General features: G+C 44.3%; 53 protein-coding genes, 1 pseudogene and 1 riboswitch (2 of these 55 cut by a window edge). Of the genes and pseudogenes, 3 read left to right on the top strand and 51 right to left on the bottom strand.

Annotation, left to right across the window (positions count from 1 at the left end; translation table 11 throughout):
* From modA to ACFQZR_RS13435, 17 genes are all read right to left on the bottom strand, one after another.
* On the bottom strand, window positions 1-109 hold the start of the coding sequence (gene modA, locus ACFQZR_RS13515) for a molybdate ABC transporter substrate-binding protein (protein ID WP_379346612.1). The gene continues 713 nt to the left of window position 1, outside the view; only the first 109 of its 822 coding nucleotides appear in the window; its start codon is at window positions 107-109; the stop codon falls past the left edge of the window.
* A gap of 13 nt (window positions 110-122) precedes the next feature.
* Window positions 123-1,139 (bottom strand): GTP 3',8-cyclase MoaA, encoded by a 1,017-nt coding sequence (gene moaA / locus ACFQZR_RS13510; RefSeq protein ID WP_379346610.1) that lies wholly within the window; start codon window positions 1,137-1,139, stop codon window positions 123-125.
* 22 nt (window positions 1,140-1,161) lie between these two features.
* Window positions 1,162-1,647 (bottom strand): molybdenum cofactor biosynthesis protein MoaE, encoded by a 486-nt coding sequence (locus tag ACFQZR_RS13505; protein ID WP_379346608.1) that lies wholly within the window; start codon window positions 1,645-1,647, stop codon window positions 1,162-1,164.
* A 20-nt stretch (window positions 1,648-1,667) separates the two neighbouring features.
* On the bottom strand, window positions 1,668-2,153 hold the full coding sequence (gene moaC / locus ACFQZR_RS13500) for a cyclic pyranopterin monophosphate synthase MoaC (protein ID WP_379346606.1): 486 nt from the start codon (window positions 2,151-2,153) through the stop codon (window positions 1,668-1,670).
* Between the two features lie 16 nt (window positions 2,154-2,169).
* Window positions 2,170-2,400, bottom strand: coding sequence for a MoaD/ThiS family protein (locus ACFQZR_RS13495; protein ID WP_379346604.1), 231 nt, complete (start codon window positions 2,398-2,400; stop codon window positions 2,170-2,172).
* Window positions 2,401-2,440: 40 nt separating this feature from the next.
* Window positions 2,441-3,472, bottom strand: coding sequence for a ThiF family adenylyltransferase (locus ACFQZR_RS13490; RefSeq protein WP_379346602.1), 1,032 nt, complete (start codon window positions 3,470-3,472; stop codon window positions 2,441-2,443).
* Window positions 3,462-4,085: a molybdenum cofactor guanylyltransferase gene (mobA, locus tag ACFQZR_RS13485; protein ID WP_379346600.1), complete on the bottom strand. Its 624-nt coding sequence runs from the start codon at window positions 4,083-4,085 to the stop codon at window positions 3,462-3,464. Before mobA ends, ACFQZR_RS13490 begins: the two co-directional genes overlap by 11 nt.
* A gap of 25 nt (window positions 4,086-4,110) precedes the next feature.
* Window positions 4,111-4,791 carry a respiratory nitrate reductase subunit gamma gene (gene narI / locus ACFQZR_RS13480; RefSeq protein WP_379346597.1) on the bottom strand — a complete coding sequence of 227 codons (681 nt, stop codon included), beginning with the start codon at window positions 4,789-4,791 and terminating at the stop codon, window positions 4,111-4,113.
* Window positions 4,791-5,450, bottom strand: a complete 660-nt coding sequence (narJ, locus tag ACFQZR_RS13475) for a nitrate reductase molybdenum cofactor assembly chaperone (RefSeq protein ID WP_379346595.1) — start codon at window positions 5,448-5,450, stop codon at window positions 4,791-4,793. The genes narI and narJ overlap by 1 nt, the downstream gene beginning before the upstream one ends.
* A gap of 40 nt (window positions 5,451-5,490) precedes the next feature.
* Complete coding sequence (gene narH / locus ACFQZR_RS13470) at window positions 5,491-6,960, bottom strand: nitrate reductase subunit beta (RefSeq protein WP_379346593.1); 1,470 nt, start codon at window positions 6,958-6,960, stop codon at window positions 5,491-5,493.
* Window positions 6,950-10,630 (bottom strand): nitrate reductase subunit alpha, encoded by a 3,681-nt coding sequence (locus tag ACFQZR_RS13465; protein ID WP_379346591.1) that lies wholly within the window; start codon window positions 10,628-10,630, stop codon window positions 6,950-6,952. The genes narH and ACFQZR_RS13465 overlap by 11 nt, the downstream gene beginning before the upstream one ends.
* A gap of 117 nt (window positions 10,631-10,747) precedes the next feature.
* The gene (gene mobB, locus ACFQZR_RS13460) at window positions 10,748-11,311 is read right to left on the bottom strand and encodes a molybdopterin-guanine dinucleotide biosynthesis protein B (RefSeq protein WP_379346589.1); all 564 of its coding nucleotides are present in this window, start codon (window positions 11,309-11,311) and stop codon (window positions 10,748-10,750) included.
* Between the two features lie 15 nt (window positions 11,312-11,326).
* Window positions 11,327-12,598 (bottom strand): molybdopterin molybdotransferase MoeA, encoded by a 1,272-nt coding sequence (locus ACFQZR_RS13455; protein WP_379346587.1) that lies wholly within the window; start codon window positions 12,596-12,598, stop codon window positions 11,327-11,329.
* A gap of 17 nt (window positions 12,599-12,615) precedes the next feature.
* A complete protein-coding gene (locus ACFQZR_RS13450; protein ID WP_379346585.1) occupies window positions 12,616-14,151 on the bottom strand; it encodes an MFS transporter in 1,536 nt (511 codons plus the stop codon).
* Window positions 14,152-14,274: 123 nt separating this feature from the next.
* Entirely contained in the window at window positions 14,275-15,168 is an 894-nt protein-coding gene (locus tag ACFQZR_RS13445; protein ID WP_379346583.1) for a hypothetical protein, read from the bottom strand.
* A complete protein-coding gene (locus ACFQZR_RS13440; RefSeq protein ID WP_379346581.1) occupies window positions 15,158-15,814 on the bottom strand; it encodes a response regulator in 657 nt (218 codons plus the stop codon). Before ACFQZR_RS13440 ends, ACFQZR_RS13445 begins: the two co-directional genes overlap by 11 nt.
* An 18-nt stretch (window positions 15,815-15,832) precedes the next feature.
* Window positions 15,833-17,077 (bottom strand): sensor histidine kinase, encoded by a 1,245-nt coding sequence (locus tag ACFQZR_RS13435; RefSeq protein ID WP_379346579.1) that lies wholly within the window; start codon window positions 17,075-17,077, stop codon window positions 15,833-15,835.
* A 261-nt stretch (window positions 17,078-17,338) separates the two neighbouring features.
* Here ACFQZR_RS13435 and ACFQZR_RS13430 point away from each other — a divergent pair, with 261 nt between their 5' ends.
* Window positions 17,339-18,367 (top strand): serine hydrolase domain-containing protein, encoded by a 1,029-nt coding sequence (locus ACFQZR_RS13430; protein WP_379346577.1) that lies wholly within the window; start codon window positions 17,339-17,341, stop codon window positions 18,365-18,367.
* 55 nt (window positions 18,368-18,422) lie between these two features.
* Here ACFQZR_RS13430 and ACFQZR_RS13425 read toward each other — a convergent pair whose 3' ends face one another.
* From ACFQZR_RS13425 to ACFQZR_RS13355, 15 genes and pseudogenes are all read right to left on the bottom strand, one after another.
* Window positions 18,423-20,915, bottom strand: coding sequence for a WG repeat-containing protein (locus ACFQZR_RS13425; protein ID WP_379346575.1), 2,493 nt, complete (start codon window positions 20,913-20,915; stop codon window positions 18,423-18,425).
* A 494-nt stretch (window positions 20,916-21,409) separates the two neighbouring features.
* Window positions 21,410-25,114, bottom strand: coding sequence for an OmpL47-type beta-barrel domain-containing protein (locus ACFQZR_RS13420; RefSeq protein WP_379346573.1), 3,705 nt, complete (start codon window positions 25,112-25,114; stop codon window positions 21,410-21,412).
* A gap of 194 nt (window positions 25,115-25,308) precedes the next feature.
* Entirely contained in the window at window positions 25,309-27,207 is a 1,899-nt protein-coding gene (locus ACFQZR_RS13415) for an LTA synthase family protein (protein WP_379346571.1), read from the bottom strand.
* Window positions 27,208-27,355: 148 nt separating this feature from the next.
* Window positions 27,356-28,432: a ThiF family adenylyltransferase gene (locus ACFQZR_RS13410; protein WP_379346569.1), complete on the bottom strand. Its 1,077-nt coding sequence runs from the start codon at window positions 28,430-28,432 to the stop codon at window positions 27,356-27,358.
* Window positions 28,429-29,202 carry a thiazole synthase gene (locus ACFQZR_RS13405; RefSeq protein ID WP_379348839.1) on the bottom strand — a complete coding sequence of 258 codons (774 nt, stop codon included), beginning with the start codon at window positions 29,200-29,202 and terminating at the stop codon, window positions 28,429-28,431. Before ACFQZR_RS13405 ends, ACFQZR_RS13410 begins: the two co-directional genes overlap by 4 nt.
* A gap of 7 nt (window positions 29,203-29,209) precedes the next feature.
* A complete protein-coding gene (gene thiC, locus ACFQZR_RS13400; protein ID WP_379346567.1) occupies window positions 29,210-30,931 on the bottom strand; it encodes a phosphomethylpyrimidine synthase ThiC in 1,722 nt (573 codons plus the stop codon).
* Window positions 30,932-30,938: 7 nt separating this feature from the next.
* Window positions 30,939-31,142, bottom strand: coding sequence for a sulfur carrier protein ThiS (gene thiS / locus ACFQZR_RS13395; RefSeq protein WP_379346565.1), 204 nt, complete (start codon window positions 31,140-31,142; stop codon window positions 30,939-30,941).
* Entirely contained in the window at window positions 31,139-32,287 is a 1,149-nt protein-coding gene (thiO, locus tag ACFQZR_RS13390; RefSeq protein WP_379346563.1) for a glycine oxidase ThiO, read from the bottom strand. The genes thiS and thiO overlap by 4 nt, the downstream gene beginning before the upstream one ends.
* Entirely contained in the window at window positions 32,271-32,894 is a 624-nt protein-coding gene (locus ACFQZR_RS13385) for a thiamine phosphate synthase (RefSeq protein WP_379346561.1), read from the bottom strand. The genes thiO and ACFQZR_RS13385 overlap by 17 nt, the downstream gene beginning before the upstream one ends.
* A gap of 92 nt (window positions 32,895-32,986) precedes the next feature.
* Window positions 32,987-33,087: riboswitch (TPP riboswitch) on the bottom strand.
* A gap of 83 nt (window positions 33,088-33,170) precedes the next feature.
* Window positions 33,171-33,500 (bottom strand): chaperone CsaA, encoded by a 330-nt coding sequence (gene csaA, locus ACFQZR_RS13380; protein WP_314589292.1) that lies wholly within the window; start codon window positions 33,498-33,500, stop codon window positions 33,171-33,173.
* Window positions 33,501-34,487: 987 nt separating this feature from the next.
* Complete coding sequence (locus ACFQZR_RS13375) at window positions 34,488-35,429, bottom strand: tyrosine-type recombinase/integrase (RefSeq protein WP_379346558.1); 942 nt, start codon at window positions 35,427-35,429, stop codon at window positions 34,488-34,490.
* A gap of 273 nt (window positions 35,430-35,702) precedes the next feature.
* Window positions 35,703-36,005 (bottom strand): hypothetical protein, encoded by a 303-nt coding sequence (locus ACFQZR_RS13370; protein ID WP_379346556.1) that lies wholly within the window; start codon window positions 36,003-36,005, stop codon window positions 35,703-35,705.
* Window positions 36,006-36,099: 94 nt separating this feature from the next.
* Window positions 36,100-36,231, bottom strand: a pseudogene (locus ACFQZR_RS13365) (hypothetical protein); the annotation flags it as partial.
* Window positions 36,232-36,438: 207 nt separating this feature from the next.
* Window positions 36,439-40,713 carry a discoidin domain-containing protein gene (locus ACFQZR_RS13360; RefSeq protein ID WP_379346554.1) on the bottom strand — a complete coding sequence of 1,425 codons (4,275 nt, stop codon included), beginning with the start codon at window positions 40,711-40,713 and terminating at the stop codon, window positions 36,439-36,441.
* Between the two features lie 408 nt (window positions 40,714-41,121).
* A complete protein-coding gene (locus tag ACFQZR_RS13355; protein ID WP_379346552.1) occupies window positions 41,122-41,901 on the bottom strand; it encodes an AraC family transcriptional regulator in 780 nt (259 codons plus the stop codon).
* A gap of 203 nt (window positions 41,902-42,104) precedes the next feature.
* Here ACFQZR_RS13355 and ACFQZR_RS13350 point away from each other — a divergent pair, with 203 nt between their 5' ends.
* Window positions 42,105-43,526: a sulfatase family protein gene (locus tag ACFQZR_RS13350; RefSeq protein WP_379346550.1), complete on the top strand. Its 1,422-nt coding sequence runs from the start codon at window positions 42,105-42,107 to the stop codon at window positions 43,524-43,526.
* A gap of 102 nt (window positions 43,527-43,628) precedes the next feature.
* Here the strand turns inward: ACFQZR_RS13350 and ACFQZR_RS13345 are convergent, their stop codons facing one another.
* From ACFQZR_RS13345 to ACFQZR_RS13270, 16 genes are all read right to left on the bottom strand, one after another.
* Entirely contained in the window at window positions 43,629-44,087 is a 459-nt protein-coding gene (locus ACFQZR_RS13345) for a GyrI-like domain-containing protein (protein WP_379348837.1), read from the bottom strand.
* Between the two features lie 120 nt (window positions 44,088-44,207).
* Window positions 44,208-44,657: a GyrI-like domain-containing protein gene (locus ACFQZR_RS13340; RefSeq protein WP_379346548.1), complete on the bottom strand. Its 450-nt coding sequence runs from the start codon at window positions 44,655-44,657 to the stop codon at window positions 44,208-44,210.
* Window positions 44,658-44,690: 33 nt separating this feature from the next.
* Window positions 44,691-45,299, bottom strand: a complete 609-nt coding sequence (locus tag ACFQZR_RS13335; protein ID WP_379348835.1) for a hydrolase — start codon at window positions 45,297-45,299, stop codon at window positions 44,691-44,693.
* Between the two features lie 175 nt (window positions 45,300-45,474).
* Window positions 45,475-45,849, bottom strand: coding sequence for a VOC family protein (locus ACFQZR_RS13330; protein WP_379346546.1), 375 nt, complete (start codon window positions 45,847-45,849; stop codon window positions 45,475-45,477).
* Between the two features lie 168 nt (window positions 45,850-46,017).
* Window positions 46,018-46,743 (bottom strand): 5'-methylthioadenosine/S-adenosylhomocysteine nucleosidase, encoded by a 726-nt coding sequence (gene mtnN / locus ACFQZR_RS13325; protein ID WP_379346544.1) that lies wholly within the window; start codon window positions 46,741-46,743, stop codon window positions 46,018-46,020.
* A gap of 119 nt (window positions 46,744-46,862) precedes the next feature.
* Entirely contained in the window at window positions 46,863-47,201 is a 339-nt protein-coding gene (locus ACFQZR_RS13320) for a YobA family protein (RefSeq protein WP_379346542.1), read from the bottom strand.
* Window positions 47,202-47,345: 144 nt separating this feature from the next.
* Window positions 47,346-47,813: a GyrI-like domain-containing protein gene (locus ACFQZR_RS13315; protein ID WP_379346540.1), complete on the bottom strand. Its 468-nt coding sequence runs from the start codon at window positions 47,811-47,813 to the stop codon at window positions 47,346-47,348.
* Between the two features lie 310 nt (window positions 47,814-48,123).
* Window positions 48,124-48,588, bottom strand: a complete 465-nt coding sequence (locus ACFQZR_RS13310) for an NUDIX domain-containing protein (protein WP_379346538.1) — start codon at window positions 48,586-48,588, stop codon at window positions 48,124-48,126.
* 257 nt (window positions 48,589-48,845) lie between these two features.
* Window positions 48,846-49,592 carry a GNAT family N-acetyltransferase gene (locus ACFQZR_RS13305; protein ID WP_379346536.1) on the bottom strand — a complete coding sequence of 249 codons (747 nt, stop codon included), beginning with the start codon at window positions 49,590-49,592 and terminating at the stop codon, window positions 48,846-48,848.
* Window positions 49,593-49,698: 106 nt separating this feature from the next.
* Window positions 49,699-50,148: a metallophosphoesterase family protein gene (locus ACFQZR_RS13300; RefSeq protein ID WP_379346534.1), complete on the bottom strand. Its 450-nt coding sequence runs from the start codon at window positions 50,146-50,148 to the stop codon at window positions 49,699-49,701.
* Window positions 50,111-50,353, bottom strand: coding sequence for a metallophosphoesterase (locus tag ACFQZR_RS13295; protein WP_379346532.1), 243 nt, complete (start codon window positions 50,351-50,353; stop codon window positions 50,111-50,113). Before ACFQZR_RS13295 ends, ACFQZR_RS13300 begins: the two co-directional genes overlap by 38 nt.
* Window positions 50,354-50,574: 221 nt before the next feature.
* Window positions 50,575-50,919, bottom strand: a complete 345-nt coding sequence (locus tag ACFQZR_RS13290) for an antibiotic biosynthesis monooxygenase family protein (protein WP_379346530.1) — start codon at window positions 50,917-50,919, stop codon at window positions 50,575-50,577.
* A gap of 489 nt (window positions 50,920-51,408) precedes the next feature.
* Window positions 51,409-51,504 carry a competence inhibitor ComI gene (gene comI, locus ACFQZR_RS13285; protein WP_018759049.1) on the bottom strand — a complete coding sequence of 32 codons (96 nt, stop codon included), beginning with the start codon at window positions 51,502-51,504 and terminating at the stop codon, window positions 51,409-51,411.
* A gap of 144 nt (window positions 51,505-51,648) precedes the next feature.
* Window positions 51,649-52,326 (bottom strand): hypothetical protein, encoded by a 678-nt coding sequence (locus ACFQZR_RS13280; protein ID WP_379346527.1) that lies wholly within the window; start codon window positions 52,324-52,326, stop codon window positions 51,649-51,651.
* A 199-nt stretch (window positions 52,327-52,525) separates the two neighbouring features.
* A complete protein-coding gene (locus ACFQZR_RS13275) occupies window positions 52,526-53,116 on the bottom strand; it encodes a 2-phosphoglycerate kinase (RefSeq protein WP_379346525.1) in 591 nt (196 codons plus the stop codon).
* Window positions 53,117-53,178: 62 nt separating this feature from the next.
* Entirely contained in the window at window positions 53,179-54,372 is a 1,194-nt protein-coding gene (locus ACFQZR_RS13270; protein ID WP_379346523.1) for an ABC transporter substrate-binding protein, read from the bottom strand.
* 204 nt (window positions 54,373-54,576) lie between these two features.
* Here ACFQZR_RS13270 and ACFQZR_RS13265 point away from each other — a divergent pair, with 204 nt between their 5' ends.
* Entirely contained in the window at window positions 54,577-54,987 is a 411-nt protein-coding gene (locus tag ACFQZR_RS13265) for a helix-turn-helix domain-containing protein (RefSeq protein WP_379346521.1), read from the top strand.
* Between the two features lie 85 nt (window positions 54,988-55,072).
* Here the strand turns inward: ACFQZR_RS13265 and ACFQZR_RS13260 are convergent, their stop codons facing one another.
* From ACFQZR_RS13260 to ACFQZR_RS13250, 3 genes are all read right to left on the bottom strand, one after another.
* Window positions 55,073-56,356 (bottom strand): DUF4179 domain-containing protein, encoded by a 1,284-nt coding sequence (locus ACFQZR_RS13260; RefSeq protein ID WP_379346518.1) that lies wholly within the window; start codon window positions 56,354-56,356, stop codon window positions 55,073-55,075.
* Entirely contained in the window at window positions 56,322-56,885 is a 564-nt protein-coding gene (locus ACFQZR_RS13255) for a sigma-70 family RNA polymerase sigma factor (RefSeq protein WP_379346516.1), read from the bottom strand. The genes ACFQZR_RS13260 and ACFQZR_RS13255 overlap by 35 nt, the downstream gene beginning before the upstream one ends.
* Window positions 56,886-57,141: 256 nt before the next feature.
* Window positions 57,142-57,671 carry the end of a DUF4272 domain-containing protein gene (locus tag ACFQZR_RS13250; RefSeq protein ID WP_379346514.1) on the bottom strand. It continues 646 nt past the right edge of the window, so 530 of the gene's 1,176 nt are visible here — the last part of the coding sequence; its start codon lies beyond the right edge, outside the window — the gene reads right to left on this strand; it ends in the stop codon at window positions 57,142-57,144.

Raw genomic sequence — 57,671 nt, 5'->3', positions numbered from 1 at the left:
AATCCGTCTTTTCATCCGTCTGTTTCGTCCCACATGCTGAGATAACAAGTGCCATTGTGAATAATAGAACGAGCAATTGCGTACCTCTTTTAGTCAAAAGATGAATCATCTATATCCCTCTCCTATCCACCAATTTGTGACATTCTACGAGCTGTAGGCGTATGTGATATTTCTTCATCGCCTTGTAAAAATTTCGACATTTCATGATTTTCTGGTTTCGTACCCAGTGCATCCAGGAAAAGTTGGCGCATGGCCTCATCATTACCGACGACGCTGCGTACTTGGAATTGTTCTGTCCAAGCCAAGCATGGTTTAATATAACCGTCTGCCGTTAGACGTAGGCGATTACAGGTCTGGCAGAAATGCTCGCTAACTGGATGTATCAATCCAAAGCTGCCAATAGCGCCGTTCAGACGATAATTCTCCGAAGGACCGTTCCCTTGAATCGTCGTAACTGAAGCGTACTCCCATTGCTGCTCATCACATACTTCCATCACGCGAGTGAGTGGCAAATAGAGGTTCTTCCATTGCGTATCACTGTGACCGATGGGCATGTATTCGATGAATCGTACATGGATATCCCGATCTTGCGTTAGCGCGATAAAATCAGCGATCTCATCATCGTTCAGCCCTTTCATCAGTACAACATTCAATTTGATGGGACTTAAACCTACCTTCACACAGGCATCAATGCTGTCGAGCACTTTCCTAACATCCCCGCCGCGAGTAATCATTTTGAATCGATCAGCCTGGAGGGAGTCCATGCTAATATTGACGCGTGTAAGGCCAGCTTCCTTCAATCGCTCTGCACGGGGAGCAAGGAAAATCCCATTCGTCGTTAGCGATATATCTTCGATCCCAGGTATACTCGCGATCATCGCCACGAGCTTCTCAAGTTCTTTCCGAACAAGCGGCTCCCCGCCAGTAAGACGTATCTTGCTAATCCCCATCCCAGCGACGACGTGTACGACTTCTGCAATTTCTTCATAGGTTAGAATCTTGTCTGACGGCTCGAACTCCATCCCTTCCTCGGGCATGCAGTAGATACAGCGTAGATTGCAACGATCCGTCACGGAAATTCGTAAGTAGTCATGCTGCCGTCCGAATTTATCGACTAAACGCGGAATTGACCCTGTCATCCTCACACACTCCTTTCAGAAGTTATCTCTCATCTTCCTTCGGTATATCCAGGGCCATAGGACGACCCTCAGGATAGGTCTGCTGGTTCAGTTGATCGCCAATCCATTCGGAGCCGTCTTCGCCATGCTCTTTTTTCCAGATCGGGACAATTTGTTTAATCCGTTCAATGACGTATTCATTCGCTTCATAGGCTGCTTTGCGATGCGGCGAGGATACGGCGATCACCACGGCGATATCAGATATTTCAAGGCGTCCCACGCGATGTGTGACAGCAACGACCGTATCAGCCCAACGCTCACGAACTTCTCGCCCAATACGCTCCAATTGAGCGACGGCCATCGTCGGGTATGCTTCATACTCGAGATATAACGTCCGTTTGCCATATGTTAATTCACGCACCGTACCTAAGAACAACGTGATCGCGCCTGCTTCCCGTCGCTTAACTTTATCCGAGACTTCTTCCGGCACTATCGGTTGATCTGTAATCACAAATAATGAGCTGCTCATACGGATGCTCCTCTCTTATGCTACTCACTCTCACGTCGATAATCGCCGCTTTTTCCGCCTTGCTTCTGTTCCAGATAGGTAGGGCCTAACACCATATCTTTATCTATCGCTTTGCACATATCATAGATCGTCAGTCCGACGACCTGCGCAGCAGTTAACGCTTCCATCTCAACGCCAGTCACGCCGGTTGTCTTCACTTTCACGCGAAATGATAATGTCTGCTCATTCTCGACCTCGAATGAAATATCAATGCCCGTAAGCGGTAGCGGGTGACACATAGGAATGAGATCTGCTGTCTTCTTCGCTGCCATAATGCCTGCGACTTGAGCCACCGCCAGTACATCGCCTTTGCCAATTGATCCTTCTTGGATTCGACGCAATGTCTCCGCGCGCATATGAATTTGGCTCTTAACGATCGCAAGACGTTTCGTCTCGGCTTTGTCCGTCACGTCAACCATATGGGCTCGGCCTTGTTCATTAAAATGCGTTAATTGCTCACTGCTCATCTGCGTAACCCCTTTCTTAACCACCGCTTACGGGAGGCAACAATGCGACCGTATCATTCGGCTCGATGACGTGCGTCTGCTCGACAAATTTTTCATTGACCGCGATCATGACATGGTCCAACAATAATGTCGGATAACGCTCTCGTAATGTCTGTACGAAGTCAGCTACGGTAATTGGGCCGAGCTCTAAGTCCATACTGGATGTACCTAGCTGCTCACTCAAATGCGCAAAACATAGTAATTTCATAACGTCCACCTTCCTGTCCTTTAATATCATTAAATATCTACTAGGTTAAGTATCTTTGATATAGCTTTTTGGCTTCGAGCGAATCCGAAGTGCCATGGATCAGTGCTCTACCATCCTGGAAAATAACGAGGCGGTATTCGCCCTCTTGAATTTGAAGGAGAAATGGATTCGACTTCACGTCAGCCTGCAATTGCACAGCATGAGAGGCTACCAGATCCAAATCTAGCGGCTCTTGACGCGGATAACGAATCCAAACTGAATCTCGACCGCATAAAACTTCTGTTCTCATCGCCACCTCCGACTTCAGATAAGGATAGCTCGGTTGTGCCCCGCAGGTCGGACATGCCTGGTGCTTCCCCGCCATATTCATGCGAATGGATTGGAACATGTTCGACCATAGATCGAAGACTTTAAATCGATCCGACATCTGCGTTGCATTCCCGGTCAACCATTTGAGTGCTTCAGCCGATTGCATCGCCACGACCATCTGCACCGCTGGAGAAATTATCCCTTCTCGATCACAAGATGCAGAGCCGATTGGCATACGTTCCATCACACAATGCAGACATGGCGTCTGCCCTGGAATGAAATTGCACATCACACCATAGCTGCCTGAACACGCCCCATAGATCCAAGGAATTTGGTATTGATATGCAGCATCATTGATGATATATCGAATGGCAAAATTGTCCGTTGCATCAAGAATCAAATCCACGTTAAATGTATCCAGCAATGATGTAAGATCCGAAGCTGTGCAATCCATCACATGTGCATGTACCGTTATATCAGCGTTGATCTGTTTAATCCGGTTCGCCGCAGCCACAGCTTTGGGCAATTGATCTATTGCATCCTGCTCGCAATAGAGCGACTGCCGCTGCAGATTGCTCCATTCCACGTAATCTCGATCAATGATGGTGATCGTACCAACGCCCGAACGTGCTAAAATTTCCGCATTTCCGGAGCCGAGCGCACCCGCTCCAACGATCAGAACGTGTTTGGCCGCTAACTCCTGTTGCCCTGCGGTGCCGATAGGCCTAAAGTTCTGTTGTCTGCTATATCGATCATGAGACATGGTCGCTGCCTCCTTCCCGTTCTTGAAGTAATGCGATGTATTGCTCAGGTGTATCCACATCTTCTATAAATTGATAAGCTATACCCGCTTCAATCCAATCGCTCTCCCCTAGACCTAACCAATGAATCGAATCCAATAGGCCAGATAGCCGGTACTGATGCGATTCGAGTCTCTGAATGATAGATGGCAGCATCCGATGAGGTCGATACACCCCATGTAACATTTGATGCTTGCCATCGACAACGGGGAGAACCGCGTCATAGTCACTTGTCTTGAGCTCAGATAACATCCATAGAGCAGCAGAAGCGGATAGTTTAGGATAATCACACCCAACGACCCAGGCATATTCTGTCTCTATGTGTGTAAACGCCGCATGAAACCCACTGAGCGGACCATGCCCTTCATAAATATCCGGAATATAAATCAAATCGTCCTTTGACCATTTTTTATAGTATGAAGCATCGTTCGTCACGATGATCAGTCTCGTACAAATTGAACGCATAACGTTGATTTGCCGTTCGATAAAATGCTCCCCTTCAAAGATCAAGAGCGCTTTATTCCGGCCATTCATCCGAGAATTGCGGCCTCCAGCCAGAATAATACCTGTTAGCATATGAGCACCGCCCCCCGATGAATGATTATTGACGTTTACGATACACGACATAGCTGCGTTTTAGATATTTGATTGGTAAGCTTAGCATGTGAACGAGCCTTGTAAAAGGAAATACGGCAAATAGTGCTAGACCCAAAATAATATGAACCTTGAAGATCACGGGCACGGTATTCATTAACGTATAATCTGGCATAAATACAATCACACCACGCAGCCACGGTCCAATCGTCTCCCGATAATCGAAATCAGAACTGCCCGTCATATTGAACAGCGTCGCCGCCATGCCTACCACCACAATCAACGTGAGCAAGACAATCGATAGCATATCGCCGAAGCTGCTCGTTCGACGTATTCGGACATCCGAGAATCGACGGATCACGAGAATAATACATCCAATCAGTGTCAACAGTCCCGCTGCAGAACCGATAGAGAGTGCCATTGTATGATACAGATGATCCGAGACGCCTAACGCTTCAAGCCATTTTTTCGGGATCAGAATCCCTCCGACATGCCCGAAGAAGACAAGAATAATCCCGATATGAAATAGATTGCTACCCCACCGCAGTTTCTTCTTCTCGAGCATTTCACTTGATTTCGCCGTCCAGCCGAACTGATCCGTCTGGTATCGATAATAGAGTCCAACGAGAAAGATGATAAGAATCATATAGGGATAAATCACCCAGAGAAACTGATTACCCCACGCCATTACGCATTCCTCCCTGCGTTACCATATCCCGCAGCACCCCACATCGGTCCGCATCCAAGTTCAGATGGCGTGCTCCCACATCCAGCAGATGTTGTCATATCAAAGGATCCCTCTGTAATGTCCGATTGATCGATGATCCATAAAATCGCATCAAGCACATGACGATAGGGGCTGGTCATGTGGTGGAGCGCATCTTTGATGCTATCCAAGGCTTTACGGAAGGAATACAGCAAGGCAATACCACGCTCCTCCTGCGCTACCGCCACATACTCCAGAACCAGCGGCAGATAATCCGGTAATTCATCCGTATCGAGGACAATCTCCTCTTCTTCATACAGTTGTTTTAACTTGAGTAGTGCAGGACCCCGTTCACGGTCATCCCCGAGCTGTCCATAGGTCAAATACAAATTCGCTTTCTTACTAAAATCGAATGTCTTCACATAGGCTGCTGTAATCGCCACCGCATCCATCCCCGCATATTCAGCAAGGCATTGGCCCGCAAGCTCCTGAAGCAACTTGGCCACTGCTTCATCCTCGTCTTGGATCAAATGGCACCAATTTACGTACATCTCATCCGCGGTCTCTTGCCACGCCGCATCAGGATATTGCAACAGCTGCGAGAAGAGCATCCAGCTAGAACGAAGCGTCATCTCTTTCATGTCCAATCACTCCTTATTTGATAGGGTTAGGGCTATAGATTTAACCGCCACAGGGTCCAGGTCCACCCATCATATTCGTAAATCCACAAGCACCTTGCTCTGAATAAAGATCCGCGAACTCTTCACGATGTGCTGCTGGAATGACAAACCGATCTTCATACTTCGCAATGGCTAATAGGCGGTACATTTCTTCCGTATCTTTAGCAGTCATACCAAATTGTTCTAGCAATGCGAGATTTGGTGCCTTTTTTAGGTTATGCGAACGCATATGCGAACGCATGACAGCCATCTTTTTCAGAACATTCGTAATGACTTCCGTATCACCTGCCGAGAGTAGATTCGCCAGGTATTGTACAGGAATTCGCATATCATCAATCGCTGGGAAAATATCATCTGGCGTCGCCGACGCCCCTTGGCCTTCCACCATATTCGTAATCGGGCTCAGTGGCGGTACATACCAGACCATCGGCAATGTTCGATATTCCGGATGAAGCGGGAGAGCGATTTTCCAATCGACCGCCATCTTATAAATCGGTGAACGCTGCGCATGCTCGATCCAATCCTCAGGAATATTCGCTGCACGTGCCGCTGCAATAACTTCTGGATCATTCGGATCAAGGAAAATATCTAATTGCGACTCGTAGAGCTTGCTCTCGTCGGTTACAGAAGCTGCTTTCTCTACGCGATCTGCATCATAGAACATCACACCCAGGTAACGGATACGTCCGACGCAAGTCTCCGAACAAATCGTAGGCAATCCTTGTTCAATCCGTGGGAAGCACAATGTGCATTTCTCAGCTTTGTTCGTCTGCCAGTTGAAGTAGACTTTCTTGTAAGGACAGCTCGATACACAGAACCGCCACGAACGGCAAGCGTTCTGATCGACGAGTACGATGCCATCCTCTTCACGCTTATACATCGCACCCGACGGACAGCTCGATACACAGGAAGGATTGATGCAATGCTCACAAATTCTTGGCAGATACATCATGAATACTTGTTCGAACTCCATGCGAACCGCTTCTTCAATCCCCGCCATATTCGGGTCGCGATAACCCGATTCATGAACGCCCGCAAGATCGTCTTCCCAGTTCGGTCCCCACTCCAAATTCATATACTCGCCTGTAATTTGCGACTTCGGACGTGCGACAGGCTGATGCTTCCGTTCCGGACTTTGTTGGAGCTTCTCGTAATCGTAATCCCAAGGCTCATAATAATCATCGATCGTCGGTTGATCAGGATTATGAAATATATTTTTCAATCGATTGGCGCGGCTGCCGGATCGAAGCTCCAGCTTGCCGTTCTTCAGCACCCAACCGCCTTTGTATTTCTCTTGATCCTCCCATTGTTTGGGATATCCGATGCCTGGCTTGGTCTCAACGTTATTGAACCACATATATTCCGCACCTTTACGGTTCGTCCATGTGTTCTTACACGTGACAGAGCAGGTATGACATCCGATACATTTATCCAAGTTCATGACCATCCCGATTTGTGCTTTAATCTTCAAGCCAATTCACCTCCTCAAGTTTGCGGATCACGACGTACAGATCCCGCTGATTGCCAGTAGGTCCATAGTAGTTAAATCCGTAGCTCAGCTGCGCATAGCCGCCAATCATATGGGTTGGCTTCACATGAATCCGTGTCGGACTGTTATGCGTTCCTCCTCGTGTGGTTGTCACATCTGTCGCCGGCACGTTGATTGTACGATCCTGTGCATGGTGCATATAGGCCATGCCACGCGGCATCCGGTGGGTAACAACCGCACGCGCAACGACGGCACCATTTTGGTTAAAGCACTCAATCCAATCGTTATCTACCACATCCGCATCTGCGGCATCGTCCTTATTAATCCAGACAGTTGGTCCGCCTCGGAACAGCGTGAGCATCGGGAGTGAATCAAAATACATACTGTGAATCGACCATTTGCTGTGCGGCGTCATGAAGTTCAGAACGATTTCTTTCCCTTTGATTGCAGGGCGCTTCTTGTTCGTATGGAATGGCGCGTGCTTCATCGTCGGCTTATAAATCGCCATATTCTCACCAAATTCGGTCAGCATCTCATGATCCAAGAAGTAATGCTGACGTCCAGTAAGCGTGCGATACGGAATCAAGCGTTCCACATTGGTGGTGAATGGCGAATAACGGCGCCCATGCTGTTCGGAACCGCTGAATGCGGGTGAAGTAATCACCGTCTTCGGCTGCGTCGTAATCTCGTTGAAGGTGAATCGTTCTTCGATGCGATCCTCCGCCAAATCTTTCAATTTAAGCGCGGTTTTCTTCTCTAGTGCTTCCCATGCTTTCACGGCCATTTTCCCGTTACTTGTAGAGGATAACGTAAGGATCGCTTCGGACATGTGACGATCGGTGACGAGCTTCGGACACCCTTCACTGATCCCGGGCTCATCGACAACACCGTTCACTTTTTTCATCAATTCATATTCATCCGCTGCAGACCAGTTCATCCCTTTAATGCCGTAGGGCTTATCTTTAATGTTAGGTCCGAGCGAAGTCATTTTCTTATATACAGCTGCATAATCCCGCTCCACGACGACGAATTTCGGCATCGTCTTACCTGGTATGGCCTCAATCTCGTCTTTGCTCCAGTCGAGAATTTTACCGAATGGCTGCGATAGCTCATCGGGTGTATCATGCTGTAAAGGTACGGCGACAATATCCCGCTGCGGTGCATCGAATTGCGTAGAGGCCATCTCAGAGAAGGACTTCGCGATCGTCTTGAACGTCTCCCAATCCGACTTGGATTCCCATAACGGCGGTACCGCCGGATTAAATGGATGAATAAATGGATGCATATCGGTCGACGATAAATCGCTCTTCTCATACCAAGTCGCAGCAGGGAGAACAATATCAGAGTACACCGCTGTTCCCGACATCCGGAAATCGATATCCACCATCAAATCGAGCTTCCCTTCCGCTGCCTGGTCATGCCACTTCATCTCCTCGGGACGAATCGTCTCGGAGTCATCATTCAATAAGCCATTGTGTGCACCGAGCAGATATTTCAAGAAGTACTCATGTCCTTTACCGGAACTTGAGATCAAATTCGCGCGCCAGACGAACATCACTTTGGGGTGATTCGTATCTGCATCTGGATCTTCGATAGCAAACTGCAAATCCCGATTCTTCAATCGCTGAGCAACATATTTAGCAACCGCTTCTGGGCTATCGTGCCCTTGCGCAGACGCTTCGTTCGCTAACGCAATCGAACTCTCATTGAACTGCGGATAGGACGGTAACCATCCTAAGCGCGCAGCCATCACGTTGTAATCCGCATAATGCGCATAACGTGCTTTGTCTACCAACGCGGATGTATGTCCATCGACGGGATTGGATTCAAACCGCCATTGATTCGTTGCAAAATAGAAGAAGGATGTCCCGTTCTGCTGCCGCGGCGGCATCGTCCAGTCTCTTGCAAAAGCAACGTTCGCCCAACCTTCTGCAGGACGTAATTTCTCTTGCCCGACATAGTGCGCCCATCCACCGCCGTTCACGCCTTGGCAGCCCGTCATTAAGATCAGATTCAAGACACTGCGATAAATCGTATCCGAGTTGTACCAGTGGTTAATCCCAGCGCCGACAATGATCATCGATCGACCTTCACTATCTACCGCATTCTGCGCGAACTCTCGGGCAATCTGGATGACGGATGCGCGATCAACGCCTGTAATTTGCTCCTGCCATGCAGGGGAGTATGCCGTATTCTCGTCATCGTAGTCACTTCCATGTATCGAATCGACGCCATATTGGGCTAGCATGAGATCGAATACACTCGTTACGCGATATTCCGCGCCGTCTGCACCCGTAATGATTCGGTACGGAATGCGGCGAGAAATCGTGGATTTGCCTTCTTCATCGAAATACGGAAGCATGATCTCAAGCTGACCTTCTGCAGATTCTCGTAATCCAAGCTGAGGTGCAATCTCTTCCCCTGTTAACGTATCAATCAATTCGAGATTCCATTTGCCTTCTTCGCCCCAACGTGAGCCGATCGTTCCGTTCGGGATGCGTAGCTCCCCTGTGCTCTCATCGATGAGGACGGTTTTCCATTCCGCATTATTGGTCTCGATCGCGAGATCCTTCGCGGTAAGGAACCGATCCACCGTGATTGCCCCACCTTGCTCTTGGAGTAGGACGAGGAACGGAAAGTCCGTATATTTCTTCGAGTAATTCTCGAAATATGCCGTTCTTTGCTTTACATAGAATTCATTTAGAATGACATGCCCCATCGCCATGGCGAGTGCGCCATCTGTACCTTGCTTGGCAGGGAGCCACTTGTCAGCAAATTTCACGAACTCGGCATAGTCGGGACTAATGGATACCACTTTCGTCCCACGGTAACGAGCTTCCGTCATGAAATGAGCATCTGGTGTTCTGGTCATCGGTAGATTCGAACCCCAGACAAGCAAGTAACTTGAGTTGTACCAGTCACTACTCTCCGGAACATCGGTCTGATCCCCCCAGATTTGCGGGGAAGCCGGCGGTAAATCCGCGTACCAGTCATAGAAGCTTAGAAGCGGCGAACCGACTAAGGATAAGAACCGAGAACCTGCCGCATAACTGACCATCGACATCGCTGGGATCGGTGAAAATCCAATGACGCGGTCCGGCCCATTTTGTTTGATCGTGTGGATCATGGAAGCGGAGATAATCTCCGACACTTCATCCCATGAAGCTCGAACCATGCCGCCTTTACCACGAGCTGATTTATAGGTCAATTTTTTGTGATCATCTTGGACAATGGATTTCCACGCAACAACGGGATCGTTATATTTGCTCTTCGCTTCGCGCCACAGATGAAGGAGCTTTCCACGAATATATGGATATTTCACCCGCAACGGGCTGTAGAGATACCAAGAGAAGCTAGCTCCACGCGGACAGCCACGCGGCTCGAATTCCGGCATATCGGGTCCCGTCGTCGGATAATCCGTCTGCTGTGTTTCCCACGTGACGATTCCGTCTTTCACGAATATTTTCCAACTGCAGGAACCTGTACAGTTCACACCATGTGTCGAACGAACAACCTTGTCATGCTGCCAACGATTCCGGTACATCTCTTCCCAAGACCGATCGGCGGGGGATAGTTCACTCCACCCTTCCGAATTCTTATCGCGCTTACGGAAAAACTTCAGTTTTTGTAATAGTGGATTGCTCTTATTCATCGTTCCAACTCCTTGCGCCATATGATATTTCTATTGTAGGTGCTGGAGCGGGCTGCGAAGAGAGGGGAACTCCCTCATTCGTCGGTAGGGATTCCCCGAAATCTGTTACGGAATGTGCTAAATGAGGGATGAGGCGAGGAAAAGTGCCTCTTGAAGGACGATTTCTTGATTCTTGATATGAAGAATTGGGGGTAACGAGGTACCTGAGGCTTGGAAAGCTGTAGTCTCTGCATTTTTGGGATCCTCCCAGCTTACCCATAAGCGAATATCTACTGCTTGGTTGAACAGATCGCTTATCTCATCGAAGCGGTGGATTAGGGCAATTTTCGGATAATGCGCGGCTTTGAAGCCTTCGGCGATGAGAATATCTACACGGCCATGCAACTGTTGCGCAATTTCGCCCAGTGAAGTCTTGGTTCTTCGCATGGTTCGGGTAGCAGACGATGAGGTCAGTACCGTCTCCAACGCACCATGCAACAGATGTTGCTCACTATCTGTCTCCGGATCATCCAGACGGAATTCGTGCGCATCATGCTTGGCCGAGCCGACTCGAATACCTTGAGCTGTGAGTGCCTCGATAAGCTTGCAAGCGAGCGTTGTTTTGCCGCTATTTTTATAACCAATAATTTGCAGCACCGGTACAGTCGGTAGGACTGAATCTTCATCAGGTCGTAAGATCATTCTCCTCGTTCCCTCCTAATAAAATCCCTTCAACGGAATGACCTCGACGAACGAGCCTGCCGCATAGCCTTTCGGCGATCCTGGCAGACATATCAAACAATTCGCATCCCGTAAGGACACGGTCACACTCGACATATCATACCCTACGGGTGCTGCCGTTAGCTTTCCTTCTTGCTCTGTCATGACACCACGGACAAAGCGTGTAAAACGATCTGATTTCACATAGTCCACCGTTAATGTCGCCATGACCCGAGGTTCAGGCACAAGGTCTGCACCCATCATGCCTCGCAGCGCTGGACGAAGAAACAATCGACTTCCCACATAACAGGCGGCTGGATTCCCTGAGAGCGCGAATAGGGGCTTCCCTTGCCATAGTCCAAAGGTCGTCGGACTTCCCGGGCGCATCATCACCTTGTTGAATAACAGGTCGCCATCCCAATCTTGCGTTATATCGTACAGAATATCATGATCCCCGACGGACACCCCACCCGTCGTTACGACGACATCATGATCATACAGCGCTTCAAGGATCACTTGCTTCGCAATCCTTGCATCGTCTGTTACACGGTCCAACACGATTGGAATACCGCCGAACTCCGTTATCGCTGCAGCTAGCATATACGCATTACTGTTCCGAATTCGTCCAGGCTCTAACGTGTCTTCCACACGGAGCAGCTCGGCACCCGTTGCCAGAATCGCGACCCGGGGCTGCTTATAGACTTTTACCGTATGGATGCCGAACATGGCGAGTAATGCAACTTCACCCGAACCGATCCGAACACCCGAACGCAGTACCGTCTCGTTCGCAGCAATCTCTACGCCAATCGGAGATACATTCTCACCCATGACAACCGATCCCTTCACCTTGCACATTTCTGTGCCATCCGGTGAAATGTCTTCTTCCGTCATCTCATATTTGATTACCGCGTCTGCACCATCAGGAACCGATGCGCCTGTCATGATACGAATGCATTGACCCGAGCTTAAACGCTTCTCCGATACCATCCCCGCAGGCACATGATCTATAATCTGAAGTGAAATCGGTGTACCGATCGTCGCCTGCTTCGTATCTTCAGACATCACCGCAAAGCCATCCATACCTGAACGGCGAAAATGCGGCATTGGCTGTGGTGCAACAAGCTCCACAGCCAATGTTCTGCCTATACTTTGCAGGATCGGTACTTCTTCCGTTGGCATCACATGTACGCTCTCAAGCACGAGAAGTGTAGCCTCATGCACGCTAATTGCTTTGCGCATAAAAGTCTGTTGTTGTTTTCTACCGTTCATGGAAGCACCTCCTGCCTCTATTTTGTACTCGTTGCCACTTTTAGTGAATTCTTTTGGATTTCCACAGGGTCGATTTCACTGAATACCCCAACATAGTAATTCGTCTCACCGACATCATTTTGAATGCCATTAATCGTGAGATGTTGAAGATACAGCTCGCCATTTTGTTTTTTATTCCAGATGTTACCTGCCCAAGCTTTTTTCTCTTTGAGCTGTTTCCACATTACGTCATAGAACGGCTTTTCATGCTTTCCAGATTTTAAGAACCCCGGCTTCTGTCCTATCGCCGCCTCCGCCGCGTAGCCTGTAATCTCCGTAAAAGCCGGATTGACCGTTAGTATTAGTCCTTTTGGATTCGTGACCAATACCGCTTGCGATGTACTCTGTACAATTTGCTCCGCGAGCTTCACACGATCTTGCCAGTACATATACAGCACGAGCAGCACGCTGCACAAGGCAACCATCGCTAACGCCATAAATCCGATCGCATAATGACCTGTCATCGCTAGAAGAGCCGATAGCATTAGAGGTGGGAAGAATCCTCCGAGACCCCCGATCGCCGAGATCAACCCGTTCGCAATCCCCGATTGCTTGGAGAAGTACAGCGGAACCAATTTGAATATTGTTCCGTTCCCGAGCCCCGCACAAAGTCCGATCATTAGACAACCTACTGTGAAGAGCGGTATCGATGGGGAGAAGGCAAGAAGGATCCCACCGATTGTCAACCCACCGAACACGAACAGCAATATTTTAAAAGGATTCAATTTATCCCCGAGCCATCCGCCCACCGGACGCATAAAGGTCGCTAAGGTCACAAACCCTGCGGTACGCAGGCCCGCGTCTACTTTACTAATGCCAAAGTTATGGACCAGATGATTCGGCAAGAAGACCGTGAATGCCACAAATGCCCCGAACGTAATGAAATAAAAGAAACAAATAAGCCATAATTTTTCATTCTTATAGATCCCTTTAATTTGTTCGGTTAAGGAGACATTCAGCTTCTCTTCCTTCCGATCCCCGATGAAGAAGTTCGCAATCGCAAAGACAGCAAGGAGAATCAAGTAGACTTGAACCGTCGAACGCCATCCGATCTGTGTCGCCAAGACAGGTGCAAAGAACGTACTAAGCGCTGACCCAAGGTTCCCTAAACCGTAAATTCCATTGACGAACCCATGCTTTTCTTTCGGAAAATATTTCGGCAAGGAGGTAACCCCTACCGAGAACGTCGCCCCCGATATCCCTAAGAACAATCCGCCAATAATAAGATCAAGGAAGCTCTTCGCATGACTGATATAAAATACAGGGACCAACAACACAATAAAGCTGATGAAGAACATCTTGCGCGCCCCAATTTTATTGGTCCAATAGCCGAATGGAATCCGCAAGATGGAGCCGAGCACAACAGGTACTGCCGTGACAAGAGATAATTGGCCTGGCGTTAACGCAATACCGTCTTTGATGAACACAATTAATGATGATAATATGCCCCATACCGCAAATCCGAGAATAAGACTCAAAGTTTGTAAGGGTAAAATAGCTTTGGATGGCTTCATGCCCATTTCCTCCTCGTTATATCGACTACCTAAGCTCTATTATCCGTGGAGTATGTCTTGAAAAGAATTGGGGAATTCCCTCATTTGCTCTCTAGGAAATTCCCCATCTCGGATTTGCGTTATTTAATTCCAGTTCAGTTCATCTAATAATAATCGTGTTGGCACAGTAAATCGTACCGATTGTCTCCGTTCTTCCATGACAATTTCCAAATCACATTTTAATGATTTGAGTTGATCTTTAATGGGATTAAGTATCTCTTGAGAAAAATGACATCCCCCTGCACATTCATATTCGACTTGGGTATGTCCCAACTCATCTTGATCTAGAACAATCCTAGTCGTAGAAATAGCTCGTGAGCAATGATGAACAAGCAGTTCGAGGATTGAAGCAATCTGTTCTTGGCGCTCATGCGATAATCGAATAATGCGTTGGTCCAATAGTTCACACGTTACGCCTTTCGCGCGAAAATCCCGTAATCGCAGAAGGACCGGACTCGCGTGTTCAGCCTGTACTAACATGTGCATCTCATCTGATGAGGGATGGAGCGTGGTACGATCGTATAATTCTGCGAGCACCGCTGCACTTCGCTCTACTCGTTCAATCTCTCGTTGATCAAAAACCCGCTCCTCCCGTTGACCCACCAGAAGAACCCCGTAGGATTGCTCCTGCTCTTCCCGAGCGGAGTCTACGGATACCCCCACACCCGAAATTAATGATTCAACAAGAAAAATCGGGTATTCTAACACCTCATCCCGCACTTCTTCGGGAAAAGAGGTCACAATATGTGGGCGTTTGGCTTGCAACACCTTTCCAGCCATGCCGTTGCCCATTCGCACCGTAATTCTTTTATAACGCTCAGATCTTGCACCAAGCGCAATTTTCCAATAAATATCCCGGTAATTCGCATCAGCAAGTGCAACAGCGACAAAATCAAGAGCCATCTCCAACTTTAACCGCTGCAATTCCAGCTGAATTTTCTGTTGAATTGTCAGCGGTTGATCACTTTCATGAGTCAAAGTCGAGCAACCCCCTTCTAAAGGCGTACTTCATCAAATCACGACGATTATTCAATTGGAGCTTTTCCATAATATTGGCCTTATGGTTCTCTACCGTCTTAACACTAATCGTCAATAACTCCGCCGCTTCCTTATTCGTATACCCTTTCGCGACAAGTGTCAAAATCTCTTTCTCGCGCTCCGTTAATGAATCAAACGTATCTTTCGTTTCCCGTGTTTGACCGTGCAAATAGCCTTCGATCACTTTTTTCGTTGCTGTGGGATGTAAATAGACAAGTCCTTGATGGACCTGCATGATAGCCGTAACTAACTCCGAGATCGGTGCTGATTTCAGAATATAGCCCGAGGCACCTGCCTTTAGCGCTCGAAACAGATATTGCTCATCGTCATGCATCGTAAGAATAATGACCTTGATCTCCGGCATGGACTGCAGCAGCTCACTTGTCGTGTAGAGACCATCTCGACCATTCGGCATGCTCAAATCCATTAGCACAAGATCTGGATGCAGCTCAAAAGCTTTCTTCATACACGATATCCCATCTGCCGCTTCTCCCACGACTTTAATCCCCGGTTTCGTATCCAGAACTGCACGAAGTCCACTCCGAACAACGGCATGATCATCGACGATTAATACTTTGATATCCATTGATCCTTCATCCTTCCCTTAGGTGGCTTCCTGATCGCCAATTGGCACCTTCACTTGAATTGTAGTCCCTTGTCCTAGGGCCGATTGCATATCGAATTCCCCGCCCAAGATATTCACGCGCTCTTCCATACTATAAAGACCAACGCCATGCCGTAATTCGGTTGTGATCTCAAACCCAACCCCATAATCGCGAATATGCAGCTCAGCAAGCGTCGGCAGCAGCTTTAACCTGACATCAACAACTTCGGTCTGTGAATACTTCGCTGCATTCGTCAATGCCTCTTGTACGATGCGGTAAAAAGCAATTTCATGCGCCGCTGGCAATCGTCCGCTGTCTCCTTCAATCGTGAACAACACTTGAATCCCGAACTTCTGCCCGTATAACCGAACATAGTTGCGTAGTGCCGCGACAAGTCCAATATCATCTAACGCAGAAGGACGCAATTCGACAGACAAATCCCGAATGTCTTCGATCGTATGACGAATGGATTCCTGCAAAGCATCCATTGGCGTTTCCGTTGTAAGGGGTTCAGTTTCTAGAGCCGCCTTCAAAACTTCCGTCTGAATCAAAATACTATAAAGCGACTGACCGATCCCATCATGCAGCTCACGCGAGATACGTTTACGTTCATTTTCTTGTGCGGATAGGATCGAGTGGGTAATCATTTTGGCGATCTGATGCTGCTCTTCCTGCCGTTGCTGCTCAACTTCTTGAATGCGAATGATGTTCAACAGGCCATACATCGGATCCTCATAGTGCGACACACTCGCATTCATGGATTTTGTCTTGCCCTTTGACGTTGTCAACTGCAACTCAACAGGCTGTGGAGTAGGCCCCAAGATAAAACAATTTTGATAGGAACAGAGCTTATTTAGCCCCGGATAATTGGAGCAAAGATTGCAGAAATTCAGCGTAACTTGTTCATTGTCCATGTTCAACATTTGGCCTGCGACGGGATTCATTCTAACGATACTCAATGCGTCGTCCAGCACCAGAATTCCATCTGGACTATGCTTGAACACATTGGAGAGTAATTCTTGTTCTGAACGGAGTTTGTGACTCTGCCAGTAAATAATAAAGAAAAATAACGTAGTGATCATCAGTACAAACAAAAAAATTGGAACATAATCCAGCCAGCTCCGATTCCCCTCATTAAGGATGGCGCGAATCGCAAATACAATAATAAGTGTTGTGCTTATGGTCAATATCCCGTTCTTGACCATAAACCTTACGAATGTTTTTGTCTTTTGGAACGTTGACATCAAAGGCGCTCATTCCCTCCGTCCATACTTACTGAAAGTCTAACATTGATTTAATCGTTCGAAGTGTGATGTTTATCACATTTATATATAAGGTCAAAATCTATAAAATACACAATCAACAATTAGGTTACATAACTTTTATTATGGTATTAAATTGATTGCTATGGATTGTCATATTGAATATACAGAACAAATGTTCTATACTATATAAAAACAGCATATGTATGCGATATTCGGAGATAAAAGGAGAAATCAGAAGATATGGTACGAAGTTTTGATGTAAATCAACGAATGGAACACTATCATGTATCCGGGTTGAGCATGACAATGATTCGAAACGGTCAAATTCATAAGACAGAAACGTATGGTGTTCTTGAAGCGGGTACTTCTACGCTAATTGACCAGCAAACCCTGTACCATGCTTGTTCCATTAGCAAATTTGTATCGTCCATGTTGGTCATAAAGCTCGCTGCACAAGGCATCCTAGACCTAGATGAAGATGTTAATGATAGACTCACGTCGTGGAAAGTTCCTAATAATACATACACGCAAGCTTATAAAGTCACCCTTCGAACCTTACTCAGTCATCAAGCCGGCATCATAGATCCCGAGAACAGCTTCACCGAACTAGATCCCAACACGTCTATTCCTACAATGGCGAATCTATTGACAGGAATCACCCCCTATTGTAAAGAATCCATCATCGTAAAATACGAACCTGGGAGCGAATTTCATTATTCTGACGCTGGATTTTGTATTATTCAGCAGCTTATCGAAGACGTTACAGGGGAGCCTTATGGTGTCACCTTAAACGAACATCTATTTAAGCCTTTACATATGAGTAATAGTACTATTCTAACGTCCATTCCTTCAGGAAATAGAGACGATCTTGCGAGCGGTCATCTCAGAAATGGCGATGTTGTCGATGGCAAATACACGATCTACCCTTATCCAGCAGCTGCTGGACTATGGTCCACGTCAACAGATTTAGCACGCTTGGTCATTGAACTTATGGATTCCCTTCGAGGGCAGAGTAAAATAGGGATATCGGAGAAATATGCACGAGAGATGATCACCGCACAAGGGTGTAGAGAATGGACCGGTTTGGGCGTGTTTTTAGAGGGCAACGGTCAGGATATGGTATTCTCATCTCTTGGCTGGGGGGTCGGATTTCAATGTATGATCCTCGCAAATCCCTATGTAGAGACTGCTACGGTCATCATGACCAATACGGATACAGGCGTTCATCAACTCGAAGGATTGATTGGTGAAATAATACGTTCCCTGTAGTGAACAAAAAGACTGGCGATACGATCATCGTCAGTCTTTCTAATTATTCACATCGTTAATGAAATGACTTCCAGAACTCCCCATCCGTATCAATCATGTACATGATCGAAGCAAATGGAATCGTAAACGTCGGGAACCCTGCGGCATAAGGCGCAATTTCATAAGGCGCAAAATAGATGTGAAGTGCATCCTCCGTAACATAGAACGGTTGATCGGGCTTAATGCCCGTGTAGCTGCCAGGGAACACATAAGAATATTGTGGATCCTCTTTAATTTGCGTACCGATGATCCGACTCAATTCTTTCACGTAATCGCTATCTGGCTTGAACAAGTCTTTCAATGCATACATGTGTCCATTGGTTAAGTTGATCATCACATGCATCTTCGTCGGCATCCCATGGGCCGCCCCGATCGGATAATTGTATCCGTCTAGCTGCAGCACCAGGAGATTCTCCTTATAGAAAGTAACATCAAAATCGCCATCATACGTGTAATTGAGCTTCTTATCGGATGGGATCGGCTTCACCTGCGACATTTCTTTCAGCTTAGTATTCACGTTCTGTTGGGCAGTGACATCGGGCATCCCTTCAATTTGCGGATAATAGACGAGATAGTTGGGATTGGGCTTAAATTTCTCTTCTTTCACAGCGTAAGGTGGCGTTAAAGGAATCACCGTATTTTGCTGCCAGATGCCCCGCCCCTCTCGGTCGATATAAGATAAGCGGCGATCGATGAAGGCTTTGATCAGATTCTTGCGTTCAAGCGTCAATGTGCCACTACCGTCAACACGTGGGTAACCTGATGCAGGCTTCCCGCTCCGATCAATGAAATACGTCTGTTTGGCATCCGTAGCAGAAGCTAAACCGTCATCGAAATTCTCAACATTCGTATAGATGAAATCCGACAATCGCTTGCCATTCCAATCCGCGATGGCATAGATCGAACCGATAAAGGGTTGCTCTGGATCCACCGCATTCCCCAGTGCGAACCGTTCATCACCCAAATCTCGAATGTCGTTATAGATCGGTTGGATGACGAATTTACCCTTTTTATTAATCACGCCGAAATTCGATTTGTAACCCTCAGCCGTATTCACGATGGCCCTGCCGTCATGGAATGGAAAGGCCAACGTAAATGTAGGTTGGATCACGATTTTACAATGTTCATCGATATAACCGTACTTGCCCGCGGAATCTTGTTGAAATGCAAGCAGTCCATCACCAAGGGGGCCGACAAAAGCATAATTGTAAGTCACTAGTTGACGGCCATTCGGATTGATAAGCGCATACTCTTTATCTTTGATTTTTACGACAGCCTTGCCATCATGGAAATCCCCGGCTTCTTCGAACTGTGCTGGAATAATTTCATTGCCCTTATCATCCAAATACCCATACTTGCTGTTGCTGTTATTGGACACATAGAATACAGCGCGATGTTCACTCATATCTTCGATGAATGAATACGCATGTTTGGTCAGTACATTCCCCTTCTCATCGATCATCTTGAACCCATCACGATCAATCACGATCGCTCTGCGATCCTTAAAAGAGTTAATTGAATTATAAATAGGCTGAACAACGTAACGTGCCAAAGCATCGATCACGCCATACTTGCCTTTCTCACTAACAATAGCTAAACCATTCTCCTGGAAATCACGCGCGTCATCGAATCGAGGCTGGATTACCATCTCACCTTTGGCATCAATATAGCCCCATTTTGTTCCTTCTGTCGTCTTAAGAGAAGCAGGAAATAATCCAACAGATCGCCTCGGCATATCCTTTTGCTCCTCTAGCATGTGCTTAATATGCCGTTCAAGCTCCAGTAAGACTTCTCGCGAAGGATACGGTTGATTGAAGCTAAGTGCCTTGCGGACAGAAATGAGAGCTGATTGCGGCATACCTGCGCGGTACTGAGCATCAGCGAGGTAATACCAATAGAATGGATAGTCAGGATGCTGCTCTGTTAGTCGTTCGTAATATCGAACAACGCGAGGGAAATAGTAAGGATATAAATTAGGCGCTGGCTCGAAAGTGCCATTATGCCAATGTAGAACCATAACTCGATATGCTTCCCCCGTATCATGTATCCAGAGCGCGATATCGGCTACGGCATTTGTTCCTGTCGGACCCAGCATATCTTCCACTTCGATATAGCTGTAATACATATTGTCAGGCGCAATATCTCGCAGACCATCCTTCGTCAACGTATAGACGGACAACTTCGACCAGATCGAACCGATCTGCCAACCGACGAGCAGATTATTCTGTCCAGTTTGAACCACCGGCGCTGCAGTCAATAGCGTTACGCCGTAGCCCGGACCTTTTACCGTTGCAACCCGCTCCCACTTCCCATTGAAATTTTGTAGCACAATCAAATGTAGTTCACCATTCAGACGGTACATAACAACGATTTCCGGCATAGAGCTTCCGGTTAAATTCGTTGTATAGACAGCCGCATGTGCGTTAGGCTTATCGATCAGAATGATTTCCGCACCCGGTGGCAAATGCGCCTTAGCGACCTGCATCAACTGCTCTATGTTCTCGGACATGCCAGAATCCTCCTCTTTCCCGCTTTCTTCGCCTAATCGTATGCGGGTTATCGGAAGATATGCTTGCTTCTTATGGTTATTATAGGAAAGTTGCTCACACATGCAATGAACTCTTCATCCGATTGAATCTATTTTCTTGCCATTTCGATCCGAATGATGTTTTCGCTGCATTATTCCCCATAGGAAATATTAATTATTTCCCAGGCGAGCGCAGGATTCGATTGGAACCGCTTACATATCTTTGAAATTCGACGTTCGTCGTCAGATTGAATCGACATATTCTATCAATCGGAGTCGCTATTTCAGGATTTGGTGGGCAAGTAGCGCAAGATCGGAAACAGTGCTCGTTGCTAAACCCACCGTCAGCCGTACTATCAATCGCTAATAATGTCGCAACCCACCGAATACGTGATTATCTCAATCTTATTTATTTTATGTCATTAATTATAGAAGGAACGACGTCCAATCAAGAACGTCGTTCCTTCATCAGTGCACTATCGATTCAATATTAACGTTGCAATGGCAGCAAGGTCTGCGATATCGACCACACCATCATGATTAAGATCAGCAGCTTTGATCTGCGGCCAATTTGGATCCGAGGCAGATTTACCGTAGCTAGTTGCTGCAATTGCAAGGTCACCAATCGTCACTTTGCCATCATGATTAAGATCGCCTGGAACGCCCTGAGGAACGGTAATGCCAATCGTTTTCATAGATCCTTGCGCAGTGAATTCCTTCCCTTGTTGATCCGCAACCACGGCTTTGTAAACGGAGACTTGAGTCATCGCCTCCACCGATACTATCTTCGCTTGGAACGTCACCGTCAATACCTTCGAGTCTTGCGTCACAGCATGATCGGCACCTGTACTCGCGATGATGAATCGCAGCTTACCCGGTTCATTCAGACTGCTGCTGACGATCTGAAGTCCTGTATCACTTGCAGCTGCAGAGATATAGTCAAGTAGCTTCTCATCGTACTTCAGCTCGATATCTTGCGCATAGACAGCGTCTTGAATGGATTTGAGATGAACTTGGACGGTCATCCGCTCTCCTGACGCGATAGCTTGCGGCGCAACCAGTTCTGTTCGTAGTTCCTTCGATGGATTCACATTTCGATCAATTGAAATGACAAGTATCTGTTCCTTCTCTTGATTCCCCGCATAATCCATACTCCGATAATGAACCGTATTCTTACCCTCCTGTGTCAAGAGAATAGGGTCTTTATATTTCGTCCATTCTCCATCATTGATGCGATATTCGATCCGTGCAACCCCCGTCTCCGAATCGCTCGCCGAGAGGGATAACGTCACATCTTTCGTAAAGGATCCATTCTCTCCATCGGGTACTGCTGGATTCGTCTGTGCTGTCGTGACGGGCGCTATAATATCACTTGTTGCTGCACCATATACATTGAATCCATCGACGATCAAATAGGAACTATTTTTCTTAACCCCCTTAATGATATGAATCCCTGGTGTTAAGCCTTGCTTGCTAAAGACGACCTTCTGGTAGATCCGAGAAGGATTATAGTTACTAATCGTCTGCTGGAACACGTTATCGATGTAGATATCGACATCGCCTTCGTCGCTGTTCACTTGCGCAATGTAATCAATTCCTGTGCCATGAAATGTAAATTCGAAGAAATCCCCGTTCGTTTGTGTCGCATACAAATCATTGTAGTACGAGTTGGCGCCGCCGCGAGCAGCGTTTTTGTAATCCCATCCGGTGCCAGTGTATTCAACACCAGCCGTATCATTCAGACGTTCGTTCCCCGACAGCTTCTTCCATTGAATTGATATGGAAGCTTGATTACGCCATATTTGTGCGTACAGTATTCCGCCTGGTGCGACACGATTGTAGATATTCCAGAAGCTCGACTTGGTTGTAATTTGCTCGCCGTTCAATTGACGCAGTACATCGCCTTGCTGCAACCCCTGTAATTTCGCATTCGAATCTGCGGGTACTTGATAGAAATATAAGCCATTGGTATCCCCTAGTCCGACCGACGACATCACCGCATCGGAATAGATACTGCTTACTTCTGCGCCCATAAGCGGTTCAATATCCGCCTCTGTGGTTGGATTTCCTGTCGACCATTTAATTCCTGGCGGTGTTGGAGCCCCTGGCTTGCCGAATTGATTCATCGGGAAATTCACGAATTCTCGAGCGATTGCTGGCGATCCTGCTTGCACCGTGAAATCTTTTTTCGACACATCGGTAAAAGGTGATGCACCAACGAACAGCGGATCTGCGATAACGGAGTGTGTATCAAACCCTGAATTCATCCAAGCAGACGTGATATCCGCAACCGCCTTACCGTTATTCCAGAACGTATTATTGTCGTAGAAGGTGCCTGCCGCTTTCGGATCGTCTTGGATGAAATCGTAGGGATTATCCGTAACGAAAATATTCTTCTCGATCACATCATTACTTCCCGCGTATGCGACATGGAAATGCCCGCCGCCATTCACGATGATATTGTTATGGACTTTCCGAGAGAACCCTTCTCGAAGTTTAAATCCGGCATTCAGCATGAGATTGTTGTAAATATCGTAGTTCGAAGATCCGTCATCTAGATCAATATCCCATGCCGAGTTATGCCAGATACGATTGTTACGAATGACCGTCGTCTCCATCGCATCCAAGAAAGCATATTGTTTCTTCACCGCATCGCCTCCGCTCAAGGACCAGAACCGATCTCGCCCCCAAGCGTTGAATGGTCCGTGATCACTTGTCTCTAGGACACAATCGAAAATATCATTAAATTCAATGACATGGCCGCCCCACGTTCCATCGTTAATGTTCACACCTGACCGAGGGCTATGATGGATTGTATTATGGCTTATCGTAATATTGCGGCTAACCGATACATTCACTCCAGCCGATTGCTTCTCGAATACCCCCATGTTGAACATGTGATTGTTATTTACGGTGATGTTCTGAGGGTAATCATTTGTGAGCGGACCGGGTGTGGTATCTTGAATATCGGTGTGTTGATTCGACCATGTAGAGGGGTAGCGAACCGCGCTTTGCAGACCCACAATTTGCACATCAGTCGCACCTGATCCAGAAAATTCATTGTTCGATATTTGATGATTGCGATTATAGCCATTCACGAATATGGCGTTGCCGCCTACTTGATCGAATACTGAATTCTGAATGGAGATATTCTCTGCATCTTGGACAAAGACCGTACCGGTACGTGCGACAGACCAATCGCCTCTCATGAGTCCTGCATAAGGCTTATTGAATAAGGTGCGATGCGTCTCAGTAAATGTAAAATTGGAGAAGGTTAGATGCTTCACTTTGTCTGTTGCCGTGCCCGTAATTCGTAGCAGCTCATCTAGGACAGCAATTTCAATGTTTGCCTTGTTCAGATCCGTTCCTGTTGGAGGATTGAAGTATAGCTTGCCACCTTTGCTATCATAGAACCATTCGCCTGGTGCATCGAGCTCTTCGAAAATATTCTCCACCATGCGATAAGTAGCATGTAATGTGCTCCCGCGATTGTTGTCTCCGACCCATTGTAGATTCAGCGATCCGTTCGAAGCGTTTACGCCCGTAATCTTGAACGAATTCCCACCCCATTCATTCCCATGCAAACCTCGGACGAGTCCCGTCGTCGGATCACTCCATTTGGCAACACGACTTGGGGCAAGCGCATCCGCAGCGTACCCACCTAGAATAGCAACGTTCGGATCATAATTCGGATACCTCGCCAAGATCTGTCGCTGTGAATTCAGGAACAGACCATCGAAATCAAGCCCTGCTCCAATATCAGCAACTTTAATGCCCCCTTGGTAGTCACGCCATGTTGGCGTTAATTTCTTACCCCCGCTCAAAATAACTTTCTCTCCTTCATAAGCGGAATAAATCACTGGTTTATTGGTTTGACCGGAGTCTTGCGGATTAAATACGAGTGTTCGATCCAAATAATAGGTCCCACCTCGCACCCAGATATGTATTGGCCCGGTTGATGACGGTATAAGGTCTCTTACAGCGGATTGGGCTTTGGCAAGAGTGCGGAATGGAGAAGTAATCGTGCCTGTATTGTTGTCGTCACCATCCGTCGCTACGTACACTTCTGTCGATGCCGCACGCGCGGTTTTAGGTACAGTCACGGTTGCAATTGCGCTGAACAATAATGCCGAAATCAGTGATAAACACATCACCCGATAACACCTACTTTTCCATTTCATGATCAAACCTCCATATTTATCATGATTTTGTATCCGCTTACCTAATTACATGAAGATTATAACGCCGAACCTCTAAATATTTCATAGAATATCTTCTTGAAAATATCGATTAATCTACTTACATAGCAAAAAGGCATGAACTTCGAGGACTTCACCTCAAATTTCATGCCTTCCGTATTGTCATTCAAACTCATCTATGGCGCTCGTTTCGGTAACATTTTCACATAAGCATCCGATAGTTTCATTAATTTCAGGATATAATCGTAATCCTTCTTATAAGGTGTTAGATCCGTTACTGGCTCCAGCGTACTTAGATTAATGGCCTTACCATCGTCGAATCCTTTGCCAGGAATGAATAGAACATCATCGTTAAAGAACGAGCCTGTTGGCAAGTAATAGCGCATCCCAATAATATTATGATCAATATTCAATAGATCATGACCGAATGCTGTGAAATGCTGATCTTCCAGCGATATTCCCATTAGATTCGCAATGGTCGGCATCATATCCACTTGACCGCCAACCCGATCGACGACTTGGCCTTTCTCCATCCCGGGTACGTGAATCATGAATGGAATATTGAATCGGCTCACATACTCATTATAAGGAATACCTAGTGCTTTACTGAGCTCCTCCGGATTATTATCTTGTGGTTGAAGTCCAAAATGATCACCATAAACGACCAATACCGTATTCTCCCACATGCCATTTTTCTTGAGTGAATCAATCAGTTGTCCAAGTGCATAGTCCGTATAATGCTGTGCATACATATAATTCCCGATTTGCTTCGATGCTAGATCTGCTGGCAAATCAATTGTTTTTGCACGATCCGGTACTTTAAAAGGAAAATGACTGGATACCGTAACAAATTGCGCGTAGAAAGGCTGCTTTTTCTTGCTAATCTCTGATAGCTTCTCCACGCCGACACGATACAATTCCTCATCTGACGCCCCAAATTCATTAAATTGATCATTTTTGAATGAGGGTTTATCGAAGTATTGATTGAAACCCAACGCAGGGTAAAGACGTATCCGATCCCAGAACTTCACATCATTGACATGAAACGTATTCGTTGAGTAATGATCCTCGCCGAGAAGTCTCGGTAAGCTAGGAAGCTCACGATCCGCATATCCCGTAGACATGGCAATGGCACCTGTCGGGTAGATCGAGGTGTTCGACATGAACTCCGCATCCGATGTATTACCTGGTCCAATTTGCTGGTAGATATGCGGGAAATAGAAGCTATCTTTGGCTAATTGATTGAGCACAGGCGTAATCTCCTGATCATTGACCTTCAGATTGATGAGGAAATTCTGAAATGCTTCCATTTGGACAACAATCAGATTCTTCCCTTTGGCAGCTCCAAAATGAGCGGGTTTCTGTCCTGCTTCAAGCGGCTTGTCCCGATAAGTGAAGGTATCTTCAGAGGTTTGAACCTGTTGTGTAACTTCCTTAATGTTACCCTCTTCAACCATTTTGTTCGTCTCTCTAGCCTTGAGCGCGATGGCAAATTGATAATCGATGAACCCAATATCCTGTGCAAGCGCAAGTTCGTTATCCATCGCTTTGTTCTGAATCACCGTTCTACCTGATAACACAAGGCAGATGACTGTGACTGCAACCATCCCGATTTTCCAATATCGACGTTGAATCGGACTTGAATCGGCTGGCAACCGACGACGCGTAAATAACCAAATGACAGCCATCACGAGCGTATCGAGGAAATAGATATAGTAGATTGGACGAATCGTCGCTTTCACACTATCTCCGATTTCGGTCACCTGATGAAGTGCCGTTAAGGCCGTATACGTTGCAACTGACCCGAAATGATCATAATATAATGTCGCGGCAAAACAGATGAACGATAGCAATAAATTGAATCCCCAGTAGACATATCGTTTGGATCGCATGGGTAAGATTAATTCTAGAATACCGAAGATCGCGCAAATCGCGAATACATCTCGAAGCAGTTGAACCACAGACATCTGCTCGAAAAAGAAGTATCGCATCAGGACGAGCTTCCCGAATGCGCATAGGATAGCCCAGAAGAAGATTGGAATCTTCTTCGCAAATGTGTTTTCCATTTCTCTCATTCTTCTCTCCTATTTCGATTAAGTTTACAAGATTTTAATATTTTCATAGTATATCAGATTTCGTCCAGTCACTTCCATTCATATATTCCAACCAACACAAGAAGACCCTTCCACTTCTTCCAAGAAGAAATTGAAGGGTCTACCATTCTTATTTCGTTGATACTGTGCTTATGTTAATCATTTGAATGTATAGCTGTCTCGCGACTTGAATATCTGTCGTCCCATGGACGAGTGCCCTGCCGTCAACGAATAAAACGATTCGCAGCTCATCCCTATGTGCGCTAAGCAGAAAGTCATTCATGATGTCCACTTGCATCTGCCCTGGTTGATATTGCCGAATTTGTTCCGATAATGTCCATAGATCCAGCTTCATCGCTTCAGAAGGACGAAGGTGGACCGTATCACGCCCGCAGAGAATCGCTGCCTTCTCCGTTGCAGGCGATTGAAGATAAGGATACGTTGCTTGATCGCCACAGCTAGCGCATCCCTGCTTCTTCATCGCTTGGATATTGATGGCGGTGTACTGATTGTTCCATAGATCGAATGAAATAAGCTTTCGGTGCAGCGCATCATGGTTCCCCGTTAACAGCTTAAAGGCCTCAGCAGTCTGATGCGCCACGACCATTTGAACCGCTGGTGCAATAATGCCGTCCACGTCACAGCTCTCTCCACCATTCGGAATGATGTCCATCATACAGCTCAGGCATGGTGTATCCCCAGGGAGAATCGTGTAGGATAGCCCATAGCTCCCGATGCATGCACCATAAATCCATGGAATACGGTATTTCGCGGCGATATCGTTCAAAATGAATCGCGTTTCGAAGTTATCACACGCATCCATAATGAGGTCTACACCTGTGATTAGTCGTTCTAAATCTTCCCCTCGCGCATCCAAAACGTAAGCATCGATCTGGACATTGGCGTTAATCCGTTCCAAATGCTGTTTGGCTGCGATCGCCTTTGGCATCCGCTGACGTACGTTCTCTTCCGTATACAATTGCTGACGCTGCAGATTACTCCATTCCACATAATCGCGGTCGATGATCGTGACATGCCCCACGCCCGCCCTGACAAGGGTTTCCGCGCTAGCGGACCCGAGCGCTCCCGCACCGACGATCAGGATATGACACTCGGCCAGTTGCTGTTGTCCAGCCGCACCGATCGGTGCATAGCTCATCTGGCGTGAATAGCGATCGAAAGACGTCTGGTCTTGCTCCGCCATCATACCGTAATCATTCCCTCAAGCGGACTGCTCGCCGAGGCATAACGCTTCACAGGAATTCGCCCCGCTTCACAGGCTAATCGCCCCGCCTCAATCCCTTGCTTCATCGCGACAGCCATTTTGACGGGATCGCCTGCCCCAGACACTGCAGTATTCAGGAGCACACCATCTGCGCCGAGCTCCATTGCAAATGCAGCATGCGATGGAGAACCGATTCCTGCATCGACAATGACGGGCACAACCGCTTGCTCAATAATAAAACTTAAATTAATGGGGTTAATAATTCCTTGACCTGAACCAATCGGAGAAGCCCCTGGCATGACGGCATGCACGCCCATCAGTTGAAGACGTTTGGCGAGCTGCACATCATCGGAGATATAGGGCAATACGATAAAGCCTTCATCAAGCAGCATCTCACAAGCTTTCACCGTCTCAATCGGATCCGGAAGCAAAGTCTTTAGGTCTCCTATCACTTCTACTTTGATCATATCGCATAGACCGGAGGCCTTTGCAAGTCGCGCAATCCGTACTGCTTCTTCTGCGGTTGAGGCCCCTGCCGTATTCGGTAGCAGGGTGTATTTCGCCAGATCAAGCATTTCTAGAAAATTCGGTTGACTAGGCTCGAATATATTCATGCGTCGTACCGCGAACGTTAAAATTTCAGTCTCTGATTTCTCGACCGCTTCTTTCTGAACTTCAAAGTTCGGGAACTTTCCGGTTCCAAGTAACAGACGAGATTTAAATGAATGAGGGCCAATCGTGAGCAATGCAATTCCTCCTTTAGATTTTCTGATAAATTTGACTGCCGGCCGCTTTGAATTCATTCGATTTCTCTTCTAAGCCTTGGGCCGCATATGCTCGAATATCCTGTGTAATCCGCATGCTGCAGAATTTAGGCCCACACATGGAACAGAAATGCGCTGTCTTCGCGCCTTCTGCCGGCAATGTCTCGTCATGATATTCCAATGCACGCTCTGGATCGAGCGAGAGATTGAATTGATCTCTCCAGCGGAATTCGAAGCGGGCTTTGGATAACGCATCATCGCGCTGCTGAGCCCCAGGGTGACCTTTGGCCAGATCAGCAGCATGTGCTGCGATTTTATAGGCAATCACACCTTCACGCACGTCATTCTTGTTCGGCAGTCCGAGGTGCTCCTTCGGTGTAACATAGCAGAGCATTGCCGTTCCGAACCAACCGATCATTGCGGCGCCGATTGCAGATGTAATATGATCATACCCTGGCGCAATATCTGTCGTTAGTGGACCGAGTGTATAGAATGGAGCTTCTTGACAGACTTCCATCTGACGATCGACATTCTCCTTGATCATGTGCATCGGGACATGTCCCGGCCCTTCGATCATCACTTGAACATCATGCTTCCACGCGATTTTCGTTAATTCCCCCAGCGTATCGAGCTCAGCGAATTGAGATTCATCATTGGCATCCTGAATGCTTCCTGGACGAAGACCATCTCCGAGTGAAAATGCCACATCGTACTTCTTCATAATCTCACAGATTTCCTCGAAATGCGTATATAGGAAATTCTCTTCATGATGCGCTAAGCACCAAGCCGCCATAATCGAACCCCCGCGTGATACGATCCCCGTCAGGCGATTCGCCGTAAGAGGTATATACCGTAGTAGAACACCCGCATGGATAGTAAAATAATCAACGCCTTGCTCCGCTTGCTCAATGAGCGTATCGCGGTAGACTTCCCACGATAAATCTTCCGCCTTGCCGTTCACTTTCTCGAGGGCTTGATAGAGCGGTACCGTACCAATCGGAACCGGAGAATTTCGAATGATCCATTCCCGCGTCGTATGAATATTTCTCCCCGTGGAGAGATCCATGACCGTGTCTGCACCCCAGCGCGTAGCCCATGTCATCTTCTCAACTTCTTCCTCAATAGAGGAAGATACCGCTGAATTCCCGATATTCGCGTTAATCTTCACGAGGAAATTTCGACCGATAATCATCGGTTCACTCTCGGGATGGTTAATATTCGATGGGATAATAGCTCTCCCACTCGCGACCTCATCCCGGACGAACTCAGGCGTGACATTCTCACGAATCGCGATATATTCCATTTCTGCGGTTATGATGCCTCGGCGCGCGTAATGCATTTGGGTGACATTTGCACCTTCTTTCGCTCGCAATGGATGACGATTTAGACCTGGGAACACGATCGTCTGATCTGCATCCTCCGCTCTGCGCAGTCCATTATCCTCCGGTTTCAATTCGCGTCCTTCATAGAACTCGACATCGCCACGATCTAGAATCCATGCTTGACGATGCGGGCACAAGCCTTCTTCAATATTTGTATGTAACGTTGTATCTGTATAAGGCCCGCTCGTATCGTACACGCGAACCGGTTCATTGATCTCAACACCTCGGCTGTTCTCTGTTGGGCTGAGCGTAATCTCACGCATCGGAACCCGTAGATCCTCGCGCGACCCTTGAATATATACCTTTTGACTATTAGGAAAATTAACTTGTGACATCTTCTCCTCACCCTCCGCCTACAAAATGTACAATCTCAATACGTGCACCTTCATCTACAATACGATCTGCAAAATGATCCTTATCAACGATCTGTGCATCAACCTCCACAACAACAATTCGGTTCTCGAGTCCGAAATGCGCTAATACATGTTGTACGGTAGTCACATGCTCAGGCATTTCTACGGGCTGACCATTCACGATTAATTTCATGACCTCACCCCAGTCATTTGATGTTCCTTCGTCCATCGCATCGAAGGGATCTGGAATTCAGATAGATCTGCAGCAGGTTCCTTCTCTTCAACTAGATCTGCTACCACGATCCCTGTCAGCGGGCTGAGCAAAATACCGTTACGATAATGCCCGGCAGCGATCATTAAACCATCTAGTTGTGGATGTCGACCTATATATGGCAGCCCATGCGGTGTCTGTGGCCTTAGCCCGCTCCACGTTCGACTCCACTCCGCGCCGCGAATGGAAGGAATTAACCGTTCTGCAACCTCCATCAATGCCAAGATGCCGCCGACCGTCACTTGGCGATTATAGGTATGTGGTGTCACCGTGGCACCAATCAATAGTTCTCCATTGGCCTTCGGTACGATGTAACAATCGTCTGTGTATATCGTTTTACGAATAAGCGGCGTATTCGTTTTTACCGCAATACACTCCCCTTTGACAGGATATAGCGGCAAATCGTATCCAGTGGATCGGAGCAAGAACTGTGACCAGATGCTGGATGCGATAATGACATGATGACAATAGTGGGTACCGTCTTGTGTACGGACACCGACAACTTTGCCGCCTTCACGAATCAACTCATACACCTCCGTATGCTCACAAATATCTGCGCCGAGATCTGAGGCTGCTTTGGCATACGATTGGGTTAACGAAGGGGCCATGACCTGATGGTCTTGCTCCAAATAGAGCGCTCCATACACATCGGAGCCTAACGCTTTCTCCATCTCCTTCGCTTCTGCAGCGGACAACCATTGTGTGGCTTCACCCCACTGCTGCTGAATTGCAGCTTGTGCATGATAACGAATAACATCTTGTTCACAGGTTGCTATACGCAGCAGGCCTTGCTGGACAAGTCCAATTTCAACCCCGCTACGTTCCTTCAGGTCTGCCGCAAGTGCGGGGAACATCGCTCGACTGTGTCGTGCAAATTCAAATAATGGTGCGGATTCGATGAATTCCGCTTGCGCTGCCAGCATGCCTGCCGCAGCACCCGAGGCTTCGGAGGCGATACGGTTACGCTCTAAGACTCGAACTCGGATACCTCGAGCAGATAAATGATACGCAATCGAACACCCGATGACACCTCCGCCTACGATGATGACGTCAACTGTTTGCTGCATGGAATGACCTTCTTTCGTTAAGCTTTGACGCATATTGCATAGCTGCATTTAGAGGATCCGCTGCGTGTACAATGCCGCTGATTACAGCGATTCCTTGTGCACCTTGCTGCATCACTTCTTGTACCTGATCAGGCCCGATCCCACCAATACCAATAACCGGGATTGACACTGAAGCGGCTACTTCTCTTAAGGCATCAATCCCTCGTGGTGATAAGCCCGGCTTTGAACTACTCGTGTAGATATGGCCATAGAACAGATAATCCGCTCCTTCTGCCACACATCTGATGGCTTCTTCAACCGAATGCACGGACCGTCCAATGAGAAGTCCTTGTGAAATTTGCTTCACCTGTCGAATCGGTAAGCTGTGATGTGCAAGATGTACCCCACCAATTTGAGCGGCACTTGCGACATCCACACGGTCGTTGATCACCAGTTTTTGAGCTGGAACCCCTAACTGCAGCATCCTTTGCAATGTCTCAAGCATTTCTTTGGCTGTGCTTTGTTTCTCTCGAAGATGAATGAATTGAACGTGCGGATGTACTTCTGCAGCAATCTCTGCAAATCGCTGCAATGGTATGGACCCAGGTGAGATAAGATGTAGTTCCATGGCGTCCGAGCTCCTTTCTTGGAACGCAAAAAGACCACTTTTCCGCAGAAAAGTGGTCGTCAAGCTCCATAAATAAACTCCTAAAAAGGATGAAGCGAGCCTCAGCACTTCCCTACGCTGGTATTAACCAGATCAGGTTCGAAGGGTCCGGAAGATCCGTCTCAGCCCTTAAAAGGCTCCCCTAGTGTGTATTGCTTATCAAGTTACCAACAATATAGCACAATCTTTCTTTGTTGAATAGGATAAATTTTCATGGAGAATATCAAGTCCTCCACGCTACGCGATTGGTGTACCATTCCGTACCTGTTGATCAGGTTGCAAGAGTACCACGTCACCTTCCTCGGGCACACCGCCAATCACCAATACTTCCGATTTGAATCCTGCAATACGTCTTGGTGGGAAATTTACGACTGCGATCACTTGACGGCCAATCAGTTGTTCAGGTTCATATCTTTTAGTAATTTGAGCCGATGATTGCTTGATCCCTAGATCACCCATATCAATGGTTAATTTTATTGCAGGTTTACGGGCTTCTGGGAAAGGTTCCGCTTGGAGGATAGTTCCTACTCGCATATCTAATTTCAGAAAATCTTCTATATCTGCCATTTTTCAACGACCTCCTATTGCAATATTTTATTTGAGAAGTGTGGTTGAGACAAGTTTATGTAGATTTAGTTTACATAATATTATTTATGTAATCTATAATGCTAATCATTCTTAAAGAGCCGATTGAGAACCCAAAGAATAAATATTATTTCCTTAGCGACTCGTGAATTCACCTCATCCAACAATGAATAATTATACTGAATTTCCGCATGATTAACAACGGCACTAGTATCCCGATAATGTAAATAAATGCTTTGAATTAGTTCGTCCTTTTGAACATTATCCACAAGATCATAGTTGATTGTTACGACTTGGGTAGCACTTGTTGTAATCGTTGTTGTTTCAATGGATCCCTTCCCAATACAATCACCCGATTGCCATTTCCATACCACCCTCTGCCCCAATGCCTATTGCTCCGCAGGTTATAAGTATGGTGTGACCTGGCTTTCCCGTTCCTTCCAACCCTATGCCCGTTCGAAAGTGTATTGCTTTCCAGAAACATGATTTATCTGAAAAGCCCTTCCACTACGTTATGATAAATAGCGAAGCGTTTCATTAATTTTAGTTCATACAGCGACGAATTCGGCTTCATGCAACCGGGAAATCACCTGGAAAGATGTAATATGATATTGTGGGATTATTGCATGGAGTCCAGTGAAAATTGTATAAATATACGATCGTTGTTCTGTTGAACAGAGCAATAAATTCATCTTACGTTCTTCTTTTTTTCATCTACAATCGTTCTGCCAGCCTTCTTCTAAAGCGTTTCCAGCATACATTTCGGTTGGTCATCTTTTGCAATGTAGCGAATTAGATTGTGTGCAGTATTCTCTGTCAACAAAGCTTGAATAGGAAATTTAGCAGATTTTCCACAAACCATCCGAAATTGGATCAATTCGTCTGATCCAAGATGATCTGCAGCATTTCTTCCATAACTTAGTCTCCTTATTTATTTCACGAAATTTAGTTTACATAACATTAATTATGTTACTGTTTTACTGAAGCTCCCACCGTAGGTATTTTACCTGAAAATTTATCCATCGCCATCTTCATCTGTTTATTATCAATATGTGTATAAATTTGTGTCGTTTCAATGCTCGCATGACCGAGCAATTCTTGCAGTGTCCGTATGTCCGTCCCGCTTCGAATTTGCATTGTCGCGAACGAATGACGCAGCTTATGACTCGATAATCGCATATTTACGAGCTCAGGCAGCTGTTCTTTCAGCTTCTCGAACGTCTGATCTGCTATCGTCTGGATCATGCGGATGGATAATCGACGACCGAATTGTGAGATGAAGAATGCCTGCTCTTTCCCTTGGTTTGGGGCTCGTCGTTCTTCTTGCGCACGTATCAGAATCTGATGCAGTTCAGTGGGAAGCGGGATGACGCGCCATTTTCGTCCTTTTCCAAGAATGTGAATAGATCCGTCTTGATGTAGATCTTGGACGTTCATACGATGGATCTCACCAACACGCAAACCGGCAAAAGCCATAAGAAGCAAAATCGCCATATTGCGGTTGTGATATTTGCCTTCCACCCGATCAAAGAATTGATAGAGCTGGTTCTCTTCCAGATAGGTCGGGATCCGATTCTTTACCTGTTTCGATTTCGCAACCGATGCGGCAGGATTGACTTGTAAATGCTCCATCTCATTCAACGATTTATAGAAAGCCCGGAGAGATGAAAGTTTACGATTTCGCGCTTCATCTCCCGCTCCTCGCTCCCGTGTAACTGACAAGAATCGCATAATCTCCATCTTACCCAGTTTCGACAGTTCCGCCGGATAGACTCCTTTGAGAAAACTACGAGCATCACTCATATACGCCGACTGCGTCGATTTCGACATCCCTTGGTTTTTCATCCATATCAAAAATAATTCTAACTCGAGACTGTATGCCTCATTAAGGTCATATTGCGTGAGTGTCACAAAATTCCCTCCTCTTCTTTTTATGTATTTATTCATTGCATCAGCGTGATTGAACTTTTTCCATTTTCCAAGAGAAAATTACAGATATCTACCAATTTCGCAAAAATATAATCCTATCAATCCCTATTATAATATGAAAAAAGTTTATTTAAAATGAAATTGCGTGAAATATGTATTTCATGCAATTTTTTGAGGGCAAAAAAAGAGAGTTTGCGCTTGAAATGATACGCATTAACTCTATACATTCTTCACATTCTATTCTATATCTCGGGATTAATTTCTTTCACCTTTATTGCGCCGAAACAGCGAAATCCCACCGAAACCACTGATAACAGCAATATAAAAACCAGCATCATACCACCAACCCGTGTTATTCATTTCATATAACCTGATATTCTCTTTGAATGCGCCAATGATTAATGAAATAGGAGCGATCCATCCATGCCATATTCCCCAGAAAAATCCCGCCTGATTTTCAGCGTTATTCGTCCCATCTCCAGGTACGCAACCCGTTAGAATTGTCATAAGCAGCAATACTGTTGCCAACATGAAGAAGTGTTTTAATTTCATATCCATCACCTTTCAACGAAGTTATTCTATACTCAATCAATATATTTAAAGTATGACTATTTGATTCTCAAAATTCTTAATAAGGATCTCTGAGCAGCTCTTAAAATATGGGGGTTATATCTATCCATTTTTTTAAATTAATATCGGTAAGTTTCCCGCTAGATGCATTTGTAGTATTTAATGTCATTTCACTCATATTCGCGTTATTTACCTTAGTCTTTGACAGATTTACATTATCAAAATCTAGTTCTTACGCATTTACTTTCTTGAAAGTAGATTCTTTCTAATTGCATATTCATTCTCCTCTAACTTCATCTTCCCTCTTCCGTTTCTCTCCATTCACCTTTCAATTATAGCAGTAGTTCTAAATATTGGAAATAAAAAGGGAGATCACAAAGTCGTTAATGACTTTGCAATCTCCCGTCATGAGTATATGATCTTAGCGCTCTTTATCTTTTGGCCCGGACCCAGACCATGCTTGAATTAAGGCGTTTGCATCAGCCACCAGGGCTGCTTTTGCCTTTCCGGAAACAAAATCCTTCTTGGTCGTTTTGTCAATTCTCTTTAGAAAATCCTCCATCGCGTCGGCGGCATTTTTCAACTTGTCTTTAATTTCATGCTTCTCTGCAATCTTCAAGCTCTGTGAAAGCTTATCCTTGAGCGATCCGCTTAAATCGCCGGAGGCATAATAAGATTCCATCAGACGCTCCATTGAAGCGATACTTGTTTTTACTACGATATGAATCACCAACTGTGATACGTTGCCAGCCTGATCCGTCACTGCGATTTGGATCACGTGGGTTCCCAATTGGCCTGCCAAACGCAACGGCGTACCGGTTACATACGGCTTGCCGTCCACGGTGATCGTTTTTCCAGCAACGCCCGACAAGTTATCGGTGGTCTGCACATTCAGCACAAGTGAATCGCTATCCAGGAATTCGGTCCCTTCTTTCAAGGGAGCACCATTTACCGTTACAGCTAGTGTCGGGGCCACTTTATCGATTTTTGCAATGACTGTCTTAGCTGCTTCCACGTTGCCGGCTTTATCTACAGATCGATACCGCAACTCGTACGTTCCGTCTGTGGTTAAGCTGATCGGATCCGTGTATGGTTGCCAACTTCCCCCTCCATCTAGACTAAATTCTATCCTTGCGATGCCAGACTGTTCGTCATGAGCGGTCAAGGTTACAGTCACCGGATGGATATACCATCCGTGCTGCCCATCCGGCTGGGGAGGCGAAACAATTGCCGTTGTCAACGGAGGCGTTTTATCGTCTTCCGAATCAATCGATTCTTGCAACTGGGCAATCAACTGCTGAAGCGGGTTTATCGAACTCTCGTAAGCATACGGGAAATTGTTTAACAGATCTTGTAGCTGGATTCTCAAACTGCGATCTCCTTTTCCCGATTCGAGCAAGCTTTCCGCCTGTTTGACCAATCCCAGGTAGTTGCCCAAAACCCCCGGTCCGTACACTTCAAATTCATAAATAGAATAGCCGAATATCGTAGCTCTCTCAATTCCTTGAAACTTGACATATCTGGCTTTTACGGTGTCAAAATTAATCGTCTCAACTCCGCCGTGCCCGTCTATCGTCCCATCGTTGGCTTTCACATTCATCCAGTTTTGGCCATCACTAGAAACGAATAGTTTGTACGTCTTGGCATAAGCAGTCTCCCATTTGATCACGATGCTGTTGATGTCTTGTTGTTCGCCCAGATCCACGGAGAGCCAAGTATCGTCTGAAACAAGACTTGCCCACCTTGTACCCATATTCCCATCTACAGCCTGATCCGCAGACAAATGAGGAGCCTCTGCTTCGGATGATTCCGCATGCTTGTTCAATGCCATGTTCACACCGTCAAAACTGGTAACCTGATTCTTAATCATCAAATTATCAATGACACCTTTAAAAGAATTCGTGGAGCTTCCGATTTTCTCGAGCGGCAGCACTAGGGTATCAATATGAGGTGACGAACCATTCGTTACCCATAATTTCTCTACGTACTCGTTTCCATTTACATAGAGGGATACGCCTTTGTTGTCACCGGTCAGCAGCAAGTGCGTCCATTTTTCCTCCGGAACCTTGTATTGGAACGTACTATTGTAATGTTCTTTGGAAAAACCTAATAGCCCGGTCTTACCTTGCTTTAGTTTCAATTGACCGACAGGTGATTCCATCAGTACTGCATCATCCGGGTTGTCGGCATCCGGTTTGACCCACATGGAAACGGTCCATCCGAACCCTAAGGCCTGTAATGGTGTTTCGATGTAGCTTTCTCCCCCGGCGAGCCGCACACCCTTTCCGTATTTTCCGTCTGTTAGCGATACATTGTTACCAGTCCCATCGTAACCGTTCCCGGAAGAATCAGAAAAGCCGTTTTCGAATTGGTACTTGATCACATTGCCATCCTGATTTTTCACTTGCAGCTTATGAGAGATGTTAGCATTCGGCGCTTCTCCGATCCGAGATGCCGCGTCTGCATATGTGTTGTAGTCTTTGTCTTCTCTTGTTCCCGACCACATCTTTTCGGATAGCAACTGCACAGCCGGAAACATTCTGTCGTGGGAATCGTCCATGGATAACCCGCTGGCATCGGAGATGTCATTCCATAACGCAATCATGGCGCCTTTTAGTTTTGGATGACCGTATGGCACAACCGTATTGGAAAATACATTTGGTTCCCACGTGTTGTACATATATTTTTGGTCCATATATTCTTTATACAATCTAGGTACCAGATACATATAGCTGTTCTCGGTGTTGATGATATCGAAGCCAAGATCCATCGCTTGCCGGGCGTCTCCGTAGGGGACATGCCAAATATTCATCGTTGCCTGGTTGCTTATAGGAGTTACCCCGTTGTATTCCATCAGTCCGCCCCACAAATGGGGATGCTTGCCTTTGCTATTGATATGCTTGATTAGCGTATCCATGTATCCACGAAAAACCTCTTTGTCGCTGCCCCAATATTCGTCTGTGCCGATATGGACATCCGGTCCGATAAACGTCGGGTTATCGCCATCAATATATTCGTTAAACAGACTTTCGACAAAATCCACCGTATGCGGCTTTGTAATGTCTAGATGAGGACCACTTCCTAAAGAAGGATCGTAATTGGTAAAAGCCCTTGAGTGTCCCGGTGTATCAATCTCCGGTATGACGTTAATGCCGTAATCCATACCAAGCTTTTGAAGATTGCGGAACTCCTCTTTGGTGTAAAAACCGCTTTTGCTCGTAAGCCCCGGGTACGCCGTGCTCTCCAAACGAAATGCCGTATTCGTCCCGTCTAGAAACGGAGTCCCCACATCGTCGTTCAAATGAATTTGAAATTGGTTCATCTTGTACCAAGACATGAGCTTGATATAATCACGTAAGAAATCAATCGTATAAAACTTTCTGGCGACGTCGATCATGAGTCCGCGAACCTCATATTTGGGATAATCCCGTGCTGTTCCTTTAGGGATACGGACATGATTATCATCCTGTTTCAAGATTTGGAGAGCGGATCTCGTCCCGAAGAAAACTCCAGTCACTTCAGCCGATGTAATCGATACATAATCATTTACATCAAAAAGGTAGCCTTCTTTTCCGAGCCAAGTTAATGAGTCGTCCAAGGACAAATAGATGTCTCCCGCTTGTGGATCACCGTAAATAATGTCCACGTTGACGTTGCTAACATCCCTCAGATCATCCTTTGTCTGCTCTGCCGCCTTTTGCAAGGCAGCTCTATTCGCTGGATTTACAACAATTCGCGAATTTGGAGTAAGCGTAAAATCTCCGGTCCGACCAAGCCATTCCCGCAGCGATGGTATGACCTTCGGTTCCTTGTTCAAATCAGCCGTTTGCGCAGATTGCCCAGGAACCGCAACCAGTACGTTTCCGGTAATAGCCTTCTCAGCAGGATTACTCACCTTTTCAACTTGGAATAAGAGATTCACTTTGGTGTCAACGAGGGGAGTGTGGATTGTCCCCGCTTTGTCAATGACGGGCAGTCTGTCGCTGCCATATACGGAAACCTTGTAACCTTCGGGTACATCCGGTAGAACAATTTCCGTTTGCCCCTTTGCAATAGGCGGTATTTGGGTTATGCCCTTCACGATTTTAGGCAAATCGCCGCCATTGTACACCTCAAACTCGAAGAAGGAATATCCGTAAAGGATTCCATCTACAGGAGCCCTTTGTACACCTTGAAATTTAACGTACCTGGCTTTGGCATCATCAAAATCGGTGATTTCTGTGCCTCCCCTGCACACGATTTCACTGTCATTCCCTAGTACATTGGTCCAATGCTCCCCATCGCTCGAAACCAGTAGCTTGTACTTGCTGGCGGCGGTTTGCCAATTAATGACTACCCGGTTGATAACGAATTCTTCGCCAAGGTCTACATAGAACCATTGATCGTCTTCTTTGGCGGATGACCATCTTGTCTTTCCATTGCCATCTACGGCATTTGCCGGCCCAAGCCAGTCCACTTCGTTCCCTGATGCATATGCCGTTTTATGTAACGCCAAATTAACGCCGACTTGCACATTGCCTTCATTGAGCGAGACACTGTCAACGGAAGCGGTTTCATAAACAGATCCGGTAACTGTAAGATTTGGAGAAACGACCTCATCTTGCCCTTCTGCAGCAGCAGCTTGCGACATCGTCGCGGGGAAACAGGTTAATAGAAGCAACAACGACAACAAAATAGAAAGCGCTTTCTCTTTCATTTTCTCCTCCTTAAGAATTTTTAGATTTTTTAAAAATACCTCCTTAATCCAGCACTTCACTTTTAATACTAAGAGACCCATTGCTCCTTTAAAAGCTACAACTTATTACTTTGGATATACATTTTTTTACTTTATATTGACGTTTCCCACTTTAAATAAAAAAACCTGCTTCTCACGAAAATAATACGTCAGAGCTGCAGGTCATTATGTCAATCATCGAAACTTTTATATTCAGATCACTAGCGTTACATAAACCACAGGTATCAAAAGAGATTCTCCTAAAACTAATGATTACAAAATATTCCGAATTTAATATTTTACTATTAGAACCAAAGAGTTGATCTCCTATTAAAGGTAGCTCCGTCCATTTGGTAATTATATGGTAATTAAATCATTTGTCACCTACCATCAGCAACCCTTTCTATTCACAATATAAGCTGAAGGGGATTCCTTCATCATTTTTTTGAACACACGATTGAAATGCGACGTATCGTAAAATCCCAAATAATCGGATATTTCGGTGACGGACATGGTTGATTCGAGCAGTAGACTACTTGCTTCCTGGACACGCAGCTGATGTACGTATTCGATAGGCGTCATGCCCATCGCTTTCTTGAACATGGCGATCGTGTAATTCGGCGAACGGCCGATAAGCTTCGCTAATTCACTAATTTGAATGGACTCTCGATAGTGTGTCTGAAGCTCTAGTTGAATTTTTCGGGCCAAATAAAATTTAATCGGTTCTACGGCAGGGCTTACCGGCACACGTTTCGCAATTCCAAGCAGCTCAATCAGAATACCGAGGCAGATCGACTCATGATACGGCTTTCCCTCCCATTTCTCTTGGAATAGACATGAGAACCGTTTGAGTACATATTCGTAGTTGCTTATTTTCATCCGAATAAAATGACTAGGCAGTAAATACTGAGCGTCAGCATTAGCATCGTCTATCAAATTAAATAGTACGGTATATTTCCTATGTGGCGCTTCTGTATTGCTTCCCGCTCTTACCGTTCCTTTCGGTATCACCAATAAATCTCCTGCCTCGACCCGATGCGTTACGCCGTTAATGGTATAGTTCGCCGTTCCTTCTACCATGAGGACAATTACATGGTATGGAATTGCCTCGCTTACTGTATTCCAGCCCGGTATGTAATCATCATAATGTACCGCTAGTAGCGCAAACATAGCAACGGCCCTCTCTATCTAGAATGTTAATCCCAGCATAGCAATCCTAGGTCCGGCATGCAAACAAGAAAACAATCTTTCAAGAATTAAGAGATCAAAATTACAGTTGTTTTGTACATCTGAAAGACATTACGTACATCGTGCTCAGAGCAGCACTTCTATATAATGGAGACAAACATTTACACGGGAGGTTGGACGTACATATGAATAGTAACACCAAACCGAATATCCTATTTATCATGAGCGACGATCATGCTGCGCACGCCATGAGCTGCTACAGCGGACGCATTAACCAGACGCCGAACATCGATCGGATTGCTAAGGAAGGCATTCGTTTTGACAATTGTTTCTGTACGAATTCGATCTGCGCACCTAGCCGGGCAACGATTCTAACAGGCAAATACAACCATTTGAATGGTGTTCGTACATTGTATGAAGGCTTCGACGGTCGGCAGGATCACGTAGCCAAAATGCTTCAAGGAGGCGGCTACGAAACGGGCATGATTGGTAAATGGCATCTCGGCCGAGGCGGCATTTACGACCCGACCGGTTTTGATTACTGGAACGTACTGATTGGCAACGGGGGACAAGGCGAATACCACCATCCTACTTTCACTGAAATGGGTGAGGATCGTGTTTACGACGGTTATGTGACTGACGTCATCACAGATTTATCAATCGATTGGCTGAATCGTCGGGATCAGGAGAAGCCATTTTTCTTAATGTGCCACCATAAAGCGCCACACCGCCCATGGGTACCAAGCGCCAAATACGCCACGCTGTATGAGGATGTTACGATTCCAGAGCCGGAAACTTTCCATGATGATTATTCGAATCGTGCTACAGCCGCCAAAGAAGCGACGATGCGGGTGGAAAGTGATCTAACGCTCGTCGATTTGAAGGCGGAGACACCCGAACATCTGACGCCAGAGCAAGCAAAAAGCTGGAAATACCAGCGATACATGAAGGACTATTTACGTTGTGTGGCTTCCATTGATGAAAATGTCGGACGATTGCTCGATTATTTGGACGAAACGGGGATTGCGGACAATACGATTGTTATTTACACGTCTGATCAAGGTTTCTTCCTCGGTGATCATGGCTGGTATGATAAACGTTTCATGTATGAGGAATCGCTTCGCATGCCGTTTATCGTACGTTATCCGAAAGAAATAAAACCGGATGAGAATACGGAAAAAATGGCCCTTAACGTGGACTTTGCGCCGACCTTCCTCGATTATGCAGGATTGCCGATCCCAGACGAGATGCAGGGCCATAGCCTCCGACCAATTTTCAACAGCAAGCATCCTGAAGGTTGGCGGACATCGATGTATTATCGTTACTGGATGCATCGCATTGACCATAACGTGTTCTCGCATTATGGGCTGCGAACCTACCGCTATAAGCTTATCTATTATTACGCTGATGGATTGGGAGTGCCTGGTACTTTGGATGAATCAAACCAACCAGAGTGGGAATTGTTCGATTTGCAGCAAGATCCATCCGAACTCAATAATGTGTATGCGCAGCCAGAATACGCTGTGATCGTGAAGACATTGAAGGATGAACTCCATGCGCTTCAAGAAGAGGTCAAAGATGATCGGTATGTGCTCGATGTTGACTAAAGCGCCGCAGCTGAACTGAATTATTTTCGTCAAGAATAGTTATAGAACTAAGCAGCCTTAGTTCGGGATTCAACCGGACTAAGGTTATTCAACGCTCAGAATCTATTTAATTGTGTCATACAAGTCTACTACAAAGTTATTTACTTCCCTGTATCCCCATTCATCTGAAATTTCCAGATGCCAAGTTCTTAGCGATCGTTCATGTTTATTTTCATCAATCCATCGATGTAACTTATCATATGTATTTCTAATTTCATAATTAGGCCCTTTATGACTTTGGACTGCATATTTTTGACTCGGAACTACGATAGAAACCATCCCTTCAGGAACTTGTGTAATGTCATTTACCTCAACACATACCCAGTAACCATCTTCCTCTTCCGTGGAGTCCTCAACGATAAATGCACCAATGAGTCTAACTGGGTTTACAACGTGATTAATCTCATTCAGCCTATCTTTAAGTATGAAAGAAGCCTTTGGGATTTCACTGACATACTGGTCACCAGGAGATAATACTCTGAATCCAACTAACTTCATTTCTTTGAGTTCAACTACTTTCACAGGACTCACTCTCTCTTTCGTTGATATTGTTTTCAATGCTTTGCATTACTTTCATATAACGTTATTGAATTCCCGACCCATATCACCTCATCTAAGGCCAGCGGCATCTCCAAATCAGAATCATTCTTCAATTGGAATATAAACATCTACATTGTTAGGCCACTGTGGGTCTTCAAATTTATAGACTTCTATGGCCATTGCTCTCTTGTTATTGCTGATTCCATTCTCTTGTAAATAATGATGTGTTTCCGCATATGGATCATCTTCCGATCTTGTTTTACCGTATTTATGAGCAGGAATTGAGAATCCTAGCATGCCAGCTGGAACCTCTTTCAGCTCCGTTACTTCCATGCAAATTAGATATGTAAACAATGTCTCTGATGTAAAGCTCAAACAAACGTATTCTAATGGGTTAATAATTTCCGTTATTTCATCTTTCCGATTTAAGAAAACATGCTTTGCTTCTTCAACTCGTCTTGGATCATGGTTTGCAAATGCGGAAGTCACTGCAACTCCAACAAACTTCTTTTCTTGTAATTGTACAACTTCAACTTCGTTATTCATATTCATAGACGATACCCCTTTCAAAATGATTCTTGAATATTAAGTTAGTATAGGTTTTATATTCAATAACCCTATTTCAACTGATGTCTCTATATAACCAATTATCTGATCAAACGTAAAAACATTAAGTTTTTCATGTAAAACTTCGTTATCGTACTCCATATCACCTAAAACATAAGGAATGAATTCTTCAACATCTTTGGACTTTACCTCTTGCAAATCAATGATTGTAGGAAGATAACTGAGCATTTTTCTCAATTCATCTGTAAATCCATAGTATTCTAGTAATTTCCCATTAAGTAATCGGAAATCATTATGGTACGAACTATATAATTCTTTATTAACTTCCATTCTGTTTCTTAACCAAGGAAGATTAAAACCTTTGAGCCATATATCATCAGCTATTAAATGTGTAAAATACCCCAATACATAATGGCTTTCTACTAGCGAACTATATTTATGTAAAAATCCTTTATAATCAATGTATCTTGAATAATCTCGTACCTCACCTTTAAAGAAATGTGATATATCTTTTGTTGACACAGCATCTGGAGCAATGCTTCCAAATAAAAACGGTGTTTTATCTTCCATCGACAGACACTCTGCAATTCTATTAGCAATAATCACGTGCATTATTCTTGAACCCACAATTCTCATCACCCTTCAATCGTTTTTTAAGCCGTAGGTGACTGAACGCGACACGGTTTAGTGCATGATCAGCTCCGCTGCGGGAAAACGGTGTGATAATCTGATGCCAGTGCCTTCTTAGAATTACTAACAAAGTTCTTTATTAATAATCCAATCTCTAATGTTATAAGTAAAATTACCCTCCAAATGATATTCTGTACCCATCAATATCTTGAATAGTAAATTCACTAAAAAAGTCATTTAAATCAGGCCCTTTAACTATATCTATTCCTTTAGTTCTAAATTCCTCTAGAAGCGTTCTAACATCTGTATAACAGAATGCATCAAAATATAATCCTCCATCAACCGATGAGAACGGTTTTACATCATCAGGATTCTTTGCTGGATGGAGTATAAATGTAACAGAATCTCTATTCATATGAACATGTTGTACGTCCGGACCTCCGACTAGTTCATAACTAAATCCAAGTCTCTTATAATACTCAATTGATTTTTCGATATCTCTTACAAGTAAGACCATTGTAGGTCCAGATATTTTTACTCTTTCCATCTTGATCTCGCCTCCAAAATATTTATTATAGTTTGTTACACTGGTTTCAGATAACGTTGTTGATTTCCCGATCCACAGAGGCTTAATGGAGCACCAGCCGACCGGGTGGCCCTGCCACTTAGCCTCCAGGACTGTCTGCTTGGTAAGCCCCGCAGCAGAAACACGGTGTTATCTAATGCCAAGGCCTTCATCGAATTTTCTCTGCCTATAATCCAAAAAATCAATTAATATTTTACAAGAGTTTATACAAGCTTTTTGTATGAACAGCTTTTGATCATTTATGGTGTTTGTATTTGCTTTATCTGATACTGATTTAAGACCCATAAAATTAATATTGTTTAGATAACAAACATGAGCAAAAGCTGCTAGCTCTTGATCAACTGCAATCGCTGCAAATTCTGTCATCAACTTATAGCTTATTTCATTATCACGTATTCGCTGATCGCCCGAAACAAACGTTCCAAAATGTACTCGCTCTGCAGTATTCTTTGTAAATTCTTTAAACATAGAAATGATCACTTGAGTTGAATCAATAATACTACTTCTTCCCAAGTATGCATCCAATGGGTCACTAGAGATACCAGCGTCTGTAACGTCATGTTGTATCGTTTTTTCTGCAATAATAATATCTCCACCGCTAACTTCTTCTGATAACCCTCCGCATATTCCAGTCATAAATAATTCATCTGGAAAATAATTAGTAATCAGTAATTGTGTACAACTAGCTGTCTTGACCTTTCCGACTCCAGCTACTACCGAAATAATATGTAAATTGGCTAACTGATGAGTATAAAAAGTCCATGCAGCAACTGTTTCAGTTTTAATTGGTTTATAATGCTTTAACAAATATTGAAGTTCAGGCTCCCAAGCCGCGATAATACCAATTTTCTTCATTTATTACTCCTGTTCTAGGTTTTTAAATTTTTTGAGGTTTGCCTTTAACCTTACTACCGAACCGACTAAAATAAGGGGCCAGGTTCCTACTAATGATCGCAGTTCACGAATTTATTCACTCAAAGTAATCTCCTCGGTTCCTCAATAATTTCCACTTTCTTTGCTCCGGCCTGAGCTGGATATGAAGTATCGACACCACCTTGATACCAAACTTCCAAGAGTTGACCAACTTTATATTTATTTATGCTACTAACATTGATCCATACAGCGTTTGGTGCCTTATCATTTAATAATTGTGTTTGTGTTCTTGTTTCTAGTTCTTTTATTGACACATTCGAGACTACTAGGACACGAGATTCCTTAATGTCAATAATTCTCCCTTGAAAATCAGGTGGTTTTGAATGACTACATCCTGCGAACAATCCGATCAAAAATGTAAAAAAGATAATTTTTTTCATTTAAAATCCTCCGTTACCACATTCACGAATCCTCTATCTCGGTTGTCTAGATATCCCTTGGCAGACCAAGGGTTAACTTGCCGACCCGCACCGTCAATGCGATATTTATATGATGTAGCCGCCTTCCTTGAATCACTCGCAATATCACTTAATTGGGACATATACTTGAATTGATTCCCACAATTCATCAACTGGGAATTCGAGAATATAGCAATGACTTTCACTGTTCTGTAATTCATTTCTCTCGATTAAGAAGTTATTGAGTCCACTGTATACATCTTTGATAGAATCATCTTTTCCCTTATGAAGCACCATGTATCGTTGTTCAGGAATTGTTATTTGTTGTAATCTCCCTGGATAGTTTCCTTGCACAATTGTCCCTCCAGTCTCTATACATACAAAATAGATTAGTTCTTCATTCTCTACTTCCTCAGGACATGGTTGAAAAACCCCAAACCAAGGTTTTTCATTCCATGTTTTTACGTCTTTTAGTTGTTCCATTAATTCTTTTACTGCATTTCCAACTTTATCACCCATATTAGTGAGACCTTTGCAAGGAATGCCTAGAATATTCAATTTCTTGAGGATTACAATCTCAGTAGTGATGGTCAAGTGACATCTCCTTAATTCTTAAGATTTCTTGGTTATGCGTCTATTTCATTTAACGTTTTTATCTTCCCGAATCCGAAATTTCTTAAGGTTCTCGCATTCAATCCAAGCGAGGCGACTCGAAGGGTCGAGCAGCAACGCTTTTTCGAATCAACTCTCCATCCATTCTAATTCATGCATTAGTGGTTTTAGATTCTCACCTTCCTTATGCGATCCTATAATCCCCCGAACGGCCCACCGCGTAGATACGGTTTCGGTGAAGTCAGTTGCTTCTTCGCTAAGTCCCTCTTTCACTATTCTTATTTATTCTGGTTTATGGTCTGAGTGGCAAGCTAATTTCTTGTATATCATCTATCCACTCAGGGTAATATTCCCGTTCTTTACATTCTTCAATTAGCCTTTCGATATACTCTTTGTCGATGCTAGTAAATAAATGTCTATCCTCAAATAATATCCAAATCAGATCCTTAAGATTTCGCTCCTCTAATGGTAGGTGCTCTTCCTCTGGATCTGTTCCTAACCTATAACTCTGATTCCCGATATGAATTAAGAACGTATGATGATTCTCAATTATTTCACGATTAAACTTAAAGATAATTCGACCATCAATATGTGCTTCTTCCCGTAGTTCTCTTAACACTGCTTCCTCTGGAGTTTCACCTTGTTCTATTCCACCACCAATAAAGGAATGACGTAATTCATTGTTGCTGGACACAATTCCATATGCAAATAACATTGCTCCATCTCTAATAATAATTGCCTGAGCGCGTTGCCGCATTCTTATCATCCTTTATGAGTTTTAATGGACGAACCCCTTTAGGGCTATCCGCTGAATCCTTTTCTTTGTTGTATCATGCTTATGTTACTTACATCAACTTTCATCTTTATTTAAACACTATTCAATTCGGTCCCTGAAGTTCATAAAGGTGACCATCATTATTGCTTCTTCGAATGGAAAAAAGCCAGTTTCCATAGGAAATGTTTTAAGTTTAAACAAATCCTGAAAATACATTACACTAACGCGCACACATACTTTTAAGAGAAAGTTTCAAAATCTTTAAAATCAACTCGCCAATCAGTCACGAACGCCGGATAATACCCTACCCGATATGCTACTCTTTGAGAGGCAATATTGCTTGAGATAACATCATAAATTGGTACACGACCACGATCTAATATTTCAAAAGTTAAGCTGTTCACAAGATAAGTTGCCAACCCTAATTGACGGTATTCAGGTAGTACATCTATACCAATTTTCCACATCGTCGAAGATACATTGCACGCCTGTGCCATGCCCACAATCTTATCATTTTTCTTTGCAAGTACGACTAATACAGTTTGATAAGGACGAATCATATCAGGTTTAATTGGATCATCAAATCCTTCAGTCCCAACTAACTTGGAAACCTCATCATTCTCAACCACTTCATATGAAAAATTTGCAGGTGGTGACATTGGCATTAATTTTTCTAGATCAGGAAGAAAATGCAGATATAACCCTTTGATAAATGGTAATGAAAATATCGAATCCCTATCTTTTCCTTGCATATGCGTTTTGGCAATAGACAGTCGTTCCGGCGTAGCCGATACCACAATTGATTTGCCCATGGACAAAATTTCAAAATACCGCTCTTTTCTCGGATACGGCCTACGTCCGGGATTTTCTTTCGCGTCTACAAAAATTACACTGTCTTTTTCTCTGTTCAAGTCGTCAATTGTACAGTTTAGGTCAATTGCAAGCTGTGATTGTACGATGTGTATCATTTCTTTTTGTGTCATCATTGTTATACATCCTTTCTCCGATGTGGAATCCTAAGTAATTCACCTTTCAATTTACTCATCAAAATTTGAATTGTCTATGAATCTACTATGAACTTAGAATATCTTTTCAAGCGGTTACATCAACAGATAGCGTTGGTACCAATATTATTTCATCTATTTTACCTTCATCATTTATTTTTACGGCTGTAAGCGCTTTAGGCAGATATACCCCTGTATCTATATTCAAAGTATTGCTTACACTATCAAATTCTGCCCTACCTGATTTACAAGGTGTATGCCCGATAATCTGCAGTTTACCAATATTCTTTAGTTGTCCCCTATTCCACAAGACGCTTTCTGGATGAGATTCTTCAAATGGATTTTCTGCTGCAAAAGAAATACCTGCATGACTGATAAAGGCATGATCCGTTTCATAGTACAGAGGTAGCGATTTTAACCAAGAAATATAGTGAACTAGATCTAATGATTTTCTTTTAAATTGATTTAATGTCTCTTGTCCACATTGTTTTAACCAATTCTCATTTCCTTCTTCTAAATATAATAGCTTCAAACTCATGATTTCCTTTAAGAAAATATACCTTATCGGGATTGTTCTTTTGTAATTCAATCGCATATAAAATTGTCTCAGGTGAGAACTTCCCTCTATCCATTAAATCACCTAATTGCACTAAGATCTGTTTACCACTATTCCAATGCTCATCAATTAATTTAGTAAAAGTATGATAACAACCATGTACATCACCAACTACTAATAGCTCCATGTATAACCTCCATAAAAAGTCTCGCGGTACGTAAAGCGTTGTTATGTTCCAGAACCCGAAGGGCTTAAGGCAGCTTGCTGCCGGGTGGCTCTTCCACATAGCCTTTCAGGGTTGTCTGCCTGCATCTACTTCACCGAATTGCCTCGGGCAGACCAAGGGGCGAAAGCCTCGCAGCGGGAAAAGGGTGTTATCTGCTGTTCATGCCGTCATTGAACTACATGCTAATTTGTTGAGTTTCTCTTAATTATCGTTTCAATTATTGGTTGTCTATATCTAAATTCAATCATTTCGAAATGTTCTACTGTCGGAAATGGATCATAAAAATGATGTAACAATTCTTTCCATTCCTTATATTCTTCTGATTCTCTAAAAACTATTGTATGATCTTCAAGGGTTTCCCATCGGACTAATAATATGTACTTATTCGTGTCTTCTACACATCTTTGCAGTTCATGTTCCAAATAGCCCTTCATCTTTGAAATAATCCTAGAAGCTACAATAAAATTTTGTTCAAATTCATTTGTCATTCCAGGTCTTACTTGGAGCATTGCAACTTCAAGTATCATATTCATCGTCCTTTATTGTTTTTAATGTTTTTACGGTTTTGTATGAATTTCAGATAACGTTTGTGTGTTCCTGACGTCAAAAGGCTTAAGCTGCCAGATCAATATGCGAAACATGAACAACGCCGGGTGGCGTAGCCACTTTGCCTTGCAGATGTGTCCGCTGATCGCTTCTCTGCTACTGAAAGATCTCCGTTATGATTACGCTTCTTCTACTTTGGGCGGACCGATTAGCGTATGCTGCGATGCAGGAAAACGATGTTATATGATGGGGATGCCTTCTTCGAGCTACTTAAACAATGCACTTTAAAAATTCTTAAACTTATTTATTCATTTTCTCTTTTGATACATCTTTTAAGTATGTTATTATATATTTAATAAAGACCAAGTGCGGCAAACACTTGGTCAGTACAATTGGCTTGGATGGTATATTCCCTTCAAATTCATTTAGGAACAAAAACCCACCTTCGGCTTCTAATCTAGGGTGGGTTTTTACTTTCTCTTGTTGTTATTATTGATGTATGTTAAAAGTGCAAGTATGAACATTCCAAATAGGAACATAATCGTTATTGCATCTTTTACCTCCATGGCTTCACCCCCTTTCGAAGGGAAACCATGCCCACCCAAGATTCAATTGTAGTTATATTTTACCTTTTATCACTTCTGCGTACAAGTGTTCTTATTGTTTCAATCATAAATTTTTATGAGGTTTTATAATAATTTGCGTCCCTTTCATATAACGTTGTTGTATTTACGAACCCGAGAGTACCCCAATAAAGTTCGTGCTTTATAGAATATCCAGGTACTAAACAATGACTCTTTATCTTTGTGAACTGCTACTTTATTCAAGAAATAAAAATCTGCTAAGGATACGCTTATCTTGCCTATTGGAGTTACATATTCATTGCAAATCCATTCATCAAATTGCACTTTCTCTTGTCCAGACATATGAAATTTATCTTTAGGTAGTATGTACAGCATGCCATCCGTCCAAGGATTGTTTTTTATTGTAGATTCATTTATTGAATAATAATGGTACTTTTTGTTTCGTCCTATGATACATCCATTTCGAAAACTCCCGATCAATGCACTTCGATTAAATACTGCATAGAAAATAGACCATATTGGTTCTGTCGTTGCAAACACAGCTGTAGTTAGTTCATTGTTATACAACGTCTGTTCGCGTGGTTCAAATCTTTCAATATTGCGATAATTAGAACCGTGAAACACATAGTTTCCTTTCGATGATAAATACTGGAGAAAACGGTACTTGGGGTACTGTAAAGAATAGTCATTTAGTCGTCCTTCATTAACTGATTTAGATAGCTCTTCATATTTCTCGATTTCTTCTTTAGTAAAAACAACTGTGGGAGATTGATACATTAATATCGATATAATAAGTGAAATCATCTACTTGGAAATAACCCTCCCCATTGGCTCTGCAAGTAATTGCATATAACGTATCCGTGTTCACGACGTCCTACCGACTTAAGCGAACGTAGTGAGCGGCCACAATGCGGTTAGTCGGTGCGGATGTGTCCCAACAATCGCTTCCCCGAATTATCTTCCGAGACCGAGAGGGCTTGTCCCCCGATGCGTGAACACATTGTTATAGGATGTCAGCGCCTTCTTTGAATTTTCTATCAATCTCGTGTTTTTGAATCTCTATAAAATCATATACCTTGATAATCTCTTCTTCATAGTTTTTGTCAATTTCAAAGTATTCGACACCACTGTCTAGACATTTCCTTCTAAAAGCATCATGGTCATTAATGTAATCAGTAATTATCCCATCTTCTGAATAGCTCCGATCTTCAATAGCATTCCTATGTTTCACAATGTTAGATGCGAAGTTTTCTTCAATATATCTTTGTGAGAAGCCAATGAAAACTGATATGATTTTCTCAGAGTATTCTACTTCAAAGTCCTTTATAAAATGAGGCAATATATAGCATCCTTCAATAATAATGTTCTGATTATTCTCGATATTAGTCATAATAATTCCTTTAATAATCGGCCACAATTTCTCACCAATAAGTTCTGTACTATCAAGCGGTGTAAAACCACACGCAGAGTCTCCTCTATACAACCCCATCTTTAAATGATCAATAGATAAATAGGGTATTTGATATTTCTCAAGTAATTTTTGAGACATAAGTGTCTTACCAGTTCTGCTATTTCCACTAATTAGAATAATCATTCAATAAATCCCCCTATTTAACAGATCAGAGAGTAATTTTGCTTTGTGATTTACTGGTTTGCTCAACTTAACAAAGGTGTCGAAAAGTGCTCTTGAAGTTTACCGTCCAGCACGATAGCTAAATCATCCAGCGTCCCCTTAACGTCGGCACCTTCGAACACAATACGGGCCAAAGCAGGATTCACATAGTCGTCCAACAATGAATACAGTGAAGTGTTCCCTGACGAGATCGGAAGTTGAGCACTATTCTCGAGTTCCGCCAGTATGGCATTACGCAAAGGATCACTGTCTTGACTTACCTCTGAATATACGGAGCGAAGCGGAGTAATTGACCCTTCTGACACAAGCCGGGTCAATTCATTGTTGGTACAAGTCAATTCACATAGGAAAGACCAGGCTAATTCAGGGTTAACGGTTTTGGACGAAATGCCGAACCCGCAAACCCATGGCTCGTTCACCCTATGTCCATCGATAAATTGCGGCAATCCCGCGACACCAAGATCTTCCTTCAAATGAGGTTGGATTTCATGCAACATAACGTAGTAATCAAGAATCATCCCGGCTTCGTTACGAATCAAATCGCTGTTCGCAAAATACTCTTGGGTCGCCCGTGCAACTTGGTGTTTGCGGACAAGATCAACTGCCCATTGCACAGCTTGCACAGCTTGCGCATTGTTAGCGTACCCGGAGGCTCTTCTTTTATCGGGGGACAGCCAATCTGTCCCTGCCGTGAGCAGTAGAAGACCAATATACTCGCGGTGAAACGAGATTCGAGCTGCAAAACATTCTTCTTTGTGCACATTCGCACGCTGTAGCCTAATCGCTATCTCCATAAAATCATTCCAAGTCCAACCTTCTTCTGGGTAAGGAATACCAGCCTTGTCAAACCATTGCTTGTTATAGAAAATGCCTTTCATACTGGCGCTTAATGGAAGCACTGCAACTCGTCCGTCAGGCTGTATCAGGCGGAAGATCGCAGGGTGAAACAAACTTTCTAATTCATGATTCTGTCTTAGCCATGCTCGAAGATCAAGCAATAGTCCATCCTTACTGCAATCGACGATGTCTCCGTTAAACAATTGTACTAGATCGGCATTGGATTCCCCCGTGTAAAGGGTTGTACGGATATCGTCGTTAGGAACAACTTTAACAATTATTTTCACTCCAGGGTTCAATAATTCGAAGCGGCGCGCAACTTCTTCCACTGATTCTTTTTGCCACGGTTCGTCGATCTGCACTACGAGTTCCGTTTTCATGAATCCATCTCCTTTTTTGGTGTTTCATTCTATATTCTTTATTTAACAATAATCCCCTTTTTTTATTGATATATCCTACCAATCCGTTAGCTTAAACTATCGAAATCCGCATCCTTATTTCCAACTTTGGATTGAAATATCCTTTCTTTACATATCCTCAAGTGTCAATTATTATAAGGATAAATAAGGATAAGGGTGAGGCTAATGAATGCAAAGGAAGCATCGATAATGCTCGGAGTTCACTACAAGACGATTCTTAACATGATTAATGACGGTCGTTTAGCGGCAACCAAAACCGATTCTGGCGATTGGGAAATTAGCGAAAGTGATCTTGCTGCAAGAGAGCAGCACATTGAGGATAAAGAATTTTCAGCAATATATACACACATGGCCGTCAAAATGATAGAGAAAGAGCATGGCCGTGCTATCAAGGCAGCCCGTGAGGATCTAATTTTTAACGCACGTATGTTAGTAAAATATTCTGAAAGTCCAAACGAATTTAACCAGCATATCAAGCGTCTTGAACAAGCTCTCGATGCCTACAAAGCAGCTGAATCTTTCATATACACAGTTGAGTCGATTCGAAAGCAATTAGATGCAGAAGGCCAGAAATAATTCTTTGAACTACAAGAGATGTAAAACCCGGAAAACAGCCACTCTTTTTTCAAAAGTGTCTATCTTCCGGGTACTAGAGCATGGTTTATTTTTTGTTATCTACAGGTATCGATATTTTCTTATTGTAGGTTTTAATATATTGGTACCCGTCCACCAGGAGGAATTCCGGCTTGTCCATGGTGTTGAAAGAATACGTCTGCTCCCACATTATATTGCCATTCTTCAAATCCCAAGGACGTTCTTCAGAGATCGATGATACCGGAACGACGTGACCTCCGGCTTGGATGGATAAATTATCCTTTTCCAAGAACGTAAACTGATTTCTGGCAATGACGATATCATAGCCTGTTTCGGTTTTCGTCACACTGCGAATCCACAACTTTTCATCTCCGACTCTGATCGATCGATCGGAAGGTGACGCAAGCAAGATGGGTTCATTGATTTTGTGATATCCTTCGAAATTTTCGAGGACAAGCTCAATGGAATGAATATTATCCGTAGGGAATGCGGCGAATTGAAGTTGAAAGTCAGGATTACGTCCCCCTGCTCCACTCCTGCCTACTTCTGTTCCATTCACATACAGCTTGGTTTCACCTGAAAATCTCGGATACTCTTCTAATTCATAGTGTCCCTTCACGATGGTTGACGTTGGGGAAGCTGTAATATAATCATAATGAATCGTCCCTTTATCAACAGCGATGGATTCAGAAAGATCCTCTTTAATGATACTCTTCATTGCTTTATTTGCTTCAAAGTTGAAGGTGATCGGATAAGATAGCTTTTTCCCATTATCCAACCATTCCGTAAATGTCACAGTAAGGGTGCGAGCAAATGGGCTAACAGGCTTGAAATCATGATCTCCGACGAACTGGCTCTTGGTCTTGCCTAGTCCGCCGCCGCCTCTTAGCGAATCTGAATTGGTTAAGAATCCTCGCAAGTTCTCGAATCCATATCGACGAAAATCATCATCCGTAAACGCAATGCCTGCAGGTCGATCAATGGTGTAATACATGCGAAAAACATTATCGTCAGCAATGACTCCTTGAATTGTAACGACCGTGCCGTCTTGAAGCGTTATGCTTTTGTCAACAGATTGGCCGTAACCCTGCTCCACCACTTCAGCAAAACTAAGCGTGTTCAAGTTGATGTTAAAGTAATAAGCTAATGCAGGATACTCGTAAACGCCAACCATGAGTATTATCGCTGCAGCTGCTGATGAGATCCAGGCCACCAATTTCGTCTTGCTTCTCTTTTTCTTGGGAACACGAAGCAGCGCATTCCGTAGTCTCTCCTCAAGGTCGGACGGCACATGCATCTGATTCACCGTTTGCTCCTTATATTCCTCTAATTTCTCCTCGATCGTCTCCATAACGATCACCTCCGATCATGGCTTTCAATTTAAGTATGCCTTGTGAGATTCTTGATTTGATGGTACCGAGCGGCGCGCCGGTCATGTCTGCAATCGTCTGGTACTGTAGATCATGAACATATCGAAGTTCAATCGCTTCCCGCTGCTGTGCATTGAGATGAGATAATAGAACCTGCATGTCCATCTCAGACTCTGTATGGCGATATGGATTATCGTCAGTGAATGCTGCAAGGGAACGTTCTTGTTCGTCATCAAGTGGGTAAAACCGCCCTTTTTTGCGGAGTAATGTTTTGCACCGATTGACGAGAATGGTTTTGCTCCAGCTGTAGAATGCTTCGCCCTTTTGCAATTGATCGATCTTTTCATACAGTGTAACAATCATGTCTTCCATGGCATCCATCGCATCATGCTCGTTTCCCATGTAGGTATACGCAAGACGATAATAAGCGTCCTGATCAGCCATGATAAGTTGTAATAAAGCTTCTTTGTTGCCCTTTTGGGCTCGTCTGACAAGATGGCTTACGTTCATGTTCTCTCCCCTTTTCATAGATAAGAGACCCTAGAGGTTATAAAAGTTCAATTTGTACAACAAAAACTTTATACCCGGAGGGGAATAAAATTCCGGTAAAAACGGTAAAGTCCCCAAGATCCTGTCGAATAAAAATGACAAGAACTTGAGGACATTAAATAAATAAGCCGCATTTTCGTGGAATGAAGTGTCTTTCAAGGCAATCCTGGCGTTTAGCTTTTGATGTTCGCCTAGTAGATATGTTGTGATCTTGATTCTAGGTGTCCATCGAAATTTCGTCCCACTGTTCATCCCGATGGCCGATTATCCAGAACAGTCCCCTACGTCGCTCTATCACGATACTTTCTTGCATGCCGGCAGGAGCTTCTTCTCCTTTAATCCTGCTATTTACACATGCCCAATGGAGTCTATACATTTTATCTGCCTCATCCAAAATTTCTTGTCTGCTGCGCATCGTCGTTGTCTGGTAGAACTGTTCGAACGATTCGCAGTTAGAGACGATTTGAATCGCATGATCACAGTCGCATACCTGGTCAGGGAATTCAAGTGTATCTATAAGACCCAATGCCCAAATAAGCGTCCAATATGCTTCATATTGCCAGGCAAGATTGACTGCATCCTGCACATCCGGTTCATCATCGTGCAAAAATCTTCTTTCATTCTCAGTCAAATCATCTTCAACACCATATTTTTGCAGCATGCCTATAAAGAAATTTTTGGACTCATGGATATCCAGGGATTGAGCCACATCACAAGCGTATTGGATCACAATTAATAAGGCGACAG

It is taken from the genome of Paenibacillus sp. GCM10027629 (assembly GCF_042676425.1).
Taxonomy (GTDB): Bacteria; Bacillota; Bacilli; order Paenibacillales; family Paenibacillaceae; genus Paenibacillus_K; species Paenibacillus_K terrigena.
Note: the sequence above shows the minus strand (reverse complement) of the source record. Positions and strands in the feature narration are given on the sequence as shown.

Bases quoted from the DNA above. Each gene is read 5' to 3' on its own strand.
- mtnN (WP_379346544.1), bottom strand. From the start codon at position 46,743: ATGAAGAAAATTGGTATTATCGCGGCTTGGGAGCCTGAACTTCAATAT.
- ACFQZR_RS13330 (WP_379346546.1), bottom strand. From the start codon at position 45,849: ATGGAAAGAGTAAAAATATCTGGACCTACAATGGTCTTACTTGTAAGA.
- ACFQZR_RS13450 (WP_379346585.1), bottom strand. From the start codon at position 14,151: ATGAAGCCATCCAAAGCTATTTTACCCTTACAAACTTTGAGTCTTATT.
- ACFQZR_RS13440 (WP_379346581.1), bottom strand. From the start codon at position 15,814: ATGGATATCAAAGTATTAATCGTCGATGATCATGCCGTTGTTCGGAGT.
- ACFQZR_RS13410 (WP_379346569.1), bottom strand. From the start codon at position 28,432: ATGATGGCGGAGCAAGACCAGACGTCTTTCGATCGCTATTCACGCCAG.
- thiC (WP_379346567.1), bottom strand. From the start codon at position 30,931: ATGTCACAAGTTAATTTTCCTAATAGTCAAAAGGTATATATTCAAGGG.
- ACFQZR_RS13465 (WP_379346591.1), bottom strand. From the start codon at position 10,630: ATGAATAAGAGCAATCCACTATTACAAAAACTGAAGTTTTTCCGTAAG.
- ACFQZR_RS13340 (WP_379346548.1), bottom strand. From the start codon at position 44,657: ATGAATATGAATAACGAAGTTGAAGTTGTACAATTACAAGAAAAGAAG.
- ACFQZR_RS13270 (WP_379346523.1), bottom strand. From the start codon at position 54,372: ATGAAAACGGAACTCGTAGTGCAGATCGACGAACCGTGGCAAAAAGAA.
- ACFQZR_RS13360 (WP_379346554.1), bottom strand. From the start codon at position 40,713: ATGAAAGAGAAAGCGCTTTCTATTTTGTTGTCGTTGTTGCTTCTATTA.
- ACFQZR_RS13255 (WP_379346516.1), bottom strand. From the start codon at position 56,885: ATGAACGTAAGCCATCTTGTCAGACGAGCCCAAAAGGGCAACAAAGAA.
- ACFQZR_RS13425 (WP_379346575.1), bottom strand. From the start codon at position 20,915: ATGTCCGAGAACATAGAGCAGTTGATGCAGGTCGCTAAGGCGCATTTG.
- moaC (WP_379346606.1), bottom strand. From the start codon at position 2,153: ATGAGCAGTGAGCAATTAACGCATTTTAATGAACAAGGCCGAGCCCAT.
- moaA (WP_379346610.1), bottom strand. From the start codon at position 1,139: ATGACAGGGTCAATTCCGCGTTTAGTCGATAAATTCGGACGGCAGCAT.
- thiO (WP_379346563.1), bottom strand. From the start codon at position 32,287: ATGCAGCAAACAGTTGACGTCATCATCGTAGGCGGAGGTGTCATCGGG.
- mobB (WP_379346589.1), bottom strand. From the start codon at position 11,311: ATGATCTTACGACCTGATGAAGATTCAGTCCTACCGACTGTACCGGTG.
- narI (WP_379346597.1), bottom strand. From the start codon at position 4,791: ATGGCGTGGGGTAATCAGTTTCTCTGGGTGATTTATCCCTATATGATT.
- ACFQZR_RS13295 (WP_379346532.1), bottom strand. From the start codon at position 50,353: ATGGAGCTATTAGTAGTTGGTGATGTACATGGTTGTTATCATACTTTT.
- mobA (WP_379346600.1), bottom strand. From the start codon at position 4,085: ATGCTAACAGGTATTATTCTGGCTGGAGGCCGCAATTCTCGGATGAAT.
- csaA (WP_314589292.1), bottom strand. From the start codon at position 33,500: ATGGCAGATATAGAAGATTTTCTGAAATTAGATATGCGAGTAGGAACT.
- ACFQZR_RS13370 (WP_379346556.1), bottom strand. From the start codon at position 36,005: ATGGATATGAAATTAAAACACTTCTTCATGTTGGCAACAGTATTGCTG.
- ACFQZR_RS13505 (WP_379346608.1), bottom strand. From the start codon at position 1,647: ATGAGCAGCTCATTATTTGTGATTACAGATCAACCGATAGTGCCGGAA.
- ACFQZR_RS13430 (WP_379346577.1), top strand. From the start codon at position 17,339: ATGGTACGAAGTTTTGATGTAAATCAACGAATGGAACACTATCATGTA.
- ACFQZR_RS13275 (WP_379346525.1), bottom strand. From the start codon at position 53,116: ATGATTATTCTAATTAGTGGAAATAGCAGAACTGGTAAGACACTTATG.
- ACFQZR_RS13305 (WP_379346536.1), bottom strand. From the start codon at position 49,592: ATGATGACACAAAAAGAAATGATACACATCGTACAATCACAGCTTGCA.
- ACFQZR_RS13260 (WP_379346518.1), bottom strand. From the start codon at position 56,356: ATGGAGACGATCGAGGAGAAATTAGAGGAATATAAGGAGCAAACGGTG.
- thiS (WP_379346565.1), bottom strand. From the start codon at position 31,142: ATGAAATTAATCGTGAATGGTCAGCCCGTAGAAATGCCTGAGCATGTG.
- narJ (WP_379346595.1), bottom strand. From the start codon at position 5,450: ATGAAAGAGATGACGCTTCGTTCTAGCTGGATGCTCTTCTCGCAGCTG.
- ACFQZR_RS13435 (WP_379346579.1), bottom strand. From the start codon at position 17,077: ATGTCAACGTTCCAAAAGACAAAAACATTCGTAAGGTTTATGGTCAAG.
- ACFQZR_RS13495 (WP_379346604.1), bottom strand. From the start codon at position 2,400: ATGAAATTACTATGTTTTGCGCATTTGAGTGAGCAGCTAGGTACATCC.
- ACFQZR_RS13280 (WP_379346527.1), bottom strand. From the start codon at position 52,326: ATGATTTCACTTATTATATCGATATTAATGTATCAATCTCCCACAGTT.
- ACFQZR_RS13355 (WP_379346552.1), bottom strand. From the start codon at position 41,901: ATGTTTGCGCTACTAGCGGTACATTATGATGATTACATACCGGGCTGG.
- ACFQZR_RS13415 (WP_379346571.1), bottom strand. From the start codon at position 27,207: ATGAGAGAAATGGAAAACACATTTGCGAAGAAGATTCCAATCTTCTTC.
- ACFQZR_RS13290 (WP_379346530.1), bottom strand. From the start codon at position 50,919: ATGATACTTGAAGTTGCAATGCTCCAAGTAAGACCTGGAATGACAAAT.
- ACFQZR_RS13455 (WP_379346587.1), bottom strand. From the start codon at position 12,598: ATGAACGGTAGAAAACAACAACAGACTTTTATGCGCAAAGCAATTAGC.
- ACFQZR_RS13320 (WP_379346542.1), bottom strand. From the start codon at position 47,201: ATGAAAAAAATTATCTTTTTTACATTTTTGATCGGATTGTTCGCAGGA.
- ACFQZR_RS13350 (WP_379346550.1), top strand. From the start codon at position 42,105: ATGAATAGTAACACCAAACCGAATATCCTATTTATCATGAGCGACGAT.
- comI (WP_018759049.1), bottom strand. From the start codon at position 51,504: ATGGAGGTAAAAGATGCAATAACGATTATGTTCCTATTTGGAATGTTC.
- ACFQZR_RS13490 (WP_379346602.1), bottom strand. From the start codon at position 3,472: ATGTCTCATGATCGATATAGCAGACAACAGAACTTTAGGCCTATCGGC.
- ACFQZR_RS13300 (WP_379346534.1), bottom strand. From the start codon at position 50,148: ATGAGTTTGAAGCTATTATATTTAGAAGAAGGAAATGAGAATTGGTTA.
- ACFQZR_RS13385 (WP_379346561.1), bottom strand. From the start codon at position 32,894: ATGGAACTACATCTTATCTCACCTGGGTCCATACCATTGCAGCGATTT.
- ACFQZR_RS13310 (WP_379346538.1), bottom strand. From the start codon at position 48,588: ATGCGGCAACGCGCTCAGGCAATTATTATTAGAGATGGAGCAATGTTA.
- ACFQZR_RS13420 (WP_379346573.1), bottom strand. From the start codon at position 25,114: ATGAAATGGAAAAGTAGGTGTTATCGGGTGATGTGTTTATCACTGATT.
- ACFQZR_RS13265 (WP_379346521.1), top strand. From the start codon at position 54,577: ATGAATGCAAAGGAAGCATCGATAATGCTCGGAGTTCACTACAAGACG.